Source organism: Spirosoma daeguense, assembly GCF_054776875.1.
This window is the reverse complement of the sequence record NZ_BAAHBF010000007.1, coordinates 1-56,277: the sequence shown is the minus strand read 5'-3', so window position 1 is coordinate 56,277 and position 56,277 is coordinate 1. Positions and strand designations below refer to the sequence as shown.

At 45.5% G+C, this 56,277-nt stretch carries 58 protein-coding genes and 1 rRNA gene (1 of these 59 only partly in view); 24 read left to right on the top strand and 35 right to left on the bottom strand.

The window, feature by feature from the left end; translation table 11 throughout:
• The 3 genes in view from lptB to recJ are tightly spaced (at most 8 nt apart) and all read right to left on the bottom strand, a layout consistent with a single transcriptional unit that may run on beyond the window.
• Positions 1-655: the 5' portion of an LPS export ABC transporter ATP-binding protein gene (gene lptB / locus ACYVD4_RS21975; RefSeq protein ID WP_460949412.1), read on the bottom strand. It extends 77 nt beyond the left edge of the window; 655 of the gene's 732 nt are visible here — the first part of the coding sequence; its start codon is at positions 653-655; its stop codon lies beyond the left edge, outside the window.
• Positions 652-1,641 (bottom strand): RpnC/YadD family protein, encoded by a 990-nt coding sequence (locus ACYVD4_RS21970; RefSeq protein ID WP_460949411.1) that lies wholly within the window; start codon positions 1,639-1,641, stop codon positions 652-654. Before ACYVD4_RS21970 ends, lptB begins: the two co-directional genes overlap by 4 nt.
• A gap of 8 nt (positions 1,642-1,649) precedes the next feature.
• Entirely contained in the window at positions 1,650-3,389 is a 1,740-nt protein-coding gene (recJ, locus tag ACYVD4_RS21965) for a single-stranded-DNA-specific exonuclease RecJ (RefSeq protein ID WP_460949410.1), read from the bottom strand.
• 40 nt (positions 3,390-3,429) lie between these two features.
• Here recJ and ACYVD4_RS21960 point away from each other — a divergent pair, with 40 nt between their 5' ends.
• Together ACYVD4_RS21960 and ACYVD4_RS21955 are read left to right on the top strand one after the other, a co-directional pair.
• Positions 3,430-3,858 (top strand): DUF2141 domain-containing protein, encoded by a 429-nt coding sequence (locus tag ACYVD4_RS21960; protein WP_460949408.1) that lies wholly within the window; start codon positions 3,430-3,432, stop codon positions 3,856-3,858.
• Between the two features lie 124 nt (positions 3,859-3,982).
• The gene (locus tag ACYVD4_RS21955; protein ID WP_460949406.1) at positions 3,983-4,477 is read left to right on the top strand and encodes a hypothetical protein; all 495 of its coding nucleotides are present in this window, start codon (positions 3,983-3,985) and stop codon (positions 4,475-4,477) included.
• A 135-nt stretch (positions 4,478-4,612) separates the two neighbouring features.
• On the opposite strand, the gene ACYVD4_RS21950 is transcribed toward ACYVD4_RS21955, so the two are convergent.
• On the bottom strand, positions 4,613-5,020 hold the full coding sequence (locus ACYVD4_RS21950; RefSeq protein ID WP_460949404.1) for a hypothetical protein: 408 nt from the start codon (positions 5,018-5,020) through the stop codon (positions 4,613-4,615).
• Between the two features lie 426 nt (positions 5,021-5,446).
• On the opposite strand from ACYVD4_RS21950, the gene guaB reads away from it, so the two are divergent.
• Entirely contained in the window at positions 5,447-6,919 is a 1,473-nt protein-coding gene (guaB, locus tag ACYVD4_RS21945) for an IMP dehydrogenase (RefSeq protein ID WP_460949402.1), read from the top strand.
• 49 nt (positions 6,920-6,968) lie between these two features.
• On the opposite strand, the gene ACYVD4_RS21940 is transcribed toward guaB, so the two are convergent.
• From ACYVD4_RS21940 to mazG, 5 genes are all read right to left on the bottom strand, one after another.
• Complete coding sequence (locus ACYVD4_RS21940; protein ID WP_460949401.1) at positions 6,969-10,370, bottom strand: M36 family metallopeptidase; 3,402 nt, start codon at positions 10,368-10,370, stop codon at positions 6,969-6,971.
• A 254-nt stretch (positions 10,371-10,624) separates the two neighbouring features.
• Positions 10,625-11,068 (bottom strand): hypothetical protein, encoded by a 444-nt coding sequence (locus ACYVD4_RS21935; RefSeq protein WP_460949400.1) that lies wholly within the window; start codon positions 11,066-11,068, stop codon positions 10,625-10,627.
• A gap of 5 nt (positions 11,069-11,073) precedes the next feature.
• On the bottom strand, positions 11,074-11,412 hold the full coding sequence (locus ACYVD4_RS21930) for a hypothetical protein (RefSeq protein WP_460949398.1): 339 nt from the start codon (positions 11,410-11,412) through the stop codon (positions 11,074-11,076).
• A 168-nt stretch (positions 11,413-11,580) separates the two neighbouring features.
• Positions 11,581-12,318 carry a metallophosphoesterase family protein gene (locus tag ACYVD4_RS21925; protein WP_460949397.1) on the bottom strand — a complete coding sequence of 246 codons (738 nt, stop codon included), beginning with the start codon at positions 12,316-12,318 and terminating at the stop codon, positions 11,581-11,583.
• A 49-nt stretch (positions 12,319-12,367) separates the two neighbouring features.
• Entirely contained in the window at positions 12,368-13,198 is an 831-nt protein-coding gene (mazG, locus tag ACYVD4_RS21920; protein WP_460949396.1) for a nucleoside triphosphate pyrophosphohydrolase, read from the bottom strand.
• Positions 13,199-13,549: 351 nt separating this feature from the next.
• Here mazG and ACYVD4_RS21915 point away from each other — a divergent pair, with 351 nt between their 5' ends.
• The 5 genes from ACYVD4_RS21915 to ACYVD4_RS21895 all read left to right on the top strand — a co-directional run bounded on the left by ACYVD4_RS21915 (position 13,550) and on the right by ACYVD4_RS21895 (position 16,001).
• Positions 13,550-14,257 (top strand): DUF1361 domain-containing protein, encoded by a 708-nt coding sequence (locus ACYVD4_RS21915; RefSeq protein WP_460949394.1) that lies wholly within the window; start codon positions 13,550-13,552, stop codon positions 14,255-14,257.
• Positions 14,258-14,325: 68 nt separating this feature from the next.
• Complete coding sequence (locus ACYVD4_RS21910) at positions 14,326-14,700, top strand: diacylglycerol kinase family protein (protein WP_460949392.1); 375 nt, start codon at positions 14,326-14,328, stop codon at positions 14,698-14,700.
• 32 nt (positions 14,701-14,732) lie between these two features.
• Positions 14,733-15,407 (top strand): hypothetical protein, encoded by a 675-nt coding sequence (locus ACYVD4_RS21905; RefSeq protein WP_460949391.1) that lies wholly within the window; start codon positions 14,733-14,735, stop codon positions 15,405-15,407.
• Complete coding sequence (locus ACYVD4_RS21900) at positions 15,379-15,678, top strand: winged helix-turn-helix domain-containing protein (RefSeq protein ID WP_460949389.1); 300 nt, start codon at positions 15,379-15,381, stop codon at positions 15,676-15,678. Before ACYVD4_RS21905 ends, ACYVD4_RS21900 begins: the two co-directional genes overlap by 29 nt.
• A 98-nt stretch (positions 15,679-15,776) precedes the next feature.
• Entirely contained in the window at positions 15,777-16,001 is a 225-nt protein-coding gene (locus tag ACYVD4_RS21895; protein WP_460949388.1) for a hypothetical protein, read from the top strand.
• Positions 16,002-16,655: 654 nt separating this feature from the next.
• Here the strand turns inward: ACYVD4_RS21895 and ACYVD4_RS21890 are convergent.
• Positions 16,656-17,825, bottom strand: coding sequence for an outer membrane protein assembly factor BamB family protein (locus tag ACYVD4_RS21890; RefSeq protein ID WP_460949387.1), 1,170 nt, complete (start codon positions 17,823-17,825; stop codon positions 16,656-16,658).
• A gap of 285 nt (positions 17,826-18,110) precedes the next feature.
• The gene (locus ACYVD4_RS21885) at positions 18,111-19,259 is read right to left on the bottom strand and encodes a glycoside hydrolase family 5 protein (RefSeq protein WP_460949386.1); all 1,149 of its coding nucleotides are present in this window, start codon (positions 19,257-19,259) and stop codon (positions 18,111-18,113) included.
• A gap of 222 nt (positions 19,260-19,481) precedes the next feature.
• On the opposite strand from ACYVD4_RS21885, the gene ACYVD4_RS21880 reads away from it, so the two are divergent.
• A complete protein-coding gene (locus ACYVD4_RS21880; RefSeq protein ID WP_460949385.1) occupies positions 19,482-20,345 on the top strand; it encodes a sugar phosphate isomerase/epimerase family protein in 864 nt (287 codons plus the stop codon).
• 56 nt (positions 20,346-20,401) lie between these two features.
• On the opposite strand, the gene ACYVD4_RS21875 is transcribed toward ACYVD4_RS21880, so the two are convergent.
• Both ACYVD4_RS21875 and ypfJ read right to left on the bottom strand, forming a co-directional pair.
• Positions 20,402-21,175, bottom strand: a complete 774-nt coding sequence (locus ACYVD4_RS21875; RefSeq protein ID WP_460949383.1) for a M48 family metallopeptidase — start codon at positions 21,173-21,175, stop codon at positions 20,402-20,404.
• A 214-nt stretch (positions 21,176-21,389) separates the two neighbouring features.
• Positions 21,390-22,244 (bottom strand): KPN_02809 family neutral zinc metallopeptidase, encoded by an 855-nt coding sequence (gene ypfJ / locus ACYVD4_RS21870; protein WP_460949382.1) that lies wholly within the window; start codon positions 22,242-22,244, stop codon positions 21,390-21,392.
• 640 nt (positions 22,245-22,884) lie between these two features.
• Between ypfJ and ACYVD4_RS21865 the strand changes: the two genes are divergently transcribed.
• The gene (locus ACYVD4_RS21865) at positions 22,885-23,448 is read left to right on the top strand and encodes an RNA polymerase sigma factor (RefSeq protein WP_460949381.1); all 564 of its coding nucleotides are present in this window, start codon (positions 22,885-22,887) and stop codon (positions 23,446-23,448) included.
• Positions 23,449-23,606: 158 nt separating this feature from the next.
• Here ACYVD4_RS21865 and ACYVD4_RS21860 read toward each other — a convergent pair whose 3' ends face one another.
• On the bottom strand, positions 23,607-24,500 hold the full coding sequence (locus ACYVD4_RS21860; protein ID WP_460949379.1) for a porin family protein: 894 nt from the start codon (positions 24,498-24,500) through the stop codon (positions 23,607-23,609).
• A gap of 376 nt (positions 24,501-24,876) precedes the next feature.
• A complete protein-coding gene (locus ACYVD4_RS21855) occupies positions 24,877-25,311 on the bottom strand; it encodes a YopX family protein (protein WP_460949378.1) in 435 nt (144 codons plus the stop codon).
• A 297-nt stretch (positions 25,312-25,608) separates the two neighbouring features.
• Here ACYVD4_RS21855 and ACYVD4_RS21850 point away from each other — a divergent pair, with 297 nt between their 5' ends.
• Positions 25,609-26,154: a DinB family protein gene (locus tag ACYVD4_RS21850; RefSeq protein WP_460949376.1), complete on the top strand. Its 546-nt coding sequence runs from the start codon at positions 25,609-25,611 to the stop codon at positions 26,152-26,154.
• 82 nt (positions 26,155-26,236) lie between these two features.
• Here the strand turns inward: ACYVD4_RS21850 and ACYVD4_RS21845 are convergent, their stop codons facing one another.
• A complete protein-coding gene (locus tag ACYVD4_RS21845; protein ID WP_460949375.1) occupies positions 26,237-26,473 on the bottom strand; it encodes a DUF3820 family protein in 237 nt (78 codons plus the stop codon).
• A gap of 27 nt (positions 26,474-26,500) precedes the next feature.
• Positions 26,501-27,529 (bottom strand): S66 peptidase family protein, encoded by a 1,029-nt coding sequence (locus ACYVD4_RS21840; RefSeq protein ID WP_460949374.1) that lies wholly within the window; start codon positions 27,527-27,529, stop codon positions 26,501-26,503.
• 281 nt (positions 27,530-27,810) lie between these two features.
• Here ACYVD4_RS21840 and ACYVD4_RS21835 point away from each other — a divergent pair, with 281 nt between their 5' ends.
• From ACYVD4_RS21835 to ACYVD4_RS21815, 5 genes are all read left to right on the top strand, one after another.
• Positions 27,811-28,371 carry a glycine zipper domain-containing protein gene (locus tag ACYVD4_RS21835; protein WP_460949372.1) on the top strand — a complete coding sequence of 187 codons (561 nt, stop codon included), beginning with the start codon at positions 27,811-27,813 and terminating at the stop codon, positions 28,369-28,371.
• Between the two features lie 84 nt (positions 28,372-28,455).
• The gene (locus tag ACYVD4_RS21830; protein WP_460949370.1) at positions 28,456-28,920 is read left to right on the top strand and encodes a YybH family protein; all 465 of its coding nucleotides are present in this window, start codon (positions 28,456-28,458) and stop codon (positions 28,918-28,920) included.
• A gap of 145 nt (positions 28,921-29,065) precedes the next feature.
• Complete coding sequence (locus ACYVD4_RS21825) at positions 29,066-30,439, top strand: DUF4403 family protein (protein ID WP_460949368.1); 1,374 nt, start codon at positions 29,066-29,068, stop codon at positions 30,437-30,439.
• A 105-nt stretch (positions 30,440-30,544) separates the two neighbouring features.
• Positions 30,545-31,333 (top strand): 3-keto-disaccharide hydrolase, encoded by a 789-nt coding sequence (locus ACYVD4_RS21820; protein ID WP_460949367.1) that lies wholly within the window; start codon positions 30,545-30,547, stop codon positions 31,331-31,333.
• Between the two features lie 129 nt (positions 31,334-31,462).
• Complete coding sequence (locus ACYVD4_RS21815; RefSeq protein WP_460949365.1) at positions 31,463-31,969, top strand: META domain-containing protein; 507 nt, start codon at positions 31,463-31,465, stop codon at positions 31,967-31,969.
• A gap of 65 nt (positions 31,970-32,034) precedes the next feature.
• Here ACYVD4_RS21815 and ACYVD4_RS21810 read toward each other — a convergent pair whose 3' ends face one another.
• Positions 32,035-33,150: a glycoside hydrolase family 18 protein gene (locus tag ACYVD4_RS21810; RefSeq protein WP_460949364.1), complete on the bottom strand. Its 1,116-nt coding sequence runs from the start codon at positions 33,148-33,150 to the stop codon at positions 32,035-32,037.
• 220 nt (positions 33,151-33,370) lie between these two features.
• Between ACYVD4_RS21810 and ACYVD4_RS21805 the strand changes: the two genes are divergently transcribed.
• Complete coding sequence (locus tag ACYVD4_RS21805) at positions 33,371-33,781, top strand: VOC family protein (protein ID WP_460949363.1); 411 nt, start codon at positions 33,371-33,373, stop codon at positions 33,779-33,781.
• Positions 33,782-33,886: 105 nt separating this feature from the next.
• Here ACYVD4_RS21805 and ACYVD4_RS21800 read toward each other — a convergent pair whose 3' ends face one another.
• The gene (locus tag ACYVD4_RS21800; protein ID WP_460949362.1) at positions 33,887-34,066 is read right to left on the bottom strand and encodes a hypothetical protein; all 180 of its coding nucleotides are present in this window, start codon (positions 34,064-34,066) and stop codon (positions 33,887-33,889) included.
• A 178-nt stretch (positions 34,067-34,244) separates the two neighbouring features.
• Between ACYVD4_RS21800 and ACYVD4_RS21795 the strand changes: the two genes are divergently transcribed.
• On the top strand, positions 34,245-35,555 hold the full coding sequence (locus ACYVD4_RS21795; protein ID WP_460949360.1) for an MFS transporter: 1,311 nt from the start codon (positions 34,245-34,247) through the stop codon (positions 35,553-35,555).
• A 121-nt stretch (positions 35,556-35,676) separates the two neighbouring features.
• Here the strand turns inward: ACYVD4_RS21795 and ACYVD4_RS21790 are convergent, their stop codons facing one another.
• Together ACYVD4_RS21790 and ACYVD4_RS21785 are read right to left on the bottom strand one after the other, a co-directional pair.
• Positions 35,677-36,102: a cupin domain-containing protein gene (locus ACYVD4_RS21790; protein WP_460949358.1), complete on the bottom strand. Its 426-nt coding sequence runs from the start codon at positions 36,100-36,102 to the stop codon at positions 35,677-35,679.
• Between the two features lie 91 nt (positions 36,103-36,193).
• Complete coding sequence (locus ACYVD4_RS21785; protein WP_460949357.1) at positions 36,194-37,522, bottom strand: DEAD/DEAH box helicase; 1,329 nt, start codon at positions 37,520-37,522, stop codon at positions 36,194-36,196.
• 98 nt (positions 37,523-37,620) lie between these two features.
• Between ACYVD4_RS21785 and ACYVD4_RS21780 the strand changes: the two genes are divergently transcribed.
• The 3 genes from ACYVD4_RS21780 to ACYVD4_RS21770 are packed head-to-tail and all read left to right on the top strand — an operon-like array spanning position 37,621 to position 40,538.
• Positions 37,621-38,949, top strand: coding sequence for a DEAD/DEAH box helicase (locus tag ACYVD4_RS21780; RefSeq protein WP_460949356.1), 1,329 nt, complete (start codon positions 37,621-37,623; stop codon positions 38,947-38,949).
• A complete protein-coding gene (locus ACYVD4_RS21775; protein WP_460949354.1) occupies positions 38,915-40,093 on the top strand; it encodes a DEAD/DEAH box helicase in 1,179 nt (392 codons plus the stop codon). The genes ACYVD4_RS21780 and ACYVD4_RS21775 overlap by 35 nt, the downstream gene beginning before the upstream one ends.
• A 34-nt stretch (positions 40,094-40,127) precedes the next feature.
• Positions 40,128-40,538: an antitoxin YezG family protein gene (locus ACYVD4_RS21770; RefSeq protein ID WP_460949352.1), complete on the top strand. Its 411-nt coding sequence runs from the start codon at positions 40,128-40,130 to the stop codon at positions 40,536-40,538.
• Positions 40,539-40,554: 16 nt separating this feature from the next.
• Here the strand turns inward: ACYVD4_RS21770 and ACYVD4_RS21765 are convergent, their stop codons facing one another.
• On the bottom strand, positions 40,555-41,790 hold the full coding sequence (locus ACYVD4_RS21765) for a multidrug effflux MFS transporter (RefSeq protein ID WP_460949351.1): 1,236 nt from the start codon (positions 41,788-41,790) through the stop codon (positions 40,555-40,557).
• A gap of 189 nt (positions 41,791-41,979) precedes the next feature.
• A complete protein-coding gene (locus ACYVD4_RS21760) occupies positions 41,980-43,353 on the bottom strand; it encodes an amidohydrolase family protein (RefSeq protein ID WP_460949349.1) in 1,374 nt (457 codons plus the stop codon).
• Positions 43,354-43,463: 110 nt separating this feature from the next.
• On the opposite strand from ACYVD4_RS21760, the gene ACYVD4_RS21755 reads away from it, so the two are divergent.
• Positions 43,464-44,123 carry an NAD-dependent epimerase/dehydratase family protein gene (locus tag ACYVD4_RS21755; RefSeq protein WP_460949347.1) on the top strand — a complete coding sequence of 220 codons (660 nt, stop codon included), beginning with the start codon at positions 43,464-43,466 and terminating at the stop codon, positions 44,121-44,123.
• Positions 44,124-44,204: 81 nt separating this feature from the next.
• Here the strand turns inward: ACYVD4_RS21755 and ACYVD4_RS21750 are convergent, their stop codons facing one another.
• On the bottom strand, positions 44,205-44,792 hold the full coding sequence (locus ACYVD4_RS21750) for a DUF4082 domain-containing protein (RefSeq protein WP_460949346.1): 588 nt from the start codon (positions 44,790-44,792) through the stop codon (positions 44,205-44,207).
• Positions 44,793-45,089: 297 nt separating this feature from the next.
• The gene (locus ACYVD4_RS21745; protein ID WP_460949344.1) at positions 45,090-45,893 is read right to left on the bottom strand and encodes a hypothetical protein; all 804 of its coding nucleotides are present in this window, start codon (positions 45,891-45,893) and stop codon (positions 45,090-45,092) included.
• Positions 45,894-46,013: 120 nt separating this feature from the next.
• Here ACYVD4_RS21745 and ACYVD4_RS21740 point away from each other — a divergent pair, with 120 nt between their 5' ends.
• Positions 46,014-47,885 (top strand): M1 family metallopeptidase, encoded by a 1,872-nt coding sequence (locus ACYVD4_RS21740; RefSeq protein WP_460949342.1) that lies wholly within the window; start codon positions 46,014-46,016, stop codon positions 47,883-47,885.
• 99 nt (positions 47,886-47,984) lie between these two features.
• On the opposite strand, the gene ACYVD4_RS21735 is transcribed toward ACYVD4_RS21740, so the two are convergent.
• The 6 genes from ACYVD4_RS21735 to ACYVD4_RS21710 form a co-directional block, all read right to left on the bottom strand.
• Positions 47,985-48,182, bottom strand: a complete 198-nt coding sequence (locus tag ACYVD4_RS21735) for a hypothetical protein (protein WP_460949341.1) — start codon at positions 48,180-48,182, stop codon at positions 47,985-47,987.
• Between the two features lie 4 nt (positions 48,183-48,186).
• Positions 48,187-48,492 carry a hypothetical protein gene (locus ACYVD4_RS21730; RefSeq protein WP_460949339.1) on the bottom strand — a complete coding sequence of 102 codons (306 nt, stop codon included), beginning with the start codon at positions 48,490-48,492 and terminating at the stop codon, positions 48,187-48,189.
• Positions 48,493-48,653: 161 nt separating this feature from the next.
• Positions 48,654-49,460 carry a carboxypeptidase-like regulatory domain-containing protein gene (locus tag ACYVD4_RS21725; protein ID WP_460949337.1) on the bottom strand — a complete coding sequence of 269 codons (807 nt, stop codon included), beginning with the start codon at positions 49,458-49,460 and terminating at the stop codon, positions 48,654-48,656.
• Positions 49,461-49,815: 355 nt separating this feature from the next.
• Positions 49,816-50,160: a hypothetical protein gene (locus ACYVD4_RS21720; RefSeq protein ID WP_460949335.1), complete on the bottom strand. Its 345-nt coding sequence runs from the start codon at positions 50,158-50,160 to the stop codon at positions 49,816-49,818.
• 4 nt (positions 50,161-50,164) lie between these two features.
• Complete coding sequence (locus ACYVD4_RS21715; protein WP_460949333.1) at positions 50,165-50,719, bottom strand: RNA polymerase sigma factor; 555 nt, start codon at positions 50,717-50,719, stop codon at positions 50,165-50,167.
• Between the two features lie 99 nt (positions 50,720-50,818).
• Positions 50,819-51,901, bottom strand: a complete 1,083-nt coding sequence (locus ACYVD4_RS21710) for a Gfo/Idh/MocA family oxidoreductase (RefSeq protein WP_460949331.1) — start codon at positions 51,899-51,901, stop codon at positions 50,819-50,821.
• 426 nt (positions 51,902-52,327) lie between these two features.
• Here ACYVD4_RS21710 and ACYVD4_RS21705 point away from each other — a divergent pair, with 426 nt between their 5' ends.
• Positions 52,328-52,702: a DUF3244 domain-containing protein gene (locus ACYVD4_RS21705; protein ID WP_460949329.1), complete on the top strand. Its 375-nt coding sequence runs from the start codon at positions 52,328-52,330 to the stop codon at positions 52,700-52,702.
• 131 nt (positions 52,703-52,833) lie between these two features.
• On the opposite strand, the gene ACYVD4_RS21700 is transcribed toward ACYVD4_RS21705, so the two are convergent.
• The 4 genes from ACYVD4_RS21700 to rrf all read right to left on the bottom strand — a co-directional run bounded on the left by ACYVD4_RS21700 (position 52,834) and on the right by rrf (position 56,063).
• The gene (locus ACYVD4_RS21700) at positions 52,834-53,130 is read right to left on the bottom strand and encodes an antibiotic biosynthesis monooxygenase family protein (protein WP_460949328.1); all 297 of its coding nucleotides are present in this window, start codon (positions 53,128-53,130) and stop codon (positions 52,834-52,836) included.
• A gap of 45 nt (positions 53,131-53,175) precedes the next feature.
• Complete coding sequence (locus ACYVD4_RS21695) at positions 53,176-55,326, bottom strand: xanthine dehydrogenase family protein molybdopterin-binding subunit (protein ID WP_460949327.1); 2,151 nt, start codon at positions 55,324-55,326, stop codon at positions 53,176-53,178.
• 2 nt (positions 55,327-55,328) lie between these two features.
• On the bottom strand, positions 55,329-55,817 hold the full coding sequence (locus tag ACYVD4_RS21690) for a (2Fe-2S)-binding protein (protein WP_460949325.1): 489 nt from the start codon (positions 55,815-55,817) through the stop codon (positions 55,329-55,331).
• Between the two features lie 135 nt (positions 55,818-55,952).
• Positions 55,953-56,063: ribosomal RNA gene (rrf, locus tag ACYVD4_RS21685) — 5S ribosomal RNA — on the bottom strand.
• Positions 56,064-56,277: the final 214 nt, after the last annotated feature.

The following is a 56,277-nucleotide window of genomic DNA, read 5'->3' as shown; positions in this document are numbered from 1 at the left end:
CAGAGCCCTGTTTCAGAATTTTCCCTTCAAAGAGCAGATAGGCGCGATCTGTGATGGATAGGGTTTCGTTTACGTTGTGGTCGGTAATAAGAATGCCAATGTTACGATGCTTTAGCTTGGCTACAATGCTCTGAATATCTTCAACCGCAATTGGGTCGACGCCCGCAAATGGCTCGTCCAGCAAAATAAATTTGGGATCAACCGCCAGTGCACGAGCAATTTCAGTACGTCGACGTTCGCCACCCGACAACACTTTACCTTTGCTTTTCCTTACGTGTGTAAGGCTAAATTCTTCCAACAGTTCTTCTACTTTTTCGCGTTGTTCCCGTTTGGGTAGGTTGGTCATTTCGAGCACCGCTAATACGTTTTCCTCAACGGTTAAGTCACGAAAAACAGATGCTTCCTGCGCCAGATAGCCTAGACCAAGCCGAGCACGTTTATACATAGGCAGGTCTGTTACATCTGTTGAGTCAATAAATACCTTGCCACTGTTGGGCTTTACGAGACCAACAGCCATGTAAAACGATGTTGTTTTACCAGCACCATTTGGCCCAAGCAAACCAACGATTTCGCCCGTTTCGACCTGATACGATACGTTATTATTAACAAGCCGCGAGCCGTATTTCTTTATTAAATTTTCAGTTCTAAGAATCATTTGTTCGATGCAGAGGTATCTATTCCCCTCTGTATAGTCAATACAAAATCTGTAGTTACGTCGAGCGCAGTAGCAATCTGCTCAATAGTCAAAACACCTAAACGCAGCAATCCTTTCACCGCTTCACGTTGTGTTTCCTGCATACCAACCTGACGGCCTTCCTGTATACCAACCTGACGGCCTTCCTGTATACCAACCTGACGACCTTCCTGTATACCAACCTGACGACCTTCCTGTATACCAACCTGTCGACCTTCTTTCAATCCTTCTTTCAATCCTTCCTGCACTCCACGCAGTAATGCTTCTTCGGCACCTTTCTGCTTACCCTGTAAGTACCGGATGTCTGTTTCTAAATCATACACAATTGCCATAGCCTCAAATTGTTCAATAACAACTGACTGAATATTACGCAATTTCGATAGCACTTCTATTTGGCGAAAAAATTTACCTAACGCCAATTGACTTGGTTCAATAGCTTTAATCGCATTCAATATTTGCTGAACCACTTTTACGGGCGGTTCGTTGCCCATATTGCCAAGAATAGCTAGCACCATTTCCTCGGGCTTATCCGTGTTCAGAAAATCACTATAGGGAACATCGACAACATTTCGGACGTGAAATCGAAATAATAAATCTTCCTGTTCCAGCTCACGACGCATTCGGGCAGGCCGACTGCCAATGTAAAAAACGTACTGCTTTATGGGCAATTTATATTTTCCATATAACTGGGCTGCGTAGAACAACATACGTGAAAGCATATCTGGTTCGTCGCGAGTTTGAAATTCCAGTTGCAGAACAAACAAGCCATCTCCAGCCGCATTCGTAACCATCTTCAAGAAGTCAGGTTTGCGTTCGATGGTATATTGAAGGTCATCAGGAATTTCAATCAACCCTTCCGGCTCGGGCAGTGCAAGCACCTTTCGGGCCAATGGAAGCAGAATACCTTCGATATTTTCCTTGATAATCTTATCGTAATCCTGTCCCATGTAACTGATTAACAGCGAATATCTTTCAACATCAACTGCAACAGTACGTTCCCGTTGTAAAAATTCTGCTCTACGTGGTAGCAAATCGAAAATGGCGTATCTCCCCGAAGTTGTCGGGCCAAATGTCCCATTCCGAAACCAACGGCTGTTAATACGTGTCCTGAATGTTGTTGCCGCACTTTAATTTTCAGGTGTTTTTCTTTCATAATATACGGTTCATCAACCAGATACACGTCTTCAGTGATAAATACCGGCGGCATATTATGAGGGCCAAAAGGACCCATCTGCTTCACAATTCTGACGAGTTTATCCGAAATCTCATTGAAATCGAGGGGCAAATCAATATCAACCAATGGCGTCAGATGTTCGTCTTTTATTTTGCGCGAAACCACCTCTTCAAATTTCTGCCGAAACGCGTCGATCTTATCGACCGACATAGTCATTCCGGCGGCAAACGTATGTCCACCAAACTGTTCCAGCAAATCGGAACATTCTTCAATCGCTTCATATACATCAAAGCCAGGCACCGACCTTGCCGAACCTGCCGCTTTATCGTTCGATTGCGTCAGAATAATCGTTGGTCGATGAAAATGCTCGATACAACGGGAAGCCACAATGCCGATTACGCCTTTATGCCACGTAGCGTCGAACAGTACCGTACTTTTGGCATGAAGCAATGTTTCGTTTCCGCGAATCATTTCTAATGCCTGCTCGGTCATGCTACTGTCGTATTCGCGTCGGCTAGTATTGTGTTTATTGATCGCCATGGCAAATTCATCAGCCTCTGTTTCTGACTCAGCCAGCAACAACTGCACCGCAGCTTTCGCGTGCTGAATCCGGCCCGCTGCGTTGATACGTGGTCCTAGTCCAAAAACCAGATTAGTAATATCCAGTTCGCGCGAAAAGCCAGCCACTTTAATTAACGCTTTTAACCCGATACGTGGTTTCGAATTAAGATATTTTAAGCCATAATAGGCCATAACCCGATTCTCTCCGGTCACGGGTACGATGTCGGATGCAATACTAACCGCCACTAAATCCAGACTTGGAAAAAGCAATGCCAGATCAATCTCAGATTCTATACAGAATGCCTGAAGCAACTTAAAGCCAACTCCACAACCGCTTAATTCTTTGTATGGATATAAACAATCATCGCGTTTAGGATCGAGCACAGCGGCAGCATCGGGCAACTCAGAACCGGGGCGGTGGTGATCGCAGATAATAAAATCGACACCTAATTCTTTCGCTTCAGCAACGCGATCAATTGATTTAATACCACAATCGAGCGCAATTATCAGCGTAAACCCATTATCGGCCGCCCACTGAATTCCCTGTTTCGAGATTCCGTAACCTTCCTTATAACGATCGGGAATGTAATAATCCAGTTGAGCGTGGTATTTCTTCAGAAAGCTATAAACCAGTGCCACCGACGTAGTACCATCGACATCGTAATCACCATATATCAGAATTTTTTCGGGTCGTTCTGGCTGCATTGCCTGTTGCAGGCGCGCAATAGCCTTGTCCATATCTTTCATGGCAAAAGGATCATGCAAATGCCCCATTTCTGGTCGAAAAAACGTTCGAGCTTCGTCGTAGGTGTGTACACTACGTTGTACGAGCAACGTAGCTAACGCCGAACTAATACCCAGCGATTGAGTTAATGAATCGATAGCGGCCAATTGTTCTTCTGAATCAGGAAACGGTCTAATGATCCATCGTTTAGTGGGCGGGGGCGGCTGGGCTATCATACTTGTAAAAATAAACCGGTTTTTATAAAATCGCTACGTTATGCGCTATCTGCTTTTTCTGTTTGGCCTGTCTATGACTGTTTCCAGACCCGTACCGTCACCGCTTAAAACCAACTTAACGGTTGAGATTCAAAATGTTCAACCCTTAAAAGGAACTGTATTTGTGGCGCTATTCAAACCAGGAAAAGATTTTCCAGATGGGCAGCCAATCGATGGAAAAAAGGTAGAAGCCTCCAGTGCTAGCGTTCGTGCCAGTTTTTCAGTAGACCCGGGTACGTATGCCGTAGCTATTTTTCACGACGAAAACGCTAATGGTAAGATGGATAAGAAAATGTTTGGCATTCCGAAAGAACCCTATGGTTTCAGCAATAATTTCCGACCTAAAATGTCGGCTCCTAAATTCAGCGATTGTCAGTTTGACGTCGGCAATAGCAGCAAAACGATTCAGATTGCCTTAAAGAAATTTTAGAAGTGACTGGTGCTACGTTGGTTTTAGACCGAAAACTAAAGCAATCCGCTTTCACTCAACACCACACAAGAATTTCATTACCTTTCGCCAGAAACAAAAAAAGAACCTAACTTCTTTACCAGCAATGGACGAACAGTCGGCTCCCCCTATTTTTTACGAACGAGGTAATCAACGGTTCGTCAACCTTGAATTTGTTAAATTCCTTGCCGATAATGATCTGATTCTTGAGTCGCCACGAGGTGGCTTACTACTAGGTCCTTCGCACGAAGAAGGCGGCATTCAGGTTATCGCGTTTGCGAATAAAGAGTGTTTCTGGATTGACCAATATCAGGGCTGGGAATATCTGATGAATCCGTTTGCTACGCAGTCGAATCAGGAAGAATTGCAGCAAATCAATACGTCCTCTCCCCAAAATGGGCTATCATTCGAGCCGTACGAGGTCTCTGCTAATATCACTACGCTCGACTGTCGGCCTGTCATGATCCACGGATTTCCTTTCGCCAAATGGTTATTGGTTGGTGGCGTAGAACAACAATTAATAACTCGTGAAGCAACCAAACAGCATCTTGACCATCTGAATTCCATTAACGAATCAACCTGGCAGAAAATACAGGGGTAGTCTAGACCATTCTCCCCTTTTATGCTATTCATCTGAGCATAATCCTGACTTCATTAACCGACGTATCACTATAAAAAAATCCAACTCATCAATGGGCTGGATTTTTTTATAGTGATACGTATATAGGTAGCTTGTTTATCGACTACCAGTCAGCGAACTGGTAACGCCCTGCTGGACCACTGTGAAGTTAACCGATGATTTGGTAGCAGTGCCAACTTTTGTTGTCCGAGCTTCCTCATTATACAGCTCAACATTGGTCGCATTACCACTCAGATAGACAGGAAAGGTTTGATCATTCAGAGTAGCCGTTCCCTGTTTCACAAAAAACCGGGCATTGGTCGTGTTGCTATTTTGCCGCGTAAAGGTGATGGTGCCACTTATGCCGTTCGATGGCAGATTAATTGTTTGTGAGTCCTGAATAACCTGCGTCAACGTATAGGTACCATCAATGGTTGCGGCCAGATCGGGGTTGGGTTCTTCACCTTTTTTACAACCCGAAAAGCATAGCGTGACCACAATACAAAAGAAAAGTAAGTTTTTCATGAGTATAAGAATTAGTTGCTAATCCCCTAATATATCGCGTTCTATACAGAACATGAATGTATGATAATTGAATCTATCGACCGGGAAAGCTTGACGGTCCGTTTATTTCCCAAAATTTTATCTATTTCTATCTCAAGCCATTGCTAACATTTATATAACAACCACATCCTGTATATAAAAACAGAAATACCTAACATAATTCTACCAACCCGCGTATTCAGGTTTTAACCGTTTCAATTATATATCGGCCCATACCGTACATAAATCCGTTGCGGTAGGCTTTTACGTCAAATTCAATTGAATTATTTCTGTCAGACAACACTTAATCCGCAATGCATCCATTAAGGGTATTTAACAGAATTATAACAAACGAACCAAAACTTTTTGTATCTTTGTCCGGCAAATAACACAACCTGCTATTTGCTCATGAGCTTAGATACCAGCAAGTTTCTCTACGAGGCTCTTACTTACGACGACGTACTCCTTCTTCCTGCTTATTCGGAAGTTCTTCCCCGCGATACGCAAACCGTCACCCAACTTACCCGCAACATCCAGTTAAACATTCCGCTGATATCGGCAGCGATGGATACCGTTACCGAATCTGCACTAGCCATTGCCATGGCGCAGGAAGGTGGTATTGGCATGATCCACAAAAACATGAGCATCGAAGCTCAGGCCGATCAGGTTCGGAAAGTAAAACGGTCGGAAAGCGGCATGATTATCGACCCGATTACGTTGCTCGAAAGCGCTACGTTGGGCGATGCGCACAAAATCATGCGCGAGTTTAAAATTGGGGGTATTCCGGTAGTTGATGAGAGCGGTAAACTAGTCGGAATTCTGACTAACCGTGATTTACGCTTCCAGAACGATCTTACAAAACCTGTCACCGACATTATGACCCGCGAAAAGCTGATAACGGCGCATCAGGGTCTTACGTTAGAAGAAGCTGAAAGCATTCTTCAACAGTATCGGATTGAAAAACTTCCTATCGTCGACGACAATTACATCCTTGTCGGACTGATTACGTATAAAGATATTCTTAAAAAGAAAAGCCATCCAAATGCCTGTAAAGACGAATTAGGTCGTTTACGTGTTGGTGCCGCAGTAGGCGTAACGCCCGATCTTACCCGACGTATCGAAGCACTGGTAAAAGCCGGTGTCGATGTAATCAGTGTTGATACAGCTCATGGCCATTCGAAAGGTGTATTGGATGCAGTACGTGGCATTAAACAACAGTTTCCGAAACTTCAGGTCATTGCCGGTAACGTAGCAACTGGCGAAGGCGCTAAAGCGCTGGCCGATGCAGGTGCCGATGCCGTTAAGGTTGGTGTTGGACCCGGAAGTATCTGTACAACACGTATCATTGCCGGTATTGGTATGCCGCAGCTCACAGCCGTTTACGAATCCGCAAAAGCATTGCAGGGCACCGGTGTACCCGTAATTGCAGACGGTGGCATTCGTTTCTCAGGCGATATCACTAAAGCGTTGGCAGGTGGAGCGAGCACGGTTATGATTGGCTCACTATTAGCCGGTACTGAAGAGGCCCCCGGCGAAGTTGTACTTTATGAAGGACGTCGATTTAAGACGTATCGGGGCATGGGTTCGGTCGAAGCCATGGAAGATGGTTCGAAAGACCGTTATTTTCAGGATGCCGAAGACGACATCAAGAAACTTGTACCAGAAGGTATTGTTGGCCGTGTACCCTTCAAAGGCAAAGTTTCTGAGATTGTTTATCAGATGGTTGGCGGTCTGAAGGCTGGCATGGGTTACTGTGGCGCTATCGACATTCCGACGCTACAGCAGGCCAAATTCGTTAAGATTACAACGGCGGGTTCGCGCGAAAGCCATCCGCATGACATCCAGATACAAAAAGAAGCACCGAATTATTCGTCAAGATAATTCGATGCTCCCTGAACCTAGGCCTGAGAAGAAATCCTTCTCAGGCTTTTTAATTTACAAGCTTTACTTTTCCAGTTCCACTCACTATTACTCGGCCACCACTTAACAGTTTAACCCGTTGTTTAGATAGGCCTGTATAACCTGTTGGTACAGTTACCGCATGAGAAACCTCTACCGGAAGCGAACCGTCGGGAACACAATTGCAGTTCCAAGTGCTGGCAGCATTCCAATTCCCTACCTGCACCGAATTAAAGGCGGTAAACACGGCTATTGTTACCGTTACATTTGCACTAGGGCCGCTTAAACAATTCCCCCGCTGGCAACGAGCGTAGTATTGCGTAGTAACGGTGGGTGAAACAGGCATACTAACCTCTACGTTGTCGCTGGTGCGATACCATTTCAGAATAGAGCCAGGATCAGTACACCCAGTGGCATTGAGCGTAATCGAAGTGCCCGCTGTTACGGTAGTACTACCTGATGCTACTGGAGCGGCATTACTCAAAATGGTGAACGTAGTAGCCGTGCGGCACGCATCTAACCCAGGACTAGATACATAGAACGTAGTGATACCAGCAGTATTCGTGTTGGGGATGCCCGAACCAGATACACCAACCGGATTAAAAACAGTACTACTGGCTAAAGGCGATCCTCCAGTTGCAGTAGCATACCAATTGGGGGCACCTAGAGAAAATACGGGCGCGCTCAACCTGAACGTAAAGTTCCCAGTTATTCCTGTAGCATAGGTAGATACTACGACAACATAGGTTGTACCAGCCGTAAGGGTATGCGTAAATTTAGACAAGTAGACGACCCCATCGTCGTCAACACTTCGAAGAAAGTTAGTAGCAGGACTGCCTGGGTTAAACGATGTTTCGTATAGCGATAAAAAGGAGTCGTTATTTGTGAAAGTGGAGCCAGTTACTTCGAACGTCTGAACACCACTAGTAGGAGCCGTAAACGAAAAAGCCTGGTAATAAACCGTTGGCCCACCACTTACGTAGGTCGTTGTATTGGTTAAGGTATTATTACGTACATAGGTCGGGGAACTGGTTGTCAGTGCACCATTAAATGTATTTAACAAACGAATTGGAGCTTCAAGCCCCTGCCCGGAAGGGACTGTCCCATTCTGACAGATTGAATAAGAAGCTACCGTAGGCACTAGAACAGGATTAACGACCACACTAATCACTTGCGTAGCAGATGCTGGTTGGCCCGAACATACGGCAGAGCTAGTAGTCAATGTAAATGAATACTGAACCGTAATCGGGTCATTGGTTGTGTTGATCAGCGTTTCATTTATTACTGCCAAATTCGCAGTGGCACTACCATTGCTAATACCGGCTACAGCATTCCGCTGCCAACGGAACGTGTTTGTACTTGAGCCATTCGATACACCAGTATACGAAAAGGGAGTTCCTGTACAGGCTATGGCTGCAGTAGGAGAAATCAGCCCGAACCCATCAATCGGCGTAAAGCTTTCGGTAACCACCCGGTCATTGGTCGATGAACCTGTAGACGCACCACCCCCCAAACCCCGACGAGCAAACGCCTGACCAATTACACATTGATATCGCCCACCAAAAAGCATCCGATCAGCCTGAAGAATGGCATCCCGTGCCTGTACGAAACTTGGGCTACAAGGCTGTAACCGAAGCCCTTCATTTACCAGTTTAAAAGCTGCTACGTTACCCCGCATGTCCGCTACGTTGCTGGGTGTATTATAAACGTTGGGGTCGATGAAGTTATCATTCATTATAATGGCCCAAGTCATATCCCACAACATTGTTGCCCAGATAGAACCGATACCGTGTGGTCTTGGAAAAGTCGATGCATGTGCATTGTTTACTTTCCCATACGTAACAGGACCATTAACGTTCACCATGTCATATGAATACTGGTAAGGACGAATACCAGGGCCTGTTGTGGATTGTCCTAATGCGTATGTACCTATACCCCTTGGAATGTTAGCGCTTGCCAGATTAGGACTCAGCGACGCCCAATTAGTGGTAAGCATTAAACCCAGAAAGTCACTCCATCCTTCTCCGCCTTGCTCCGCATTATCCAGACATGACGAGTTGGCCGGGCCGCCAGTCAATCGGATTGACCAGCCATGACCGTATTCATGAGCAATAATACCATTGTCGAAATCGCCATCGGGTTGATTGGCCGATGTCCACAGATACATCTGCATACGGCCATTTTGACCATCTGGTGGCGTATCGAAATTGGCATTATCGGTTCCGCCACCATCCTGCGCATCGGCATACACAAAATCGTTACCCAATCCACCACGGCCACCGTTGTTATTCTGAAAATTACCACTAGGCTCATCGAAACCGAACTTATAGAGCACATCGTGAATCAGGTTGTTCCAGTAAAACAGGTTGGTAATGGCGGCAGACTGGTTGCCAGCCGCCGTATTTGGCCCAGCCGTGTAAGGAAAGTTGAACTCCAATGTCGCTGATCCAGGACTAAAACCCGTACCATCATTATCATTAACATCTTCCTGCGCCCACACATTATTGCCCCGCGTTATAGAATAGCTACTCACACCATCATGATGCCAGCCATTGGTGGGGCCAGGGCCTGTGCCCGTTGTTACAAACCGATTGTAGGGATTGACCGACTCCGTGCGCGAACCAAACGTAGGACTCTCCACGGGGTAATCAAATACTGTGTAGCCATTGGCAGTGAATACTTTAGACTCTTTCTTGACACCAAAATACTGCGCATCACCTGACAACGTAGCACCTTTACACTCGTGAGGAGCTTTCAGATGGTTAGGTGTACCAAAATCGCAGCGAACGATCTCATCTACTTTCCGTAGAATCTCTCCCGACGTAGCATCCACATGAATGTTCCATCTATTTTTTCCATCTTTAGTCAACAATCGAACGCCCCAACTCAACGCCAGCCTATCGAGTCTCGACTCTCCTTTACCTTCTTTCTCAACTGGCAACCAGTAAAGCTTCACATCAATCTTCTCGTTCGATAATTCAGACAGCGAATAAGTAGCTCGGGTCAACGTACCGTCTGCCAGCTTCGTTGCGGTCAATTCCTGAATTGGCGCAAAGCTGGTCATAGCTAATCCGACGTTCGATGCCGCTTTTTGTAAGGCCATTACCGGACTGATGGCACTCTTTACAGTACCCATCTTAGGAAATAGTCCAAGGCTAGACACAAAATTATGATTCATGTAGGAAACCTGATTATTCATCAGCACTACGTTCATCATACGGTTATAGACCTCGATATTCTGGAAAGCTTGGTTGAAATAAACGTGATACCAGCCTGTGGAGGGTGACAGGTACGAGCTGGAAACGGTAAGCCCGTCGATGTCGGTTGGAGCCAATTTTTGTTGCTGCACATTGGCTGCTACGTATTGTCGAGCCGTTTCTACCTGTGCCTGAGCATGTAGCCGTGTTGAATCCAAAATCCCGGCAACAAGCATAGATATACAAGGAAAGAAATATTTTCTCGCCTGACAGTAAAGGTGTTTCATAAAAAGAGGGGAAATCGAGAATAAAAAACCGCTTAAAAGCGGTTTGAATTGACAACAAGATAACTATCATTTTAATAGACCAGTAAAATACAGGTTCATTATACACCTATAATTGTGTATTCGGTCATATTCCAACTACATCATGGGCTATAAATAAATTAATAGCTGTTTTTTACTACCCCTAATCTATGCACTTTAGATCACTATAGCTCATGATTCGTTGCCAAATTATGGGATTCTATATACTCTAATCGTTCGTCGTTGGTTTCGGTAGAATCAGTCAGGATAAACGGACAAACTGTGCATGACGTAGCACCCACCTGTTTATGCCATCGGCATTGTGATCGAATAGCGCAAAACGGCAATGCCGCTGGCTCGGCCAGATGTGCATTTAGAGCCATAACCATGTCAATAACTCCGCATCGGCCTTCCCGCCATTGGTTACAGCCAGATTTTACACATCGATTTGCAAACCGAAAATGTCGTTCAGGCGCTTCGATAGACGTAACAGCTTCCGTTAATTCAGCAGTTAGCAACTCAGGTTCAGCTAGAAAACCAACCGATTTATCTGGCCGAACAACGCCCAGCAGCAACGCGCCTTCTTCGGCGCGTGCGCTAGGACAAAGCGTGGTGGTAGGCGTTATCATCGCGATTAAAAGCCTTGTACACCTTTTTGCAGCATTTCCTGCTGAATCTTCACTTCATCGAGACTAACCCGAAAGTCATCGCCAAGTGCCTTGATCCAATACCCTTTCCAACGAATTGACGGAATAACCACATGCGGGCCACCTCCGCCAGGAAATGGATTTCCTCCCCCGCCAACGGGGCCATCATTTCCATCAGGATCATCGGGATTTGGATAGCCAGCCAGTGCCGATGCAACAACTGATTGAATGCCCGCTGCAATTTTGTTTTCGAGCTGGGCCGGAAGTTTCATACCACTTAGCAATATGTGGAATTCGCTGCCTTTACTGTTTTTACGCGTTTCCATATCTGAGAAGTTATTATTGGTGAAAACTTCTCAAAAGTCACTGAATATCAGCGGTGATTTTAGCGCAGAAGTGCGGAACTTATCTAACGTATTAATGCCTGATTTTTAGCTACGTAGCCCTACGTTACCCTCGAAAATAGACGTAAGAATACGTGGCACCGAATAGACTCAAGGTTCGAGATAATGTACTGCGCTGATGGTTCCGTGTGTTGTAAGGTTCACTTCCCGAATGCCAATTTTATAATTATCGACGGCAAATCCGGGCGTATCCTGTTTCATCTGATAAAACGTCGACGGCGAAACAAGCACAAGCAGATTACCTCGCTGAACTAATTTTTCAACATGGTAATGCCCACAAATAACCGTGACATGGCAAGGCAATTCACGTATCATGTCCAGAAACCGTTCACTTTCCCGAAACGGATATTTCGTATCCATAAACAGAACGTCGGCCGGAAGCGGAGGGTGGTGCATAAAAATCACTACGTTGGTATCGCGCAGTGCTTTCATATAATCTCCTAACCATGCCCACTGTTCTTCAGAAAATTCACCTTTACTGGAGTCAAGAAATAAGGCTGGTCTACCTTCTAGTGGCAAGGCGTAATAAAGTTCACGCTCATTCAGATTGTGTATCAGCTTAAACACACTGGCCATCATCGCCGAATCGTCGTGATTCCCTGCAATGACAAAGTATGGGTACGGCAGTTTATCCAGTTCTCTTTTTGCCCAATGATAAATTGCTTCGTCGCCCCCCTTATTGCTGATATCTCCGCCAACGACAACACAATTGGGTTTTAGCTCACTTAAATAAGCCAGAGCCTTCTGAAAATTATGACGCACATCGACATTCGACGGATTTTCCCCCTCTGCATCGAGGTGCATATCGGTAATAAATGCTATTCTCATTGGAAAAAGTTGTCTGAACCGCACCTGCCAGATCCAGGTTCAAAAGCAGTTAAATCCCCGTTTCTTTAGCTTGGTTCCAGTATATATCCATTTCAGCCAAGGTCATTTCACTCAACGTTTTACCGTTGACGCGCGCCTGTTCTTCCAGATACTGAAACCGCTTGATGAATTTTTTATTAGTACGTTCCAAGGCGGTTTCGGGGTTTATGTCTATGAATCGGGCGTAGTTGACCAGTGAGAAAAGTAAATCACCAAACTCGCCTTCGGCCCGGTGCGGATCAATGGTTTGGTTCGACGTTACGTTAAACTCCTGCTGAAATTCCTGCATTTCCTCCTCTACTTTCTCCCAAACCTGCTGTTTCTCTTCCCAGTCGAAACCAGCACCCCGCGCTTTTTCCTGAATCCGCATGGCTTTTACAAGCGCAGGCAACGAACCCGGTACGCCCCCCAATACCGATTTATTCCCTTCTTTCAGTTTAAGCTGCTCCCAATTGGCCTTTACCTGCTCTTCGGTTTCGGCCACTACGTTACCATAAATATGCGGATGGCGGTTAATCAACTTATCGCAAACTTTATTCAGTACGTCGGCCATGTCGAAATAATCTGGCGAATCTACGCCAACTTCCGATGCGATTCGTGCGTAAAAAACCAGATGCAACTGAATGTCGCCCAACTCTTTACATATTTCAGCCCGATCATTTTCCAGAATGGCGTCAGAGAGTTCATAGGTTTCTTCGATGGTGAGGTGTCGCAGACTCTCCAGCGTTTGCTTACGGTCCCAGGGGCACTGCTCCCGTAATTCATCCATGATGGTTAGTAATCGATCGAAGGCCATCAGTTGTTCCTGACGCCGGGGAGGCAGTTCCTGAAATTGTTTCATTGGCATCACAAACCGATACGTTCACGGCAAAAATGGGCCTTATCGGTTCAATAAAAACGGATTAGTATGCTAAGTCTTTCGGCATGATAACGGCTACTTTCGGGCGTATGTTTGCTCAGTTGGGTAGCGTCAGTATGCACTACGTATGCGGGTAAAGCTAACGAAAACAAGAGAAAAGATGAATAGAATAAGCTGTAAATAGACATCTGCACAGAAGTAGAGGCCGTAAAATTTACCAAACGTACCTCATTCAAAATCGGTAACTAACCGCATTCGATAGATTTTTCATTTCACTCTTGACTATTGATTGTTTTTTGAATTTACTTTGCAAAACAAAGTACTTTATTTACTATGCAATCAACTACTGCAAACTATCAGGATTTAACGTTTCCTCGTAATGCACGACCCGGAAAAGGCATTCACGTGCTGGCTTTACTAACTATTGCCGGATTAAGTCTGGTTGCCGTTCGAGGTTTTTTAACCGGAAACTGGTGGTATTTTATTATGCTCACCTGGAATCTATTTCTGGCCTGGTTTCCGCTGGGTGTTGTTCTGATTCTACGCGACTTACGAGCGAAAGGCAATAATGTTACGTGGTTTCAGAGCCGCTGGTTGATGATTGGCGCACTGCTGTTGTGGTTGGCCTTTCTACCTAACGCCCCCTACATCATTACCGATCTTTATCATATCAACCACATTCCTCAACCGCTGCTATGGTTCGATACAATGTCACTGTTTTTGTTCGCGCTTACCGGATTGCTGATTGGTCTTTATTCCACACTTATTGTACACCGCATGTTCCGACCATTGATGAAGCCCTGGCTAAGCTGGACATTGATTCTGATGAGTCAGGTTCTGTCAGGGTTTGGTATTTATCTCGGACGCTTTGGCCGCTGGAACAGTTGGGACATATTGAACCGCCCTTCATCCCTTACCAAAGCCATTGCATTTGCCTATCAAGACCATCTGAGTGTAAAAATAACGCTGGCTTATGGCTTTGTACTGGTGATTTTTTACGTAGCATTTTACTGGTACGTAGACCACGAAGAAAAATCCTGATTACTATGTTACCAGCAAAGCCTTCCTTTAACGTATTGAAGCGATTATTTTAACGGTAAATTTGCCGAATGATTGATTTTCGGAAAGTGATTCGCAGTTTTCGATTTGCCGGGCAGGGTATTTTAGATTTATTTCGGTTCGAAAACAATGCCAAAGTTCATCTGCTCATAGCGGGTCTGGTTGTTCTGGCCGGATTGGTGCTAAACTTGAGCCGAATCGAGTGGGCCATTGTGATCACCCAGTTTGGGCTAGTCTGGTCTGCCGAAGCAGTTAACACCGCTATCGAAAAGTTGTGTGATTTTGTATCGCCGGGGCTGCATCCGCAAATCAAATCAATCAAGGACGTAGCATCAGGGGCGGTTTTGTTAATGGCGATTACGGCTTCTATTGTTGGTATTATTATTTTGGGCGGTCGTCTGATCGATCTTATTGATACGTATTAAATTCGTTCACTTATTCTATTTCGCTCTTTATCATGCACGAATCGCACGAACACCTGCAAACACTGACGGAAATTCGCAGTTTGATGGAGCGTTCTTCAAAGTTCCTATCGTTAAGCGGTTTATCTGGTGTATCGGCAGGATTAGTTGCCCTCGGTGGTGCGCTGGTTGTTTATTTACGACTACGTACAGACTGGCTGTCCATTCTTAGTCATGATCAACTCGGTCGATACGATAATGCTACACACCAGACACTCGTCGAATTTCTTATACAGGTAGCCGTAGGCGTATTGATTTTGGCCTTGCTTTCTGGTTCGTATTTCACCGTTCGTAAAGCCCGCCGACAGGGCCTAAATGTTTGGAACAAGTCATCGCAACGGTTGGTGTGGGCGTTGGCCATTCCACTGGCAACAGGTGGCGTTTTCTGTCTGGCTTTGCTCTACTATAATATTATCTGGCTGGCTTTTCCGGCCACACTTATTTTTTATGGCTTAGCTTTGCTGAATGGTAGCAAGTACACATTTCGTGATGTCGAGTCGCTGGCTTACTGCGAAATTGGCCTCGGAATGCTATCGCTGTTTCTACCCGGTTTTAATTTATTGACGTGGGCAATTGGTTTTGGCATACTTCACATTGTGTATGGTATGGCCATGTATTATAAGTACGAACGTAACATAACGCATGAAAAACGACCTGCTAGCTCAGTTTAACAAAGCTTTTGAAAGTAAAGCGCGGCTGAGCATCATGTCGGTTTTAATGGTCAATGATTCGCTAAGTTTTAACGCGCTAAAAGAATTGCTCGGCCTCACCGACGGCAACCTTGCCACGCACCTGCGTGCGTTGGAAGAGTCGGGCTACGTATCGGTGCAGAAACAATTTGTGGGGCGCAAACCAAACACTACGTATTCGGCCACCCCATCTGGCCAACAGGCCTTCTCCGACCACCTGAACGCATTGGAAGCGTTTATCAAGAATTTGTAACACGCCTATTTCCTAAATTACAAGAGGCCCGTTGATAGCTGGCATTAGTTAGCCATCAACAACGGGTTTCGACTCCTTATGTAACCTTATAAAAGATTATGCCGCTTAGTAAGAACACGTTGATTAAATTAACTTCTGGGCAGTACGTTGTTACAGTACGTGACGAAACTGGCTGTTCAACTACAAAAACGGTAACGATTGGCAATGCAACTGCTGCTACGTTGGTGCTGAAAAATGTGAACTGCGCAGGTGAAAAAGATGGCAGTGCAACTGTAAAAGTTACAGGTGGTCAGGAGCCGTTTTATATATGCATGGCAGACTAAAAAGCCTAGCGATTCGCTGGGCTCTGGCGTGACGGTTAGCCGTTTGCCTGAAGGCGAATATACCGTAACAGTGACGGATAAAAATCGATGTGCAGTGCCTACTTCTGGTAGGTTAACCGCCCAGAATCCTATCCCGCCCAAACCAACGATTACGCAATCGGGCGTTCAATGATATAGTGGTTTTGATGTAACAACCTGCAAACCAGTAATTAACGCTACGCAGGCTACGTTTACCCACTTTTGAAAGCAATAGTTTTTTACGTAGTGGCAACAGTTAATGGGTGTGTTTCGCCTGCTTCTGAACCTTTCAGTTTTATTCTAACCGCCATAGAAACAACCCTTCGCTCAGTCTTCAGGTTGTACCAAATCCAGTAACTGAGCGGCTTCGGCTTGAGATTGACCAGCCCATTCGGGAAGCTGTATAGATTGAGTTGATCGATTTAATGGGAAAAGCAATCCTGAACGTTCAAATTCCAGCCTTTGTTGGTCGCCAACAATTTGAGTGGTCAATTCCACAGACTAGCACTGGTCTGTACCTGCTTCGGGCCGAGTCAGCAACTCGACGTACTATACAGCGTGTTATTGTTCAGTAATAAAAATGGCTGGCTGAAATTTGTCTATTTTTCAGCCAGCCATTTTAGTCGTTCAACAAAATCAGGGGTGTATTCCACCTAACCCTCGATAAACAGAACCGTTAAAGGTCTGTACACAGGCACTTTTTATAATAGGTGATGTTGCAGTAAACGCCCATTTTTCTTTGCCGTCCTGAGTAGCCAGAGCACATAATTTGTTACCACTCCCCACATACATAATTCCATCGACAACAGTTGGCGTTGTATTCGGCTGATAAATAGATTTTGTCCAGGTTGACGTTCCTTTACGAGAATCTATTGCATAGAGTTTTCCGTCGTTCGAATTGATGTAGATAAAGTCATGAATCAGCGAAGGAGCTGAGCCAATAAAATTTGTTGGGGTAAACGACCAGCGTCGCGAACCGTTTTCGCACGAATAGGCTGTTAAAGCTGGAGGGCCATCGTAGGGCACAAACAAATAATCATTATCTGTGGCGATGTTCGTATGAATGGCAAACGAATCCCTAGTTTTCCATTTCAGCGCACCTGTCTTCGCATCCATCGCAAAGAGGTTACCCAAGTCATCGCCAGCATAAACATTTCCTTTAGCAAAAACAGGACTGGAATGAAACGAATACCCAGACTTATACTGCCACTGTAACGTACCACTCTGACTGTCGAGTGCATAAAACGTACCGTCATTTCCTCCGAAGTAAACAATACCCTGATTGACAATTGGGCAATTTTCAGTCGCATTTCCCGAAGCGAGTATACCTTTTGTCTGTTCTCCCGCCTGAAACGACCACTTACGCTGCCCCGTTCGTATATCAACTGCGTGAATAGTAGTAAAATTCTTACGGGTAAGATCCCAGGGCGCGGCATTATCGGTCAGAAAAAACACAGTCTGATCAGCTATCCGAGCCGAAAATACAGGCCCAGTGCCTATCTGATATTTCCATCGTAACGTACCGTTTGTGGCATCAACAGCGCATAGTGCAGACTCTGAAGAAACGCCCTGAATCACTAATCCTTCTGCCACAATAGGCGCGGCATTAATAGGGCCGCGACTTAGTTTGTTTTGCCATTTTGCTTTTCCATTTCGCGAATCCAGCGCATACAACGTACCATCCTGCGAGCATATATAAACGGTGGTCCCTTCTGCACGATTGTCTGCCGTAAATTGGCCGTTGATGAAGCTAAAACTGAAAAGAACTCCTAATAAATAAGGTAGTTGAGTAATGAGTTTTGTCATAACCAAAAAATTTGGTGTATGACGACAAGTTACGAATAGGTCACGGCTTGCCATTCATGAGTAATAGCACCTAATAAAGTATTAGTATCACTATTATCTGAATCTTATACTTGTTGTATTAAATGTTTGTTAACGGGTCAGTAAGGCTTATTATTCTCGGGCAAGTCCCACTCCATATACATTCAAAATAATCTCAGCAATGCGCATTTATACTCATATTCACATATTGGCTATTTATGCTTACCTCATATTACCAATACCTCTATAAATCACTACGTTTGTCGGCTAATGTTTTCTGATTAAATCAAGTAGTTTACGATCAAGTTTATGACCATACCAACTTTCATACGCTACGTCGGTACGGCCAGAATCGAGTATACCAAAAGAGCCCGCAAATTCCCAGAGTGCAAACCCAATACCACCAGTTTTCAAGATATCGAGCACATCACCAAACCAGGCCAGAAATACTGCATGTGGTGTTTTGTTCCAACATCCACACTCACCGCAGTGTACGCCTACTCCTTTGTTTACGAGTTCAATCCAGGGCTTATAATAAGTTTTGAGCATAGCCCGACTCAGGTATTTATCTCCTACCTGTCCCGGCCATTTCGGTTCGGGTAAATTGTCGGGGTCTTTGTTTGCCCACGGTGCTTTATAATGCGAAATGATTCCCGGATTGTAACCCCGGCAGCTCTGCGCAATATCCAGATCCGTCAACTCTGGAATAACTGAATTGCCTACATCGTTTCCATCGGCAATAATCAGATGCTTTGGATTCTCCTGACGAATAGCTTTTGCAGCTGCCTGCGCCACTTTTCGATACGTTTCGCCCGGAACCGTGCTACGTTTCGAGTGCTGATCATTCATGTCGGCTCGCATACTAGGTTCGTTGAGCAGATCGAAGCTGATTTGCTGCGACGATACGTTTTTATAACGTTTCGCCCACATACCCCAATGGAAACAAAAAGCATCAAGGGCGGCCTGATCGATCCAGAGATTATAAGGCTCATGAAACCCTGCGTTGATGCAATAACCAGGCGCCCGGTGTAGATTCAGACTAACGTGCAGATTATACTTATGCGCCAGCGACACCAATTGATCGATTCGATCAACTGATTGCGAATCAATCTGATATACTTCGTCGGGCGTAATATTACGGCTTCTGTCAAACTTAATATAAGCCGGATACGCCATAGGTAGACGCACGAAGTCGAAACCCCAATCCTGCATCCATTTGAAATAATCTTCTTTGGTGGCAGGGCGGCTATTGGCCGGGTCAGGTGAAAAGAAATCCAGTAGGTTGAATCCTTTCCATTGAGGAAGTTTGTTCTTCGTTACGTTGCGTAACTGCGACTTTCCAAAAAGTTCTGGGCCATCTATGCTCAGGGCCGCTCCCAGCACTCCGGCATTTTCTATAAACGTCCTACGTTGCATAAACGAAAGAGTAAACAGTGGCATTGATCTACTCGCAAACCAGAAGACCGTTGCATCAAATCGAATTATAGAGCGTACTAAGTAAAAACCAGCCTGATTGATGCTTATGTACGCAAACAAAAGGTTGCTTTCCCAAAGCCAAGCTATACCTTAGTTAATCTGCGTGCTGCTGACTGCTCTGTTGGTCAATGGCTTCTAAAAAACAAAAAGAGACAGATAACCATGAGAAAAATCCTGCTCGCGTTGTGCCTGACAGCGCCATTTCTGCTCAGCCTGACCAATACTTTTGCTCAGAGAGGCAAACCCCTTTATACATTTCCGATTGGTGTTCAGGCTTATACGTATCGAAATAGCTTCCCGAAAGATATTATTGCTACGTTAGATACCATTAAAGCACTGGGTATCACCGAAATGGAAGGTGGAGCACCCAAAGGCATGACCGAGTCTGAGTTCAAGAAGCTGTGCGATGAGCGGGGTATAAAAATTCCGGCTACGGGTGGTGGCTATGAGCAGTTGGTGAAAGATCCAATGGAAGCCGTCAACAAAGCTAAGGCGTTGGGAGCCACGTATATTATGTGCGCCTGGATTCCTCATCAAAAGGGCAACTTCAATATCGACAACGCGAAAAAAGCCGTTGAAGACTTTAACCGAATCGGTAAGGTGATGAAGGAGAACGGTGTTACGTTCTGCTATCACAATCACGGTTATGAGTTTCACCCCTATGAGGGCGGCACTTTATACGATTACATCGTAAAGAACACGAATCCCCAATACGTATCGTTCGAAATGGATATTCTGTGGACGCAGCATGGCGGAGCCGACCCGGTAGCTTTACTGAAAAAGTACGGTAATCGCTATAAACTGATGCACCTGAAGGACCTCAAAAAAGGTGTAAAAGGTGATCTAACCGGCGGTACTCCTCCAGAAAACGACGTAGTGCTGGGCGATGGTCAGGTCAACATTCCTGAAATCTTAAAACTGGCAAAAAAGGCGGGCGTAAAACACTATTTTATTGAAGATGAAAGCAATAAAGAATACGAGCAAATGCCCAAAAGTATTGCTTATCTGAAAAGTCTGCGCGAGTAATCTCATCGTAAACAAGCGAAAACGCCCGTTTGCTACGTAGCAAACGGGCGTTTCTATTAACGTACCAATCCATCTCTTCGGGCACGGTCGCGCACACGTTGTGCACGACTCTTGCTATCGGGGTGGGTCGATAAAATAGTAGCGACTTTACCTCCTTGCCCTCCCCCATTCATCTTGGCCAATTTTTCGAAGGACGTAGCCAAAGCCATTACGTTATAACCGTTACGTTTCAGGAAATCGTAACCGTAATCATCTGCTTCGGTTTCCTGACGCCGACTAAATGATGCTCCTAATAAATAATCGGCCACACCGGCCAGCTCCGAACGCGACAACCGACCAATTGTTCCCGATGTTGATGCAGCGGCATTACGTACCGCCGAGCGTCTGAGAGCACTTTTCATAGCATCGCGGGTATCACGATTTATTACGTGCCCAATTTCATGGCCCATAATGGCCAGCAATTCATTATCGGTCATTATATCCATTAGTCCTTTAAAAACACGCACGCTTCCATCGGCCGTAGCAAAGGCGTTTACATCCGACACTTTGTAAACTTTATAATTGATCGGTAAGCCACTAACAGTACGGTGACGACTAACAATTTTGTTCAGACGCAATGTGTATGGATCGCTGGGACCCGCTATTGGATTTTTAGCATCCATTTGCAGAACCGCCTGCCGCGAGTATTCCGCCACTTGTGCATCAGACAGTAAGGCAGAATTAAGCGCATCCATGCCTGCCTGTACGAGACTAGGGTCAACTTTGCTCTGGCCTACACCGATTATTGGAATACCCAAAGCCAGAATAAACAACTGAATGAAGGTTTTCATATGATGAGTTAACGTTAAAGGTTCTCGTTGTTTACAGAATATAGATTTTCAATATTGACTATCTATCGCACAAAAAGTTTACTATTACTATTGAATAGCCATCGTCTGTATACGCAACTAACCTGTTAGAATACGATTTTAAACAGGAATATATACCATAAAAAAGACGCTCAACAACAGGTTGTTAAGCGTCTTTAGTCAATGTGACGTTGTTTTATTGAAGATTCGCGTCTTCGTTACTATTAAACGTATCTCCCTGATCAATGTCGCCAGTTTTCAAGCCTTTTTTAAACCAATAAACGCGCTGCGCTGATGAACCATGCGTAAACGCGTCGGGCACTACGTATCCTCTGGTTTCTTTTTGAATGCGATCATCGCCAATGGCATTAGCCGCCCTAAGGGCTTCTTCAATATCGCCAGGTTCAAATTCAAAGCTTTTTCCTTGTGCCTGATTTGCCCACACACCCGCAAAAAAATCGGCCTGTAGCTCCAGACGTACTGATACTTTATTATACTGTCGTTCATTCATACGGGCGCGCAACTGGTCGGTTTGTTGCATAACGCCGAGCAGATTCTGAACGTGGTGCGCCACTTCATGCGATATTACGTAGGCCATTGCAAAATCACCCGGTGCACCAAATCGTTGGCTAAGTTCATCATAGAACGACAAGTCAATGTATAGTTTCTGATCGGCAGGGCAGTAAAACGGCCCCGACGCTTCTGAAGCCGTGCCACAACCCGACTGTGTGACGCCCCGAAACATAACCAATGTAGGTTGTCGGTAACGCCCTCCCCGTTCTGCAAATATCTTTGTCCAGATATCCTCCGTGCTAGCCAGTACTTTTCGGGTAAATCGGGCGGCTTCGTCATCAGCCTTCTGGTTAGCTGGTGCCTGAGTTACCTGAGTCTGACCGCCCCGATTCAGAATGTCTGACGGATCGCCACCTAACAGCATAACAATCACCGCTATAACCACGGTACCTATTCCGCCCCCAACCAGCATTCCTCCTCCGCCCATTCCCCGGCGATCATCGACATTATCGCTTTCGCGACCTCCTAACCAACGCATAGTTTTTCTTGATTAATACGTATTACGATTCTTTATGGCAAGATTACAGTTTCTACGCATAAAATGTTTGGCAACGGCTAATTTATTGACCGAAACTCAGCCCTTTAGTCTGCTCCACTACATTTTACAATAGGAACAGGATACGTAAAAGGCCTGTCCATTAACTCAAAGTTTGTATAAGACGAACTTTGCTACTTAGTGTAAGTTGGTTGATTGCTGCTCACAACGTCATAAAGTAAAAGCTTATTCCCTGTTTCATACTGTTGTCAGCGTACTCCTTGATTTTGGTAACCTCTTAAAATAGTTTCATAGACGCTTACAAGTATGTACTTTATTTATCAATAAAAATATTCAGTAACTATTAGTTAAGTATTACAGATATTACCTACAATTTTATTAACCATTTTACAATAAATGCAATTATAATTTTATCAATAATTTATTATTAGTTAAAATTTCAAGTATTTATAAAACAGATATTTAATCTTATGATTAATATTGTAAAAGCCAGATATGGTAAATTTAAATTTACATCCTGTCTCTTATTTTCATTAAGTAAAATTCTTCCACATCATTTATCTAAATAGCCCAATTATGCGTACCTTACTTATAGCCCATAAATATAATTTAATGATAACCCATGAATGTTCGTTTGTCAGACGAAGAGATGATTCGTCGCTACCTCCCCAGTCAGCCCTCGCATTGCTTCGAGACGCTCTACAACCGCTACGCGAACAAAGTATACCGACGATGTTTGTCGATGACTAAAAACTCGGAACAGGCAGAAGACTTTACTCATGACATTTTTTTAAAAGTATTTAATAAGCTGGATGCGTTTCAGGAACGATCAAGTTTCTCTACCTGGCTCTATTCTATTTCGTTCAATTATTGCTCCGACCAGATTCGTCTGGCTAAACGACTGACCACCATTACACTGGAAGATGTTGTTAAACATGACTTTCCGGAACTGAAAGACACAGCCATTCACGAAGAAACGATGTTTCTAGTGAAACGGGCCATGGAAACCGTGTCGCCCAAGGAACGCACTCTACTCCGACTCAAGTATGAAGATGGAATGAGTATCGATGCCATTGCACAGAAATACAATTTAAAATCGAGCACAATTAAGATGCGGCTGAAACGAACACGTGATAAACTTCAGCGTCTATACGGGCAAAAATACTCGTATGATTTAGCCGATTAATTGTATACTCGTTATAAGCTTTTAATACGTTTCCGAGCACATTATCTCGGAACATCCCACCTTTGTAATTATCTCCTATTGAATCAAAAATGCCCGGAGCAATACGCTTCGGGCATTCCACAATCCTAACCTATGACATTCTAACGTAACTAATCTTTTTATCGCCCGCCTAATGGGAAAAGGTATCCAACAGAAATCATAGCATTCTGAGGGGTCGACTTGTCGTCGCTACCAACCAGATAACTGTAGCGGCCCTCCAGCAGTACCGAACCGGGTCCAGCTTTTATCGAAACGCCAGCTCCACCTGATACGCCGTAATTGAAACGGCCCTCCTGACTAAGATCTATTGACTGCGAATCCGTTTGACCGCTTTCTCGCACAGAAACCGTTCCATTAGCTGCAAATGTACCTACAGGACCTGCGTTTACGAAGAATCGGACATTAGGCTGCCCAAATGCAACCTTTAACAGTATCGGAACTTCGACCAGATTGTATTTAACCTGCAGATAGTCTGACCCAATAGCCAGACGAGTGCCATACTGGCTGAAAAGAATTTCGGGTTGAACAGAAAATACAGGGCCGCCAATGTTGAATACAACCCCACCGTGAAAACCAGTTACCCGCTCTAGTTGAACACCGTCGCCCACCGATGCAACATCAGCTCCACCTATAGAGGATGAATTAGCACCCAAACGTACGCCAAACCGAAAACGGCTTTCCGGGCGTTGTTTGGTCGGTTTTTGTGCCTGCGTATACACAGACTGAGAAGCCTGGTTAACCGGTGCCTGCGCAACGGGTGCGCTCACCGGCTCGCTAACGGCAGGCTGAGCCTGTGCAACTGGCTGTTGTGTTGACTGAGCGGGTTGAGGAGTTGTAAAGCGAGTTGTCTGAGCCGTACGTTTTACTGGCGCCGACGTAGCACGACTCGCCTGCGACCGATTGGCGTTTGCAGATGTGGCTGCTGTAGTTGGTCTACGGGTAGTTGTACGTGTCTGTGCCGATACGCTTAATGGCAACAGAGCCAGCATAATAAAGAGGAAATTATAGTTCATTTTCGTTTCGTTTTTGTTGTTTACGGAATCAAAATTGGCAGATTGCCGCCGGCAATGCAGCAACAAGCCGAACGAAGTGGAATTTAAGTTGAGTGAATTGGTAAAAAGGTGAGTTGAGCTGATGGCTTTCCATCAATTAATAAGCCTGTGAAGTGAAGCTGGCCACAGTTATAAATTGCTACGTAGCAGTTCTGCAAAACAAAAGCTCGACTATAAAGCCGAGCTTGCAATTACGCATCTAATTATCCCAGCAAGCTCCTTACTAGCTTAATTGGGCAGTGTAGTTATTTGCTGAAGCAGTTCAGCCAGCAAGATGCTGGCTGAGATAGCCTCAAAACCCAATCAACGTAGCAGCTCCGCTCCGTGCTACGTTGATTTATTCTTCTACTTCTAGCGTTTCTTCCGTTAAAAGCTCTGGATTTTGGTAAATATTGCCAATTATGATCCGCCTTCGCGATTTACTAAAACCTGTATTTTGAATTAACGCGCCACCATAAGGACCATTTTCATCACCCTGACGCGACAGGATCGCCCAATAACAGTTCTGGTCATCCCAGAAAACTTTGTACGTGGTTTTATCATCAATACTAATGATATCCCCCTCATAAATATCACGTCCATCGCTATCGACAAGCCCCGTGAACTGCATAAGAACTACGTTTTTTTGAGGAACAACAAAATCTCCCCCGTTATTAGGCATAAACAGGTGTATTTGTCCCTCTTCCTCTCCATACAAGAAAAAGCCCGACAGATAGTCCATTCTGTAAATGGTATTAAACCGCGTCCAGGCTCTAAATTTTAATTGTCTCATTGTAGTAGTATCTCTCTACGTAAACGTACAGAAAACAATCGTAAAGTATAATCTTACATGTTGAATAGAGTTATTCGTTAAAACAGGATACGAACAAATCAAAAAAACGATATAAAATTCTTGACTTATGCTCAGATTTTATCAGCCATTTACGCCATAATAACCCAATTGGATTGGCGATTTTACGAAAAAAAATCCGTTTATAGTACGTTGTTTATCAGTCTGTAACTGCCATTTTTTACTACAGTAACTTCGCGAGTCTCCCCCCTTTTACTTGATAAACAAACTACCTATTTCATGGAAACTTCATTACGCTTTCGATTAGTGGTTGTCTTTCTGGGTCTGCTTCTGGGGTTTTCAGCTCAGGCTGCCCGCCCAATGACAACCATTTCGCAACTAACAGCCGACTGGCAACGCGCCAAAGATTACACCAAAGAATATCTGGACGTGATGTCGGAAGATGGTATCAATTTTAAACCAACGCCAGAGATTCGCAGTTTTGCCGAACAAATGCTGCATTTAGCCGCAGCTAACTACAATTTTGCAGCCCTTGCCAGCGGAAAAGCCAACCCATTTCAGGGAAAAAAACTGGAAGAAATGAGCGAGCTTAAAACAAAAGCTGCACTAACGAAAGCTGTTCTGGAAAGTTATGATTTCGTGATCGATGCGGTTAAAGGTATGACCGATGCGCAATTGGCCGAAAATGTAAAAATGGGCCAACGTGAAATGACGCGCGAAGTGGCTCTGGCCAAAGCGTTTGAACATCAGACGCACCATCGCGGCCAGACAACAATTTACATTCGTATGAAAGGCATCAAGCCGCCAAACGAAAAATTATTCTAATTGGAGACGTAACAAAAAATCCCTCACTGGTGAGGGATTTTTTGTTACGTCTCCAATTAGAAACAGAGTAAACACTACGTTGCTATTTGCTACGTTGCAGAGTATCTAACAGGTATTCCAGTCCGTTCAGCCTTATTTCATACATTGTTTGCAGGAGCATTCCCAACTTACCCGCCGGAAACCCTTTCTGTACAAACCACTCCAGATACGAAACAGGCAAATGTCGAATCAGTTGCCCTTTATGTTTACCGAATGGCATCTGATAATGAAGTAATTCTTTCAACAATTGCGGGTTACCCATCGACTGTTCTCTATTCATTATTTAAATTCATTACGTAGTATTAAATCATCCCACCGCCGATTCAAGCAGCCGGATCGTTCCAGCAGTTGCATCGATTTCAGCATCGATACCCAGCGGAACGGTAAATTTATCCCGTATATGACCAATCATAGCACCGGAATAAGCCGGTTTTCCTAAAGGCAGTATATGTTCTGTTATAATATCTTCCATCGTTAACGAGCCGTAACCTCCACCTGTTGGTTCGCAATCGGTACATTTCCCGAAAACAAAACCCGCCACCTGATCCAAAATTCCGGCTAGTTTCAAGTGTGTGAGCATCCGATCCATTCGATATACTTCTTCATGTGTATCTTCCACAAACAGAATCGTATTTCGCCAGTCGGGCAGGTAAGCCGACCCGATTAAATGGGTCAAAACGGTTAGATTTCCTCCTACCAAACGTCCGCGAGCCAGTCCTGATTTAATGGTGGTAATACGGTCCTGAGTTTGGGTAAGGTTGTCGCCTTTATTTACTGGATTTCGCATCGTAACCTGTTCACCTTCCATCAGCGTTCGCTTCATCCAGTCGACCGTATACGCATTGAATGTAGCCGAACCAACCGGGCCATGCACGGTAACCAATCCAGTTTTGGCGTAAATGGCTAACAATAAGGCGGTAATATCGCTATACCCAATCAGCAGTTTCGGATTCCGTTGCATAAGTGAGTAATCGAGCAGGGGCAGCAAACGGGCACATCCCCATCCACCGTGAATAGCCATCACTGCTTTCACACTTTTGTCGTCAAAAAAAGCATGCAAATCGGCAGCTCTATCAGCATCTCGACCGGCCAGATAACCATACCGATCATAAATATGCGGCCCTAGTTTGGTCTGAAAACCGAGTGCTTGTAAAGACTCCTGCGCAATCTGTACAGTTTCGCGACTGTAGGCAGGTGCAGCAGGGCAGAATAAACCAATAGTATCGCCCTGACGAAGCCGATCGGGTTTAATAATTGCGGGGGGATTCTGACTCGCAGCCAGCGATACAAAAGGCGACAGGCTGGCGGCCTGAAGAAAGGATCGGCGTGAAGGCATCAGGTTTATAAAGCGTCAATCATTGATGCAGAAATATAGCCGAAAACGGCGGATTAGACAAAAATTTACAGATACCTCATCAGGATTTTTCAAGAACTCTATTTAACACATTTTGACCCTCTACGCACAAAAAAAGCCTTTTTCGATCATTTATAAACGTATAAAGATAAATTACTACGTTCAACTTTTCGGTAATTGGCAATAAGAAATTCACTAAACCTTTATCGCCATGATTTGTCTTATTGATGTAAATACAAGTTTAACCTAACTAAAAAAAGACGATGAAAACGTTCCATTCTTTTGCCGTACTTCTGGTGCTGACGGGCTTCCTCATTGGCTTTTCAACCGAAGTTCAGGCGCAACGTAGCTGGAGCCCACAGGCTAAAGGTGCCGTTATCGGGGGCGTAGCCGGAGGTGCCGCAGGTGCCATCATAAACAAACGAAATCGTGCTGTAGGCGGCCTCATTGGCGGTGCCGTAGGTGGAGCCGCTGGCTACGCTATTGGCAAGCATAAAGACAATAAAAACAAAGAAGCCGCTCGGATAGCTGCCGCCCGCGCAGCCGCCGAACGTGAACGCGTAGCCGCTGCGGCCGAACGTGAACGAGCTGTTGCGACCGCCGTTGAACGCGAACGGGCGCTTCATGCCAAAGCAAACCCATCGGTACGCTCGGTAGCTGCTGCACAAGCCACACCGGCACTAGCACCGGCTACTACGTCGACCGTTCCAACAATGCTGGCAGCCAGTACAAATGCAGTCGATAACTCATTCCTGCTTAATCCTACCTTTGGCGATCACAACACGGCGTATCCATCGTCGGAATATCGTCGTAAAAGCTGGTAAATTGTTAACAGGCCGGACGCTACGTTCACTACGTTGAAAATAAAGTTCGGCCTTCCATTACTCAACCACTATTCTACTTTTGTTATGAAAACCACGAAACTAATTCTCTATACGTTGTTGGCAACGGCTCTGTTTACGGGCTGTGTCAAGCAAGACGAAGCTGTTAATATTCAGTCGCTTAATCAGCAGTTCATTGGGGCCTGGAACAGCAAAAACCCGGATCAGATTATTTCATTACTGGCCGACGATGTTCATTTTCTTCAGGGAGAAACGCATTTCCGAGGAAAATCGGAAGTTTCCGAAAAATGGGTACGCGCTACGTTACCAACATTGAACGACCTCAAAACCAACGTAGTGAGTTCAGCAACGGATACCCAGATGGCCTACGAAGCCGGTACGTTCTCGGTTGATGTACTCCCCGAACCGGGTCAGCAAACCAGAGGGTACGGTGAAGGAAATTTTATTCTGCTCTGGAAAAAAGGAACCGATAATAGCTGGAAACTCAGCTACGCTCAGCTCGAAGATTTGCCCGTGCAGGCGAAACAATAAATTTCAATGCCTAACGTAATGCCCCATTTCTATCCGTAGAGATGGGGCATTACGTTAGGCATGATACGTAACGAACCAATTGGTAAAACATACATAGCACTATGTGAGTTAGGCCAGTAATAGAGTTTACGCTACGCTACCATTCATGAAACGATTATTAGTTGCTGTGCTGAGCAGTTGTCTGCTGTTTAGTCAGTGTCAGAAAAAAGAACCCCGTGCTCCTGAAGCAACGGGGTTCGATCCTCCTATAGCTGCCAAAGTTTCGTACGTAGCTGCTTCTATTACGTTTCAATTGAGCGAATTACAGGATAAAATCAATAGTGAGCTTGATCCGGTCTTGATTGGGAAAGGAACCAAGAACGGCGAAAATAAAGGAATACTTTCGTTTCGGGTGAAACGCATGGGCCCTGTGCAGGTTCAATACATTGACAATCAGATCCAACTGTCGGCACCATTACAGATGTGGTTAACAAAGCCATTTAGCAACGACACAACACCGCCTAAAAAAGGATTCAGTGCTCTACACGTCAATTTTAAATCGCCCATTAGCGTAACCTCCAACTGGCGGCTGGCCAGCCAGACCAAATTCACGAAATATACCTGGATAAAAGAGCCCGATATCCGGTTGCTTGGTAAAGACATTTCGCTAACCAATATGGCGCAGAAAATTCTGGAAAAGTACCAAAGTTCAATCGAAACGGCTATCGACTCCGCTTTGTATAAAGACCTGCGACTCGACCGAATGGTACGTCCTATCTGGCGAGATTTACAAAAGCCGCTTCTTATCAGCCGTGATTATGGCCTCTGGCTTCTTCCCCAACCGATTGGGATAAGAGCCAGTACAGTTACGGGCAATGCGAAATCATTAACGACACACTTGCGGATTGCCTTTGATACTAAAACTGAAATAAAACCCCAACAACCCGCCTATCGTGAAACGCCTTTACCACAGTTGCAGAAACAGGAAAAAATAGACTCAACATCTGATTTGCACATATTAAGTGCAATTCCATATACCGACATCAATAAGATGCTGGCAATCAGCATTGGCCGGGAGCCGAAAAAAATGGCATTAGGCACTGTTACGTTAAAAGGAGCCTCGGTATACGGTGGGCAAAAATCGCTCATTATCAAAGCTGAAGTTGATGGACTTCTGAATGGGACTGTCTATCTGAAAGGTCGCCCCGAGTTTGATACAACTACCAAGGCTCTTCGAATAAACAATCTGGATTTTGACGCTGAAAGCGGAAGTTTACTGGCGAAAGACACCGGCGAAATCTGGCACGCAGGGTTACGGAAGATGTTACAAAGCCTATTAATTATTCCTTTGGGAGATGATATTGAGCAACTTCCTAAAAAAATCAACGAAGCGTTTGAAAAAGGGAAGCCGGGCGAAAAAACTGATTTGGGTATTCGGGATTTTCGATTCGTACCCGAAAAAATCGCAATACGTCCCAACGAAATTCAGGTAATGATTCGGGTGGAGTCGAAGGTAGGGCTACAGGTAAAGCAGTTATAAAAAGTATACGTTTATGACACGTAGTGACTGGTTTGCATGGGTAAATGAGTGAGCTCTGCGGCTTATTGGGTCATATTCATTAAATCGTTCAAACGTAATTTCGGAATGTTCTCTATACTTAAGCCTGCTGCGCTTTTTCGCTGTATTTTGCCTGTAGCAATTGGTATCACTACGTTTACCCCAACACTAGCTCAGGTAGGCGTTGGGACGAAAGCACCGAAGGGTGCCGACATTTTATTCGACGGTTCACGCAAAATGCTTGATGAAAAATGGACGTATTGGCAAGGCCCCCGGCTGGCTGCTACGTTACCCATTAAGTGGATGGTTGAAAAAGGTCCCTCAGGCAGTGATATGGTGCTGAATAGCAACGATCCATCGGCGGCAGGCGGCAAATATGGATCGGCGGATATTGTTACGAAAGAAACGTTTCGCGATTTCCGGCTGCATGTTGAATTCTTCATCAGCAAACCGGGTGGCAACAGTGGCGTTTACTTACAGAATCGCTACGAAATTCAGGTGCTCGATGGCGATACTACGTCGCACGGAATGGCCGCCGTTATCAACGAAACTCCCTCACCTTACCATGCTTACAACGGCGTAGGCAAGTGGAATGCTTACGATATTCTGTTCCGGGCGGCCCGATTTAAAGATGGCAAACGAGTTGAACCGGCTATGGTAACGATGTATTTCAATGGTAAAAAAGTCCACAAAAACCAGAAAATCAACCAAGTGTGGGGTGGTGCTAACTCAGGCATCGATGGTGGTAACGACGGCGGCAAAGGCATCACCGATACGCCCGGTGGCCTGAAACTACAAGCCGAAGGCCACGACGTACTTTACCGCAATATCTGGATTCAAAAACGTGATATAAAAGAAGGGAACACTGATTTTTAGATTTTTTCTAACAAGATTCTCAAGCAGCTACTCCACTGAGTGCTGCTTTTTTTTGCTACGTTCCAACCATTCACCCATAGATACGGTCATTGTTCTGTCGACATAGTCATTCATTAAACAGAAAAAACTATGAATATCGTAAAAATGACCGGGCGACTGTTTCTGCCTGTATTTCTTGGCATAGAACTGTTGGCCTGCAATCAGAATAACGTTGTGCCCGACCCAACACCTTCATCAGCAAATGTGCAGGCCATGCGTGCCAGTATGAGTTCGCTGGAAGGAAACTGGGTTCTAACCAACTACAAGAATAACCCGCTACCCTCCGCTTTACAAAACCGGGCAACCTTAGTTTTTCAGGATAAGTCCGGCGATTCGATACGTGTTGGCGGACGTAGTTTTATCAATCACTATGGCGGAAAATTTGAGATCAACGAGCAAAAAGGGTTGATCGTTTCGACCACCGATTTTATCTCAACCATGATGGGCGGCTCCGACGAAGATATGCGGGCAGAAACCCAGTTTATAGAACGTCTGTCGAAAGCTACATTTTTTGAACTTCCTAGTTCAAACCAGCTTCAGTTATACTTGGGATCGAAAGATAAACCTAGCGAGATTATGTATTTCACACGTAAGTAGCGCCCGTACTACGCCATAAAAAAGCCCTGAACAGTAACTTCAGGGCTTTTTTATGGCGTAAGAAATTAACGCAAATCACGGTTTATTTCGTTGAGCAAATACGTATTGGGATCGCTGAAATACTCCCAGAACATAACACCCGCCAACCCTTTCTTTTTTACGTAGCGACATTTCTCTTTCACTGATTGTTCGTCATCATAGGACACAAACCGCTTTAATTTGGCATTATATAAATACGGTGCCTTAGCCCGAGAATCCCAGTAACGTTTATAATCCGGGTTGGTGATCAGGCTGTCTTTGATAAATGTGTAGCCACCGCCCCGTTCCACTTTCGCAATCGTACGCGGATGCACGTTTGGATCGCCAGTTTGGAGTTGCCACGCTCGCCCGTAAAACGCAATACCCATAACCAGTTTCTCGGCCGGTACGCCCGCTTTTTTATATAGTTTCACCGCATTATCAGCCGATTGTTCATTGTCGACTTTTCCAGTCGCGTATAAGTTGGTATGATGCCCAGCCAGTGGTCCACCGGTGAAATGGTCGTACGACATGACATTGATATAATCCAGATATTGCTGTGCCTGTCCCATGTCGGTATGCGTAAAGATTTCACTAAATCCCGGCAGGGCGGTTGTTACCAGATACTCTTTTCCGGTTTGCTGTTTGAGCGTATTCAACTGCTCACGTAGCGCTTTGAACAGTAGCGTAAAATTCTCACGGTCTTCGGGTCTGAATACGTTGTCTTCGCCTTTCATCCCCGGATATTCCCAATCAATATCGACGCCATCTAACTGGTACTGACGCACAATATCGACCGCCGAAGCCGCAAACGCCACGCGTGCCGTATCGCTCAGCACCGCATCAGAGAAGTTCTCACTCCAGGCCCAGCCGCCAATAGAAATCAGAATTTTAAGCTCTGGATTACGTATTTTCAGGTTGTTCAGATTCTTGAAATTGGTTGAATCGGTCTCCAGATTGTGCAGCCACGCCCGATTTTTCCGAACATCGACAAAGGCGTAATTGATGTGCGTAAGTTTCTCAACCGCAATCAGATCTGTATTCACCAAGCCCCGAAAGCCGCCCACATAAGCTATCACTTTTGGTTTCGGTTCTGGCTTAAAACCAGTCAGCAACAGGAACGTAGCACACAAAACTCCAATCAGAAAATAGAGACGCAGCATCAACGTAATGATTTATAAATGAACATTTAGTAAGCATGTAATTTAATAATCCCGGTTAGAGATCAGAACGTAACACTACCCGTTTTCCCTGTCTTTTGCTACGTCTTTACTCCCCCAGAGAAGTTGTCGGAATAACCCTGCTTATTGTCGCAATTACCCATCAATTCTTACCAGTTCAGGCAGTACCTTTGTTATGTAATCAACTAAACAACAATTACTTATGGCAACCAAGATATTTGTAAACCTGCCCGTTAAAGACCTCAGCAAATCCGTCGAATTCTTTACCAAAATCGGCTATAGTTTTAACCCGCAATTTACCGACGAGAACGCTACGTCTATGATCATCAGCGACGATATCTATGTCATGTTGCTAGTAGAACCATTCTTCAAAGGCTTCATTAAGAAAGAAATTACCGATACGTCGAAAGCCGCCGAAGCGATCATTTGCCTATCAACCGAAAGCCGCGAAGAGGTCGATGAGCTGGTACGTAAAGCCGTTGCTGCGGGAGCCACCACACCTAACGAAGCACAAGATCAGGGTTTTATGTACAGTCATGGCTATCAGGATCTGGATGGTCACCTCTGGGAATTAGTATACATGGAACCATCAGCGGTTGAGCCAACAAACTAGGCTTCCCAAACTAGCAGAGACACCTTATAACGTACTGATATATTAGGAGATAACTACTTTAATCAATACTGATTAGGGTGGTTATCTCCTGTATCGTGTTAGTGGTTACTGGTCGTGAATAGTCAGCTTATCGACTTCGAGTTCACCAATTCGAAGTTTGCCAATATATCCGCGACCAAGGCGTAGTTGACCGATAGCTAACGCACCAATCGCGAGTGCGCCCATAGCCACGGCCCCAACGGCCAAAGCACCGACTGCCCAGCGACCAACAGTGATACGTTTCATAGCGTCTTTTTCTGGTAAAACTTATCCATTATTGCCGGGGTTTCATAGTTTTATTCTGCGGCCCGAATTGATACGTATCGATTCCGTAATTATCCTACACTCAATGCAGTTCGTTGTCTTTTCCCGCTAGCCGGAACGTAGTGCCCGACGAACCTAAAGGTTGATAAAATTAGGTCTAATGAAAACCTTCTACGCCATATTGGCCAACTCACTGGCCGCTTCACTTACGAATAACTTTGTCTGGTTCGCTGTTACGTTCTGGGTCTATCTCGAAACCAAATCGGTAGTTGCTACGTCGATTATGGCTGGTGTTTATTCAGGAACAGTGGCACTTTCAGGGTTCTTTCTCGGCTCGTTGGTCGACCGCTACAAAAAGAAAATAGCGATGCTGGTTTCGAGCATTGGCTCTCTGATTCTCTACGTAGTGGCGTTCTTTATTTACAGCACTACGTCCGAAAAAGTCTTCAACAATCCGGCCAGCCCTATTCTCTGGGCATTTGTCATTCTAGCGCTGATTGGCGCCATCATCGGCAACATCCGTTCAATTGCTTTATCGACCCTCGTTACGGTGCTGATTCCCGAAGCCGAACGCGACAAGGCAAACGGCATGGTGGGTACGACCAATGGGGTTTCGTTTCTAGTTTCGTCGATTTTCAGCGGGTTGGGAATTGGCTTTCTGGGCATGTCGTGGACACTGGTCGTAGCCATCGGCCTGACTGCTCTAACGCTGGTACATCTCTGGTTTTTGAGTATTCCCGAAAAAGGTATTGCTCACGTAGAAGGCCAAACCAATCATATCGACATCAGAGGAACGATACGTGCGTTGAGCGGTATGCCCGGCTTGTTTGCACTGATTTTCTTCAATACGTTCAACAACTTTCTGGGGGGCGTTTTTATGTCGCTGATGGATGCGTATGGCCTTTCGCTCGTTTCAGTGCAGACGTGGGGCATTTTGTGGGGGGTATTAAGTCTGGGATTTATTATTGGCGGGCTGATTGTAGCCAAAAAAGGACTTGGCAAAAAGCCACTACGTACACTTTTTCTGGCTAACATCGTGATGTGGACAATCTGCGTTTTCTTCACGATACAGGCCTCTATTGTGCTGTTGGCAATTGGTATGTTCGGTTATCTGTGCCTGATTCCAGTGGTTGAATCGGCCGAACAAACCATTGTGCAGAAACTGATTCCACCCGAACGACAAGGGAGGGTATTCGGCTTTGCTCAAAGTATTGAACAGGCAGCCTCGCCTATTACAGCTTTTATGATTGGCCCGATAGCCCAATATATTTTTATTCCGTTTATGACCACCGGAGCCGGTGTTACGTTAATTGGCGACTGGTTCGGCACCGGCAAAGACAGAGGATTAGCGTTGTTATTTACCGTTACCGGCCTGATTGGACTCATCGTTACGTTACTGGCCATGCAATCGCAATCGTACCGCTTGCTTTCGGACAATTACCAGCGCAAGCCGGAGCCAGTTGACGGATAAAGCATTATTATTTTCAATCTGTAACTCCCTAATTTACCACCCCTAGCCCCTCCTAAAACAGGAGGGGCTAGGGGTGGTAAATTAAACCTCTACAAGATCAACTATACAGAAGAGGGTTATTTCACTTTTCAAGAACGGACGTTGGTTTGCCCGGCTCGGCAACGAAGAAAACTAATAATTTGGCCGGAACCGTTGGACTCGGATTTTTGGCTGAGCTATGTAAACCGTTGGTATGTTCATAAAAGGTATCATCCTTTTTGTAATGATAGGTTTTCCCTTCGAAAACTGATTCGAGTTCGCCTTCCAGAATGTACCCAAACGTGGGGCACGGATGACGATGCGATGGCGATGAACTATTAGGCGGATAATCGACAACCAGCATCTGAACTTCTCGGTTATCAATGCCTTTTTCGGCCAGCAACTGCTGACGAATAATGGTTCGGCTAACTTTCGATGGTTCGCTGGTAGCAGTGTGGTTGTGCTGAGCAAGAAGTTTGGCAGGGGCAAAACTCGCCAGAATAATACAGGAAATAAGTAGTGATTTCATCAAAAGTAAAGAGTGAACAAGTGAAACGAATCAATTCGTAATGAACGCGATTTGAATATACTGAAAAACAGTCTGTTCCGTCATTTATCCATCAGCGCGCTACGTCGATTTTATACTTTTTGCCTTTCATTTTCTCGTTCTTTATCCGGCTCAGCAACGTATCAACTTTCTCGCGTTTTACGGCGGCAAACGAGCTAAAATCTTTCACCTCAATCACACCAAGATCGCCTTTCTCGAGCTGGCCTTTCTGACCGAAAAACCCAACGATATCAATTTTATTCAGCTTATTCTTTTTGCCACCACTAATGTACAACGTCACAAACTCCGGTGGTTTTGGTAACGATAGTTGCTCAGCTGTTGGAAGTTCAAGCTTTTGTAAAGTATCATCCAGATAAGCAGGGCGCGGCTCATTTCTGTGTAGAATTACATAGGCGGTTCCCGATGCGTGCATGCGAGCGGTTCGACCGTTGCGGTGCACAAATTCGTGCGTATGCGCTGGTAAATGGTAATGAATTACGTGTTTCATTTCTGGAATATCCAGTCCACGAGCGCCTAAATCAGTGGTAACCAGATACCGTACACTACCGTTTCGAAACCGGATCAGTGCCCGTTCGCGGTCGTCCTGTTCCATACCTCCGTGATAGAACGTAGCGTAAATACCCATTTCGTTGAGCAAAGCGCTGGTTCGCTCAACGGCTTCGCGGTGGTTACAGAAAATCAGCGCAGACTCTGAATTGAATGTGCACAGCAACTCAAACAACGTATCGATTTTGTCCTTCGCTTCTGAATAAACCAGCTTTACCGTCAAATTAGCCGATTCATTTCGCTCCGACGTAAACGTCAACGTAGTAGGGTTGTTGAGACGTATGAATGGTGGCATTTGTATACCCGACGTAGCAGAAACCAGTACCTGCTTCCTGAGATTCGGCAGCTTACTGATAATAAACGCCATTTCGTCCTGAAACCCAAGTTCGAGCGACTTATCGAACTCATCAAGTACCAGTGTTTTTACGCCCTCCAGCGAGAACGTCTGACGCGAAATATGATCCGTAATTCGACCGGGCGTGCCGATGAGCAACGCAGGCGGGTTACTGAGGTTTTTGATCTCCGTTTCCATCGGGTGCCCGCCGTAACACACATTCACTTTATAACCTGTGCCCATCTTTTTCCAGACCTGCTCTATCTGCATAGCCAATTCACGGGTAGGTGCCAGAATCAGGCATTGGACCAACGTAGCATCTGTTTCGAGAAGATGGAGAATCGGCAACAGAAACCCGACGGTTTTACCCGAACCGGTCGGGGCTATCAGAAATGTATCATTATCCTGACCAATCGCTTCCAGGGCAGCTTCCTGCATCGGATTCAGGGCCGAAATACCCAGATTCGCCAGAACCTGCGTTTGTTGTTGTGAGGTTATCATACCCTAAAAGTAAGCCTAAACCCGTCAGCGATTGCACGTTTTGCAGAGCAAGTCAGGGATTAGCCCTACCTTCGTGCTCAAATAGAAGCGAGCACGCCATGACGTTTGACGACCTGAATCTGAATAAACCGCTGATCAACGCCCTGAACGATCTGGGGTATACAACACCGACAACCATTCAACAGAATGTATTTTCGGTAGTGATGTCGGGCAGAGATGTGTGCGGTCTTGCACAAACGGGTACCGGAAAAACGCTGGCTTATCTACTTCCCTGTCTGCGCCAGCTACAGTTTTCGAAAGAGAAACTGGTTCAACTGCTCATTATTGTGCCCACGCGTGAGCTGGTTGTTCAGGTACAGGAAACGGTCAATCAGTTAACTACTTACATGAACCTAACTACAGTTGGTATTTATGGCGGTGTGAATCTGAAACCGCAAGTGGCCGAGGTGCAAAAAGGGCTGGATATTCTGATAGCAACGCCCGGTCGGCTGGTCGATTTACTGTCGAACGGTACGTTAAAAACGAAGGCTATTAAAAAACTGGTTATCGACGAGGTCGATGAAATGCTGAATCTCGGCTTTCGCACGCAGTTAAAAACGATTCTCGACCTGCTCCCACCGAAACGGCAGAACCTACTTTTTTCGGCTACGCTAACCGCCGACGTAGAGCAGTTAATTGATACGTTCTTTACAAATCCGGTTCGGGTAGAAGCCGCGCCCGTTGGTACGCCCCTCGAAAATATTGCGCAGTCGGCCTATCAGGTTCCTAACTTTTACACGAAAGTTAATCTGCTGGAACATCTGCTACGTCAGGATAGCAGCATGACCAAAGTATTGGTTTTTGTGGCGACTAAAGAACTGGCAAATCAGCTATACGAAAAACTCGACGCCGAATTCCCCGAACAAACGGGGGTTATCCATTCCAATAAAGCGCAGAATCAGCGGTTCGACGCCGTTGACAAATTTAAAGACGGAACGTATCGCATCCTGATTGCTACCGATATTATTGCCCGTGGATTAGACGTAGCAGAAGTGTCGCACGTGGTTAATTTCGACATGCCCGACGTACCGGAAAGCTATATTCACCGCATTGGCCGAACGGGCCGTGCCGATCAGCAGGGCATTGCCACTACGTTCATAACGCCCACCGATGAGGAACGTCAGGAAGCTATTGAATCGTTGATGAATTACCAGATTCCACTACTCGATTTTCCGGCTAATGTTGCGGTATCTGATGAACTAACCGAAGCTGAGAAGCCAAAAATCCATATGCCATCGGTGGAAGTGAAAGCACCGAAACGGGAGGATGTTGGCCCGGCTTTCCATGAAAAAATAGCGAAAAACAAAAAAGTAAATGTCCGGCGCGATTATGCAGCCGAAAAAATGAAAAAATATGGTCGACCCATTAAGCGAAGCGGAAAAAAATAAGCTCTCATTCAAAGCCCTTGGTTTATCGGAGCCTCTGCTCGACGCCATTGCCGATCAGCAATATACACGCCCCTATCCGATTCAGCAGGACGCCATTCCGCCTATTTTGCGTGGAAAGGATATTCTGGGTATCGCCAAAACTGGCTCTGGTAAAACCGCCAGCTTCGTTTTACCTATTCTGGAACTGTTTCACCGAACCAAAAACGTTAGCAGCCGATTTGCCAGCGTATTGGTGCTGGTTCCCACGCGTGAACTAGCCGGACAGGTTGCTGAGGTTTTCCAGAATCTGGGAACTCACCTGTTTCCGAAAGTAAAAACTGTGGCGGTGTATGGGGGCGTATCCATCAATCCGCAGATGCAGGCAGTTCATGGTGCCGACATTGTGGTTGCCACGCCCGGTCGGTTACTGGATTTGCTGGCCCAGAACGCGCTACGCCTGTCGGACGTTGAAATTCTGGTGCTCGACGAAGCCGATAAAATGCTCGAACTCGGTTTTGCCGACGAAATGGACGAACTGTTCAAACGCTTACCCAAGAATCGACAGACTATACTCTTTTCAGCAACGCTCGGCGACTCCATTCAGCAGATCAACGCTACGTTACTGCGAAATCCGATCAAAATAGAAGTGGTTGAAGAAGACACCAATCTGGATTTGATCGAACAGTTGGCCTATAAAGTTGACCCGGAGCGCAAAGGGCCGCTTTTACGTTACCTCATCAAAACTGAGAAGATGGACCAGGTGCTGGTCTTTGTTTCATCGACCCGAACGGCTGATAATCTGGTCACCAAGCTTACCAAAAATGGGATTCAGGCGGCCGCTATTCACGGACAGAAAGGACAAAACGTTCGAACGGAAGTACTTCATCAATTCAAATCGGGTAAATTGACCGTTATGGTCGCCACAGATCTGCTGGCACGAGGCATTGATATTCAGCGACTTCCTTACGTGATTAATTTCGATTTACCCCGCTCACCCAAAGACTACGTGCACCGAATTGGCCGGACGGGTCGCGCTGAAGCAACAGGAAAAGCCTATTCACTGATAACACCCGACGACGAGCACCATTTTAAAATCATTCAGAAGAAGATGGGCAAACGCGTTGAACAGGTCGATACCAAAGAGGTAGATTTACACGGCTTTTAACGATTTTTTATCACTCACGAAGCTCAACGAACGTATGACAACGAATGATATTTACGACGTATTGACCGATGCCATCAGCTCAGTTATTCCTGACAACTGGACTATTGCCCGCCTTACGATTCATTTTTTCGCAAATGGTCAGGAGATTGAATTTGGCGGTATATACCTGACACCCGACGGCGAAGCCCAGCCGTTGCTAACCGACTTCCCGGAAGAGGTCACCGAAGCTGTGCAACAGTTGTATGTTCAGCGTAAAAACGAAGGCCAGTCTGATTTCAACCAACTACAAATTGACCTGACAGTTGACGGGAAATTTACGGCTGATTTTAGCTGGGATCAGGAAATTCAGGACGAAGATGACCATTTCAGCAACGGTGGTACGGCCCATGAATGGATGGCCATCCGCGAAGCAAAATATGGTTCACCGGATGAGCCAAAGAACTAGCTAACAACGCTAGTTCTTACAGCACGACTTCTGGCATCGATTCGTCAATCTCGCTACGTCTACGCCGATACGTAACAGCGTACTGGCTCAATAGCAGAACGACCATACCCAGAAAAATACAGCCCGTCATTACGCCCACCATTGGTAGGGCCGTGTTGTTATGCAGTATACTCACAGCTGCCGATATACAAGCGCCGAAACCCATTCGGAAACTGCCCATCAGCGCGGCCGCACTACCAGCATGACGCGTGAACGGAGCCAGCGACAAAGCCGATGCGTTTGGCCCGGTTATGCCCTGCCCTAGAAAAAACAGAAACAGCATGGTAATCAGGCCGTATTCTCCAAACCAGCCCGCCCATGTGCCGATGACCATCACTAAACCAACTACGGACTGATACGCTAACGTAGTGAAAATAATCTGCTCGCTGCTATAGCGTTTCAACAGAACCCGATTCAGTTGGGTTGGTCCAATAATAGCAACGGATAAGAAGGCGAAAATCCAGCCATATTCCTGTGCACTAACGTGATATATATTCATAAACACGTCGGACGAACCAGCCAGATACGCAAACGGAGCCGCCGTAGCAATGCCACCTACCAGCGCATACGTCAGAAACTGGGGTTGTTTCATTACGGTCAGAAAACTGCTCATTACCGCTTTCGGACGTAGCGAAATCGTAGCATCAGGAGCTTTACCGTTCGGCAATGCTACGTAGCTGCCCAGCATAATCAAAATAGTTATAACAGCCAGAATCAGGAAGATCGAATGCCAGCCAAATGCTAACGTAGCATAACCGCCAACAGTTGGCGCAATCATCGGCGAAACCGCTACCACGAGTGTGAGCAACGAAAAAACCTGCGCTATTTGCCCGACCGGAAATAAGTCACGCACCAGCGCCTGAGCCGCCACTAAGCCTACACAACCGCCCAGTGCCTGCAAGAGCCGCATACCGATCAGCATTTCAATCGACGTAGCAAACGCGCACCCAACCGAGGCTACGGCATAAATCAGAAGACCAGCATACAAAGGCAATTTCCGACCAAAACGGTCGAGCAAAGGGCCGTACAGAAGCTGCCCAACAGCAATGCCAATCAGGTAAGCCGTTAACGATAATTGAACCTGCGAAATAGATGTATTCAGGTCTTTGGCAATAGCCGGGAAACCCGGCAAATACATGTCGATGGAAAATGGACTGATGGTGGAAAGCGTCCCTAAAATCAGAATAATAACAAAGTGCTGACGACGGGTCATGAAAACAAAAAAGTGATACTATAGTAAAGACATTCAGCAGGAGCTGAATGGTTCCAATCCTGTAATTATCACTTAATTATCTTATTAAACGTACGAATACTTAAAAACAGGATCTTGCTTATTTCCTATTTAATAGATATTTTCTGGGCTGAATTTTTGAGTATATTTCCCATTTGCTAAACACCCCAATTAATTCTTTTCCAGCTTCTTAAGCTCAGCGTGGATGTACGCTTTCGGAAGCCAGTTGGTACCGATCATAACGCCTTCAATGTTACGTGTCTGACCAATATCGTTCAGGGGATTGCCATTGAGCAAAACCAAATCCGATACGTTGCCGGTTTTGATCGTTCCCGAGTCAGCTTTCTTAAGATAAGACGCTACGTTGACGGTTCCAGTACGTAACGTTTCGTATGGCGTAAGCCCCGCATCGACCATGTATTTCATTTCGTGATGAATCGAAAAACCCGGTACGTTGAAAACCTGTGGCGCGTCGGAACCTAGTAATAAATCAACCCCATTTTTCTGGCAGGCTAAAATTAGTTTCCGGCGAATCTCGATCAGTTTTTCGGCATGCTCTTTCGTGAAGTTCGGATTGTTGTTGTAATTGTTTTTTGCGTTAGTCCAGCTCTGAATATCAGACGGTTTCATGTATTTCATCTCCGGTGCTTTTGTATAGGTTTCGGCCGACATCGGCGATAGCCAACGCTCGGCCAGCGCCTGCGTAGGCACTACTCGAATATGATGTTCACGCAAGCCATTTACCAGTTTCGGAATCCGCGATGGATCGGCACGATAGGCAATCCAGGCACCAAACTGACCTGTTTCCCGCTCCACCAACGTATCAGAACCGGGTGTAATGGCTTCAATAAAACCATCGAGGTGATCAATGGATGAATAATTGGCGTCGATGGCACGCCAGACACCTACGTTGAACGATACGTGCCCGACAAACGGAATACCGACCTCGTGTGCCGTTTTAGCAATGGCCGGAAAGGTTTCTTTAGTCAGACCGGGGTGTAATTTTAAAAAGTCGTAGCCCGCCTTTTTTTGTTCACGTACCATTTCGGCACCGCGTTCGGCCGTTTTCACCGTTTGGCCATTGAACGATGGTCCTGTTGCGTAGAAGTGAGGGCCGAGAATTTCACCATTGTTGATTTTACTACGTAGCTCCAGATGTTTCGGGTGGCCCAACATACCCCGAATGGTTGTAATGCCATTGGCGAGGTAGAGCGTCAGTACTTCTTTCATCGGCTCTATATCGTCGATAGGTGGTACGTGCGCGTGTATTTCGGCCCAGCCCGGTGTCAGGTATTTACCTTTTGCGTCAACAATCAACGCGTCTTTGCCGAATTTTATACTGCCTTCGTTACCAAGCGCCGTGATACGTCCATTTTTCACAACAACCGTCTGATTTTCGATAACCCGCTCCCGATCCATCGGAATTACGTTTACCCGTCGAAAAACAATCTCGCGTTGCTGGTTACTAGTTAACTCCTGCGCCAGAATCAGTGTACATGGAGTTATTATCAGTAACAAAAACAAGGTAAAAAAGGAAGTACGCATGATTTGAACGGATTAAGAAGCGTCGATAATCAATAGAATAAGTTAACTTGGCTTTTTGTAAAATTATCGATTTCACCCAACAAACAATAGGCTGTTTTGCTTTCAATAGCATGAAAATAAAAGCGATCATTACCGGGGTTACAGGCATGGTTGGCGAAGGGGTTATGCATGAATGCCTGAATCACCCCGATGTTTCCGAAATACTACTCATCAATCGAAAACCCTCAGGTGTATCGCACCCTAAAGTTCGCGAGATTGTTCATAAGAATTTCTTCGACCTTACCCCAATAGAATCGCAGCTAAAAGGCTATAACGCCTGCTTTTTCTGTCTGGGCGTATCGTCGGTCGGCATGAGCAAAGAAGAATATAAACGTCTGACCTACGACCTGACCATGCATATGGCCGAAATCCTGGCCAAAGACAATCCTGACCTTACGTTCTGCTACGTATCAGGTAGTGGTACCGACAGCACCGAGCAAGGTCGTGTTGCGTGGGCACGGGTGAAAGGGGCCACCGAAAATGCGTTGATGCAACTGTTTAAAAACGCTTATATGTTCAGGCCCGGCTTTATGAAACCGACACCCGGCCTAAAAAATACCCTCAGCGGCTATAAATACCTCGGCTGGTTATACCCGATTGGACGCGCAGTTTTTCCGAGTGGTTTCTGCACACTGGCCGAAGTTGGGCAAGCCATGATCAACATAGCAACTAAAGGAGGCTCAAAAAAAATTCTGGAAGTGAAAGACATTGTTCAAGTAGCAAAACCCTGATTAATCGACTAATAGAGTGCAAAAGATATAAAAATCGTCACGACTCGGTTGTATAGGCAAAACTTTCAAGCGAGCAGTGGCTCAGTCGGGGATAAACGTGAACTCGGGAAAGCCATTAAGTAAGCTGAACTGGTTCAACGAGGAGGTTGGAAAGGCAACCGTACTGCCACCGCCGGAGCGACTGCCATGCATGGTGATGTTGCCTTGAGTGGCTGGCAGAATATTCCCTCCACTGGCTTTAAAAGCTTGGGTGAACGATCCCTGGCCGCGCTGGCCCGATTTGTTGTTGATGCTGATTAAGTATTTCTTGTTGATTGTCAGCGGCACTACCTCTGTGTCGGTGAGTGTTAGTTTGTTAGGGATCTGTTGCTCCACCGTTTTTTGTAGCAATACTTTTCCACTATCGAAGTCCCAGACCGTGACAACATAAAAACCAGCGTCGGGCAGGTTACTCCCCAGCTGGGTGAGTTTACCGGCGACGGAACTGCTAAATACCACCCCCGACTCTCGAAAGCTATTTTCCCGAAATTCCACTAATTTCAATGTCTGCAATTGTTCGCTAACGAAGGTAGTTATCGGGTTTTCGGCTGGTTTAGGAGCTTCCTTCTTACTACAACTGGTTAGGCTTGCCGTAAGCAGCAATAGTCCACACACCCCTAGATTTTTCATAGTAACGGAAGTTTGTAGTTTGACATTTGGAATCCACCCACCGCAGCCTGTCAAAACGGGCATCGGTTCAGAAATCAAACGTAACAAACCACTTGTGTTCAGCCTAATTTCACTGAGTGAAAGGTAGAATTATTAAGCCACCGGCTCTCAACCCATTACTAAACTCGGTCGTAGTCTACTTATTAGATTGGACAGATATTAAAAAGTTAGCGTTTCAAAAACGCTCCATTTCGAGAGACGCTGATTTTTAAGTCGAGACGTTTTCTTTTCCTTGATCAAATTCATTCAACACTACGTCTACTCTACAACCGACACGATAACGTAATTATCGTTACGTGTTATACCGTAAAACACAAGTTTATCTTTACGACTGCGGTCAATGGCGAACGCTTGCCCTTCGCTGATGGTCGGAATGGTTTTCACGTATTGTAATACAGAACCACGCTCGGGGAGTTTCAGTACGTAGAGTTCGGGCTTGTCGTGGCCCGTGCAATAGATCAGGCCATCTGGCGCCCATGTTCCGCCCGACGTGCTTTTTGGGGCAAATGCCTGTAATACGTTTTCGGGGAATGTCCAGACCTCGAGTTGCTGCCAGTTTTCGGTAAACTTCACCAGCGTTGTCCAGCGATTGTCGCGCCCTTCGGCCATAGCTTTGTCCGAATAATTGGCAAAGGCAACCCACCAGTATCCTTTGTAAAAATCGGCCCAGGTTGCCGAACCGGAAAATAGTCCAAAACTATGACTACCTATATGACGTAGCGTTGCGGTATCGAAAATTTCGATGGAACTAGCCATCGGTACGTTGGGATAGTTTGAGTGCGTACAATACAGTTTCTGGCCAACCACTACCCCGCTATTCATGTGTTTCAACAAGCCCGTCGTATCCTGCCACGCAGCGACCTGTTTGCCATCGGTTTTGGTATGTTTCGTTAATGAGTGGTTGTTCACAACGTAGAAATACGTCTGATCAACGGCTACGCCCTGCTGCACTTGCTTCGGTTGGAACCGCTTGATTTCCTGTGCTTTTTGTCCATAATTAATGGTCACACAGGTCATCAGTAAGACTACCGACATAATCCCGGACAAACAATAGGTCTGCATATTTTTAGAGTTACCGCTTTATAAATTTTACCGTTTATACTAGTCGACGTAACGTACAGCTTGCTTTTATTGTAGCTTAGCCATTCGTTACGAATTCGTTTTATTACGCCGAAATACTGTATGAAAAGACTTATTTTTCTCTACTTACTGCTATCGACATCGGGTCTGTTGCAAGCTCAGTCGCTCTATATGCCTCGCAATGTCAAAAAGGCCTATCAAAAAGGTACGCGGTCGATGGATGGAAAACCCGGTAAAAATTACTGGCAAAACACAGCTCGCTACGCCATCAACATCAATACAGCCCCACCAAGCCGTACTATTCAGGGCAACGAAACAATTACGTATATCAACAATAGTCCCGATACATTGAAGGCACTCGTATTTAAGTTGTTCATTAATAGCCACAAACCGGGAGCCATTCGCCAGAATCAGGCATCAGACAACTACCTTACCTCGGGCATACACATCGACAAATACACCGAAAATAACGTAGCGCGTCAATGGCCGAGTGAAGGCGTTGGTACGTGGCACCCGATGCAGCTAACCAAACCGCTGATGCCCCGCGACTCGGTTAAGGTTACGTTCGACTGGCATTACGACGTATCGATTGAAAGCGGCCGGGAAGGTGTGCTCGATTCAACTACATTTTTTCTAGCTTATTTCTACCCGCGCGTGGCTGTCCGTGACGATTATTATGGCTGGGACCAAACCAATTTCACAGAAGCGCAGGAGTTCTACAGCGACTTTAACCACTATACGCTTAACGTAACCGTTCCTAAAGATTACCTCGTCTGGGCCACAGGCGATCTTCTAAATCCCAACGAGGTATTACAGCCCACCTATGCCAAACGCCTGGCCGAATCCATGAAAACCGATTCGCTGATTCACGTAGCCACGGCTCAGGACGTAGCATCTCGGAACGTAACGACGCAGCAACCGACGAACACCTGGCGCTGGAAAGGCAGTTACGTACCCGACATGGCGTTGTGCATTAGTAATCAATACGTTTGGGATGCTTCGAGCGTAGTGGTCGATAAAACAACCGGCCGACGAGCCAGCGTACAGGCAGCTTTTAAAGACGATGCGGCTGACTTTCACCAGATGGTCAGCTTTGGTCGACATTCGCTCGACTGGTTTTCGAATAACTGGCCCGGCCTGCCCTATCCATACCCGAAAACGATGCTCGTTCAGGGGTTTGCCGACATGGAATACCCGATGATGGTAAACGATAGCAGCACTCCTGACCTGAACTTCTCCCGGTTTGTAGCCGAGCACGAAATTGCGCATACGTGGTTTCCATTCTATATGGGTATCAATGAAACTCGCTATGGTTTTATGGACGAAGGCTGGACAACTGCGTTTGAATACCTGATCAGTCAGTCGGATTTGGGCAATGAACAAGCTACCAAAAACTTCCAACAGTTTCGGGTCAATTATTGGATAAACGACCCATCGGCCGAGGAAGATTTGCCGATCATCACGCCTACCAACGTACTGAGTGGTGCCGCGATGGGCAATAATGAATACGGAAAAGCAGCTTTAGGTTATCTGGCTCTCAAGGAGTTACTGGGCGACGTAGCATTCAAAAAAGGATTGCATGAATTTATCAACCGCTGGCATGGCAAGCATCCAACGCCCTGGGATATGTTCAATACGTTCAACAACGCTACTGGCAAAGACCTCAACTGGTTCTGGAGCAACTGGTTTTTCAGCAATAACTACATTGACTACAGCATTAAGAACGTAGCAACAACAGCTTCACAGACAACCGTTACGCTCGAAAACATCGGTGGCTACGTAGCGCCGGTTGATGTAATTGTTACGTTCGCCGATGGATCTACGCACACGTATCATCAGACACCAGCCATCTGGCAAACCAATCAGAAACAGACTGTTATCAAATTAGCAACCAACAAAAAAGTCGAGTCGGTAAAACTGGACGGCGGCATTTTTATGGATGCCGATTTGAGTAATAATGTAAAGAAGATGTGAGTTTTTTAGTATTAGGAGCGAGGAGTGATAGATAGAATGTAGGTACAACGTCAATTACTCCTCTCTACTCACTCCTCGCTCCTAATACTAAAACTCAAACTACAATCCTACAGAATCAGGTTGGCTATGCTTGTGGGCTTTCTCAAAATGCCCGCTTTCGCAATGCCCACCCCGGTCATAACCGTGATGTCCCCAGTAGCGGGGGCCGAATGAGCGAGGGCCTATAAATGCCATCAGACTTCCGAAGGTAAGGGCAGCCGTTACTACAACCACCCAGGGATTTAAGCGTTGTCTCATTAGTTTATTGATTTTCAGGTGTCTTATTTTCTTTTGAAAAATCGTTTCGGTAGCAATTTCCAGAATAGCGTTGTTTGAACGCATCGTATTCTTCATCGCTCATCTGGCGAATCCGGTCGGCGAAAGCGGGCATTGGTCCATGTCCCCACCTACGCCCCCAACCTCTCCGACGACCACCACCAAAGAGTCGGAATAAAAGGCCAATAATGAACAGGAATACAAAAAACCGCAGCAGAAAGAACGGCATGATAAACAGGGCCACTCCTATGAGTAAACCTGCCAGAATTGATTTTAATAAGGTGTTGTTCATCGTCTTTGTATGTTGTTACGTGTTTACAAAGAGGATGACGGTTTTGTCCGGAAATTACTTTACAGATACCACGTTTTTTACGACTTTTTTTTCGCCCACATAAAAAAATCCTCGCAGGTTAAACCTGCAAGGATTCTACTGATTATCAGCCACTACGTTAGCTACCGGTTCGTGTAGCCGATTCCCATCATATTGGCACGAGTCGCCGATTCACGGCCCGTAAAATCAACCGTAACTGATGCTGCATATTCACCATCTTCAAAAACATTATTTACCCGCAACGCTTTGCCTGTAGGTTTATAAACAGCCGAAACCTGATAGCGACCTATTGGTACGTCTCGGATAAAGGAGTCGTAGCGTTTTTTACTACGTAATGTCAGCGTTTTACCGGTAGAGCCATCAATTAAAGGGCCAACAGGTTTGAAGGTAAATTCAATATTTTCGTTGTCGTTTAAGTCGATTACGTTCGGGTCGCGGAACATTTCGACCGTACCGCCGTAGTATAAATCCAGACTCAGGTCGGGAATATGGCCGGTTAACTTCCACTGAAAATTGCGAACGGGTTTTTCATTCTCCGCAAATGAATCCGGATTTTCAGGGTCGAGGTTGATTTTATAAACCCGGTCGTTATACTGTTTTAGCATATAACCTTTGGCGATCCATTGCCCCAGATCTTTTACGAGTTGTATTTGATACGTACCATTTGAGGATGAATTCACTTCTGCGCCACGCCCTTTCACTACAGTATTATCGATATAAATCGTAGCACGAGACAACGGTTTGCCTTGTGGGTCGGTAACTGTTCCAACAAGGTAACCTGCTTTTCCGGCCAACGTATTGCCGTTTGTAGGTGAATTGCCTTCATCGGGTTTAGGCGAGTTGTTTTCACAAGCACTCAGCGTTAACAGACTGCTCATTGTCAGCAAGACAGCGCCAACAAAGACTCGGATAGATAAACGATTGTTCATGATGTTGCTTACAGCTTATTGAATTGAGAAGAGGATTTATCAACTCGTCAGGAATCATACACTGACATGCAAAGCTGCTACGTGTGGTCAGGCAAACCAATAGAAAAAAACGCCAATTGATTTAGGAGAGTTACCAATTGACAACATACATGAATGAATCGTAGTAGTCAAAAAAAAGCGAACTCACAGGGCGAATCCGCTTTACTTATTCATATCTATTAATCGAATTTCAAAATTGCCCCGATTCAATGAATCAGAAAAATGAAGTAGACAGCCGAACCAAAGACATAGATAAATACCCTGTTTCAACCGATAACTGCTACGTACAAGATAGGCTTTTGGTGCGCCATATGCTTTACTCGTTTCGACCTTTATGCCCCCAAGGACCACGCCGACGCCATTCGCTTTTAAATCGTGCGCGTTCTTCTTCACTCATGCTACGCCATTTTTCCCGCAACTGAGATGCTTCTTTCCATGAATGACCGCCTTTTGGAGGACCAAATCGAAATCCACCTACCAGAATCCTGGACAGAATCAATAAACCCATGGCCTGCCAGTAAGTTACCCGCTTAACTGTGGTTACATCAACCAATACGTTATTCCAGAGCCAGTAGACGATTCCTGTAATCGCCAGAAAAGCGAACAGAAAGAATGGGAAGAGAAACGGACGGCGACGACGTCTTGAATAAGGAGATTCCATACGTTTACAGATTATCCAGTTCGTTATACAATGCTTGCAGCCGCTTTCGGAGATGCTGCACGGCGTAGCGTTTTCGGGAGATAATGGTTTTCAGATTCTCGTTAGTCTGATCAGCAATTTCCTGTAAAGTTTTGTCTTCCAGCTCATTCCAGACAAAAACGTTACGTTGATTTTCGGGCAGTTCGTCGAGCGCACGCATCAGTTCTTCCCAGAAAATATCTTTAAAAAACTGATCTTCAGGTGTATGCGCATCGGCCAGCAAAATATCACGAAAGCGAAACTCATCGTCTTCATCATCAATTGTTAAATCGCTCATCGAGTCTTCTTTTCGCCGACGATACGTATCGACAATTCGATTACGCGCTACCTGATAAAGCCAGCCGCTCATGCTACCGATTTCATCGAGATTGACCACTTTGCTCAACTGATACCAGACATCCTGCAAAATATCTTCGGCATCTTCGTCTGAACGCACCTGCCCACGAATAAACCGTAACAGCTTATTGCTATACTGTTTAACAGTTGTTACTATGGTTCGTTTGGGTGCGTCGTCGGCCATGCTACGTTCGTAGGCCCCAACAGGCTCCGGCTGTCGGAATCGCTATCGCGACTAATCATGTAATTACAACCGACAGCCGGAGCCTGTCGGGGCCTAGTTTTATAACAGAACCGGCTGCCCCGTTCTAACCGATTCATCACAGGCGAAGGCAATTCGTAAGCTATTGACAGCATCCTGCATGTGATCGGTAAGATCGATATTTTCGTTAACGGCTTTCAGGAAATAACGTTGCTCCCGATTACAAAGCTCCTGATGATCAGGCTCATCCTGCATATCAATCCAAGTATCTTCTTCAACAAACTGATCCTGATTGTTAAGGGCTGCGCGGTGTACACGTAACGATTCGGTTTTTGTATGCGAATCAACATTATCCGATTTCCCGGTTCCACCCGCATTTTTTGCTACGATAGATACGCAGCCTTCCGGCCCAATTACGTCTTTCACAAAGAAGGCCGTTTCGCTCATCATAGGCCCCCAACCAGCTTCGTACCAGCCAACCGATCCATCTTCAAAACGAATTTGCAACTGACCATAATTGTAATTATCAGTTGGAATATCGTTTGTTAGGCGGGCACCTATGGCGTTTACCTGAATCGGTTTCGAACGGGTCATCTGACACATTACATCAATATAGTGAACGCCACAATCGACAATTGGGCTAAGACTTTTCATCAGATTGCGATGAACGGTCCACATTGTTCCATGACTCTGCTGGTTGAGGTTCATGCGCATTACGAGCGGTTTTCCCATTTCGCGGGCAATTTCCACGAATTTTTCCCACGAGGGATGATGACGCAAAATGTAGCCTACCACCAATTTTTTACCTGCCTTTTCAGCCGCTTCTACCACTCGCTGCGCACCTTCTACGGTATCGGCAACAGGTTTTTCGATAAATACGTGGCATCCTTGCTCAAAAGCCATAACGGCAAAGGTTTCGTGTGTATCCGGGTAAGTCGAAATACAAACAGCGTCGGGTTTTGTCTCAACGAGGGCCGTTGCGTAATCATCGAACAAAGGGTATCCACCTCCCAATCGCTCGTTGAGAACAACCTTACTGTTCCCGGTCGATACAATACCGCAGATTTCAAATCCGTCAATTGTCTGATAAGCAATAGCGTGCGAAGACCCCATATTGCCACAACCGACAACAAGCACACGCAGAGATTTAGATAAGGTTGACATAATGAATTTACAAGTCGAATGATTGGCTCATTTTGGAGAGCCCGCAAAAATACCGTGTCGATCTGAAACTATAGCTACATAGCAAACAGATACACTACTCACTTTCTACTACGTAGTAAAGCTTATTTTCAAGTATACGCATTGATTATCAATAGGTTTCTTCCTCTATTAATACGGTTGATTTTCCTATTTATCCGGTTCACCTACCGATTAATACGACTCAGCCTACCTTCTCTTCAAGGTCGAGAACTCGCCTACTACTTTTGTCCGCAAGTGAACGAAGATTGTCCGAGTGCGGACGAAATCCGAAAAGTGCTCTATCCATAAAATATTGATTTTAAGCACTTTAAACATTTGGCACAATCGTTGGCTCACTTAAGATGAACAAACAACAAATCTTACAACCTCTTTAAACAGTACACTACCATGTTTTCACTAATGAGCAAAGTAGCCGTTTCTCTTCTGATGAGTGCCGCTACGTTAACGAACCCGACTACGCCCAGTACATTATCGTTTGAAGCCAATGCATACGTTATGACCAACAACCAGATTCGTGTGGTCGTTCAGAAGAGTACAGACGTTGCCGTTACAATTTTTCTACGTAACAATCAGCATGAAATAATCTATTGGCAACCCATTAGTAAAAAAGAAGCAGCCTATGGGGTAAAACTAGATGTTAACGATCTGGCTGACGGAACGTATGAGCTAGAATTTAAATCCGACAATGGCAGTGTTCGGAAGCAATTGAATCTATCAACCAAGCCTGTACAGAAACCTGTACGCTTAGTTGCCATGCAGTAAACAGTACGGCAAACGTATCTGCAAACTACTATTCATCAATAGTTAGTTTTACAATAAAGTCCCCTAAAAACAGTGCTACGTGCTGTATTAGGGGACTTTGTTGTTGTTACGTTATTCTTCAAACGTACTCATTAACTTACCTGCACGTTGACTTCATAGTAATCGACGGTGGGTGGTCCAGCAAAATAACTTCCCATCTGCTTGAGAACACCCTGTAGAAAGCCACTGGTTTCGGCAGCTTTCCGATGAGCCTCGGTTTCCCATATCGTTACCATCAGCCCTTTGCTGGTTTCGGGATTCGTCAGGATTCTTCCGTTCTTGAAACCTTCAATTTTTTTCAATTCTGGCCCAACCGAATCCTTGAAATAAGCTACTGCCTCAGTAATACTTTCGGGATGCATTGGAAATTGAATGACACGCGCGAACATACATTTTTGGGTTAAAATGAAGAGAATAGGTACTATTATGCATAACTAGGATACACCTTTGAACTCATCCTGTTCGATAAACGGCTGACCACGTAACCGCTTGCCTGTAGCCTTAAAAATGGCATTGGCAACAGCCGCACCGGCAGGAGGCAGCGAAGGTTCGCCTAAACCGGTGGGTTCGATTTCGTTTTCAACAAAATGTACTTCTACTTCAGGAATTTCATTTAGCCTTATGAGCCGGTAGTCATTGAAATTTTTTTGTTCGGGTACGCCTTCTTTAAACGTAAGTTTCCCATACATGGCATGGCCAATTCCATCGACTACACACCCACGCACCTGTTGCTGAGCCCCGCTCTGATTTACGACCACACCACAATCAGCGGCTGAATACACTTTCTGAAGTACAGGCTTTCCTTTTTGCATCACAACTTCACCAACCTGCGCTACGTAGGAACGGTGCGAAAAATAAACGCTAAATCCTTGTGCCAATAATTTTCCGTCAGCGCCTTTCTTTTTGCCCCATCCCGATTTTTCGGCCGCCAGTTCGATAACACCTTTCATACGGTCGATATCGTATTTGATGGCACCCGCTGGTTTCTGCTTCGCTTTATCGAGCAATTCAAGCCGGAATTGAACAGGATCTTTCCCAGCTGCCTGTGCTACTTCATCGAGAAACGACTGTTCGGCAAATGCTAGAAAATTCGTAATGGGCGCTCGCCATGGACCCGTAGTAATTGGTGATTTATGGTCTACGCTGTCAATAAGCAGGTTATCAACAGCACCTGAAGGGAAATTATCTTCACGGGTTGCATTTCCCGCATTTATGCTCGCTCCACGAAGTTTATAACCAATCATCATACCGTGTGCATCAAGCGCTGCTTCGAACCGATAACGTACTGCTGGCCGATAGCTGCCACCTGTCATATCATCTTCACGCGTCCAGGTTAGTTTCACCGGTGCATTTACGAGCTTTGAAACCTGTACTGCTTCTATTACGTAGTCAGCTTTAAGTCGGCGACCAAAACCGCCCCCCATTCGCGTAAGCTGAACAGTTACTTTATCGGGAGATATACCCAGCAATTTTGCAGTTTCGTTACGTGCCAGTTCAGGTGTTTGAGTGGGCCCTACCAATTCTGCACCATCGCTACGTACATGCGCAAAAAAATTCATGGGTTCTAATGGGCTATGCGGCAGAAAAGGGCATTGGTATTCTGATTTAATAACCTTTGCTGCATTTTTGAAAGCCGTCTCAACGTCGCCATCTTTCCGGCGAACGGTTGCCTCCGAACTGTCGAGCATTTCCTTGAACAGGCGGTTATGATCAGAAGTACTTTCCAGATTATCGGCCTTCTCCCACTCAATTTTTAAGACATCCTTCGCTTTTTTTACCTGCCAGGTCGATTTGCCAACAACCGCTACGTTATTATCGAACGTGACGACATTGACAATTCCGGGCATGGTTTTTACAGCTTCCGTATTTACGGATTTCAGTTTATAGCCAAACGCCGGACGCTGAAGCATGGCAAAGAGCATCCCTTCCCGATAAAAATCAAGACCAAACAATGGTTTCCCAGTTATGATTTTCGGATTATCGACGTTCTTAACCGTAGTTCCAATCAGTGTATAGTCCTTTTTCTGTTTCAGTGGAACATCCGTTGGAACAGGAATCTGAGCAGCCTCTGTGGCTAATTCGCCATAACTCAACCGACGATTACTTGCCTGATGTGTAACAAAACCTTTGCTGGTTTTACACTCGGTTACTGCCACCGACCAGCGTTTTGCCGCAGCTTCCATCAGCATCTGTCTTGCCGTTGCACCAGCTACGCGCAATCGCTTCCAGGAATGCGGTATCGAACCACTGCCTCCTGCCACTTGACGTTCAAATTTCTTAGTGTCGAGAGGTGCCTGTTCTACAACTACTTTTGTCCAATCGGCATCCAATTCTTCGGCAACAATAATTGGGAACGCTGTTTTTATTCCCTGCCCAACTTCCGGGTTAGGCGATAGGATAGTAACGATTCCCTGAGTATTAATTGACAGATAGCTATTGAAGTCAACTCCTGATATAGGAGCAAGCCCACCATTAGCCATGGCAGCCTCTGATTCATTCCAGTTAAAACCTAAAATCAACCCTCCCCCAGCCACTGAAGCTGCTTTTAGGAAATTCCGTCGGCTTGAATTAGCGAATGTTTCCATAGCTATTTCGTTTTTTGAGTTTTAGTAGACGTAGAAGGTATAGTCGAGGCAACTTTTACGGCTTCGCGGATGCGATGATACGTACCACAACGACAAATATTTCCCGTCATAGCATCGTCAATTTCAGACTGCGTCGGTTTAGGATTGCGTTTCAGGAAAGCTGCTGCCGTCATTATCTGTCCAGCCTGACAATAGCCACACTGTGCTACGTCCACTTTATCCCAGGCCTGTTGAACTGGATGGGTACCATCGGCAGAAAGTCCTTCTATAGTTGTTACTTTCGACGTACCAACTGCTGACACCGGTAATACACAGGATCGTGTAGCTTCACCATTCAGGTGAACTGTGCAGGCTCCACACTGGGCAATGCCACAGCCGTATTTAGTACCTAATAAACCAAGCGAGTCCCGCAATACCCACAGCAGTGGAGTATCGGGCTCAACGTCAGCTCGATAGCTACGATTGTTAATTTGTAGTTTGAAGATAGCCATTGAATAGTAGAGAATTGACTAAGGGAAAACTAATATAAGAAAAAGCACAGCTTTATCTTCTCTACTCACATCGAAAGGGTATAAAACGAAGAAGTCCGCCAACCACCTGGGTCAACGGACTTCTTTCAATATTGAAGGTGGCACCTACCTACTCTCCCACTTTTGACAGCAGTACCATCGGCAGTACGGGGCTTAACGGCTCTGTTCGACATGGAAAAGGTGTTCACCCGCCTTAACAGCACCAACCTTACAATGCATTCTCGAGCTACTTACTACTACTGCTAGTCGCTCTAAATTCCTTTAGTCTTATAACCCACAGAGAAAGACAAACAATGCTAAATCAATCACCTTTATCCACAACCATCATCATAACAAACAAAAGCTACGCTCCCGGGGTCATTAGTACGGCTCAGCTCTACTGATCTCTCAGCCTACACCTGCCGCCTATCAACGTCGTCGT

Coding starts and splice junctions, on each gene's coding strand:
- ACYVD4_RS21970 (WP_460949411.1), bottom strand. CDS start 1,641: ATGGGACAGGATTACGATAAGATTATCAAGGAAAATATCGAAGGTATT.
- recJ (WP_460949410.1), bottom strand. CDS start 3,389: ATGATAGCCCAGCCGCCCCCGCCCACTAAACGATGGATCATTAGACCG.
- ACYVD4_RS21960 (WP_460949408.1), top strand. CDS start 3,430: ATGCGCTATCTGCTTTTTCTGTTTGGCCTGTCTATGACTGTTTCCAGA.
- ACYVD4_RS21955 (WP_460949406.1), top strand. CDS start 3,983: ATGGACGAACAGTCGGCTCCCCCTATTTTTTACGAACGAGGTAATCAA.
- ACYVD4_RS21950 (WP_460949404.1), bottom strand. CDS start 5,020: ATGAAAAACTTACTTTTCTTTTGTATTGTGGTCACGCTATGCTTTTCG.
- guaB (WP_460949402.1), top strand. CDS start 5,447: ATGAGCTTAGATACCAGCAAGTTTCTCTACGAGGCTCTTACTTACGAC.
- ACYVD4_RS21940 (WP_460949401.1), bottom strand. CDS start 10,370: ATGCTTGTTGCCGGGATTTTGGATTCAACACGGCTACATGCTCAGGCA.
- ACYVD4_RS21935 (WP_460949400.1), bottom strand. CDS start 11,068: ATGATAACGCCTACCACCACGCTTTGTCCTAGCGCACGCGCCGAAGAA.
- ACYVD4_RS21930 (WP_460949398.1), bottom strand. CDS start 11,412: ATGGAAACGCGTAAAAACAGTAAAGGCAGCGAATTCCACATATTGCTA.
- ACYVD4_RS21925 (WP_460949397.1), bottom strand. CDS start 12,318: ATGAGAATAGCATTTATTACCGATATGCACCTCGATGCAGAGGGGGAA.
- mazG (WP_460949396.1), bottom strand. CDS start 13,198: ATGAAACAATTTCAGGAACTGCCTCCCCGGCGTCAGGAACAACTGATG.
- ACYVD4_RS21915 (WP_460949394.1), top strand. CDS start 13,550: ATGCAATCAACTACTGCAAACTATCAGGATTTAACGTTTCCTCGTAAT.
- ACYVD4_RS21910 (WP_460949392.1), top strand. CDS start 14,326: ATGATTGATTTTCGGAAAGTGATTCGCAGTTTTCGATTTGCCGGGCAG.
- ACYVD4_RS21905 (WP_460949391.1), top strand. CDS start 14,733: ATGCACGAATCGCACGAACACCTGCAAACACTGACGGAAATTCGCAGT.
- ACYVD4_RS21900 (WP_460949389.1), top strand. CDS start 15,379: ATGAAAAACGACCTGCTAGCTCAGTTTAACAAAGCTTTTGAAAGTAAA.
- ACYVD4_RS21895 (WP_460949388.1), top strand. CDS start 15,777: ATGCCGCTTAGTAAGAACACGTTGATTAAATTAACTTCTGGGCAGTAC.
- ACYVD4_RS21890 (WP_460949387.1), bottom strand. CDS start 17,825: ATGACAAAACTCATTACTCAACTACCTTATTTATTAGGAGTTCTTTTC.
- ACYVD4_RS21885 (WP_460949386.1), bottom strand. CDS start 19,259: ATGCAACGTAGGACGTTTATAGAAAATGCCGGAGTGCTGGGAGCGGCC.
- ACYVD4_RS21880 (WP_460949385.1), top strand. CDS start 19,482: ATGAGAAAAATCCTGCTCGCGTTGTGCCTGACAGCGCCATTTCTGCTC.
- ACYVD4_RS21875 (WP_460949383.1), bottom strand. CDS start 21,175: ATGAAAACCTTCATTCAGTTGTTTATTCTGGCTTTGGGTATTCCAATA.
- ypfJ (WP_460949382.1), bottom strand. CDS start 22,244: ATGCGTTGGTTAGGAGGTCGCGAAAGCGATAATGTCGATGATCGCCGG.
- ACYVD4_RS21865 (WP_460949381.1), top strand. CDS start 22,885: ATGAATGTTCGTTTGTCAGACGAAGAGATGATTCGTCGCTACCTCCCC.
- ACYVD4_RS21860 (WP_460949379.1), bottom strand. CDS start 24,500: ATGAACTATAATTTCCTCTTTATTATGCTGGCTCTGTTGCCATTAAGC.
- ACYVD4_RS21855 (WP_460949378.1), bottom strand. CDS start 25,311: ATGAGACAATTAAAATTTAGAGCCTGGACGCGGTTTAATACCATTTAC.
- ACYVD4_RS21850 (WP_460949376.1), top strand. CDS start 25,609: ATGGAAACTTCATTACGCTTTCGATTAGTGGTTGTCTTTCTGGGTCTG.
- ACYVD4_RS21845 (WP_460949375.1), bottom strand. CDS start 26,473: ATGAATAGAGAACAGTCGATGGGTAACCCGCAATTGTTGAAAGAATTA.
- ACYVD4_RS21840 (WP_460949374.1), bottom strand. CDS start 27,529: ATGCCTTCACGCCGATCCTTTCTTCAGGCCGCCAGCCTGTCGCCTTTT.
- ACYVD4_RS21835 (WP_460949372.1), top strand. CDS start 27,811: ATGAAAACGTTCCATTCTTTTGCCGTACTTCTGGTGCTGACGGGCTTC.
- ACYVD4_RS21830 (WP_460949370.1), top strand. CDS start 28,456: ATGAAAACCACGAAACTAATTCTCTATACGTTGTTGGCAACGGCTCTG.
- ACYVD4_RS21825 (WP_460949368.1), top strand. CDS start 29,066: ATGAAACGATTATTAGTTGCTGTGCTGAGCAGTTGTCTGCTGTTTAGT.
- ACYVD4_RS21820 (WP_460949367.1), top strand. CDS start 30,545: ATGTTCTCTATACTTAAGCCTGCTGCGCTTTTTCGCTGTATTTTGCCT.
- ACYVD4_RS21815 (WP_460949365.1), top strand. CDS start 31,463: ATGAATATCGTAAAAATGACCGGGCGACTGTTTCTGCCTGTATTTCTT.
- ACYVD4_RS21810 (WP_460949364.1), bottom strand. CDS start 33,150: ATGCTGCGTCTCTATTTTCTGATTGGAGTTTTGTGTGCTACGTTCCTG.
- ACYVD4_RS21805 (WP_460949363.1), top strand. CDS start 33,371: ATGGCAACCAAGATATTTGTAAACCTGCCCGTTAAAGACCTCAGCAAA.
- ACYVD4_RS21800 (WP_460949362.1), bottom strand. CDS start 34,066: ATGAAACGTATCACTGTTGGTCGCTGGGCAGTCGGTGCTTTGGCCGTT.
- ACYVD4_RS21795 (WP_460949360.1), top strand. CDS start 34,245: ATGAAAACCTTCTACGCCATATTGGCCAACTCACTGGCCGCTTCACTT.
- ACYVD4_RS21790 (WP_460949358.1), bottom strand. CDS start 36,102: ATGAAATCACTACTTATTTCCTGTATTATTCTGGCGAGTTTTGCCCCT.
- ACYVD4_RS21785 (WP_460949357.1), bottom strand. CDS start 37,522: ATGATAACCTCACAACAACAAACGCAGGTTCTGGCGAATCTGGGTATT.
- ACYVD4_RS21780 (WP_460949356.1), top strand. CDS start 37,621: ATGACGTTTGACGACCTGAATCTGAATAAACCGCTGATCAACGCCCTG.
- ACYVD4_RS21775 (WP_460949354.1), top strand. CDS start 38,915: ATGGTCGACCCATTAAGCGAAGCGGAAAAAAATAAGCTCTCATTCAAA.
- ACYVD4_RS21770 (WP_460949352.1), top strand. CDS start 40,128: ATGACAACGAATGATATTTACGACGTATTGACCGATGCCATCAGCTCA.
- ACYVD4_RS21765 (WP_460949351.1), bottom strand. CDS start 41,790: ATGACCCGTCGTCAGCACTTTGTTATTATTCTGATTTTAGGGACGCTT.
- ACYVD4_RS21760 (WP_460949349.1), bottom strand. CDS start 43,353: ATGCGTACTTCCTTTTTTACCTTGTTTTTGTTACTGATAATAACTCCA.
- ACYVD4_RS21755 (WP_460949347.1), top strand. CDS start 43,464: ATGAAAATAAAAGCGATCATTACCGGGGTTACAGGCATGGTTGGCGAA.
- ACYVD4_RS21750 (WP_460949346.1), bottom strand. CDS start 44,792: ATGAAAAATCTAGGGGTGTGTGGACTATTGCTGCTTACGGCAAGCCTA.
- ACYVD4_RS21745 (WP_460949344.1), bottom strand. CDS start 45,893: ATGCAGACCTATTGTTTGTCCGGGATTATGTCGGTAGTCTTACTGATG.
- ACYVD4_RS21740 (WP_460949342.1), top strand. CDS start 46,014: ATGAAAAGACTTATTTTTCTCTACTTACTGCTATCGACATCGGGTCTG.
- ACYVD4_RS21735 (WP_460949341.1), bottom strand. CDS start 48,182: ATGAGACAACGCTTAAATCCCTGGGTGGTTGTAGTAACGGCTGCCCTT.
- ACYVD4_RS21730 (WP_460949339.1), bottom strand. CDS start 48,492: ATGAACAACACCTTATTAAAATCAATTCTGGCAGGTTTACTCATAGGA.
- ACYVD4_RS21725 (WP_460949337.1), bottom strand. CDS start 49,460: ATGAACAATCGTTTATCTATCCGAGTCTTTGTTGGCGCTGTCTTGCTG.
- ACYVD4_RS21720 (WP_460949335.1), bottom strand. CDS start 50,160: ATGGAATCTCCTTATTCAAGACGTCGTCGCCGTCCGTTTCTCTTCCCA.
- ACYVD4_RS21715 (WP_460949333.1), bottom strand. CDS start 50,719: ATGGCCGACGACGCACCCAAACGAACCATAGTAACAACTGTTAAACAG.
- ACYVD4_RS21710 (WP_460949331.1), bottom strand. CDS start 51,901: ATGTCAACCTTATCTAAATCTCTGCGTGTGCTTGTTGTCGGTTGTGGC.
- ACYVD4_RS21705 (WP_460949329.1), top strand. CDS start 52,328: ATGTTTTCACTAATGAGCAAAGTAGCCGTTTCTCTTCTGATGAGTGCC.
- ACYVD4_RS21700 (WP_460949328.1), bottom strand. CDS start 53,130: ATGTTCGCGCGTGTCATTCAATTTCCAATGCATCCCGAAAGTATTACT.
- ACYVD4_RS21695 (WP_460949327.1), bottom strand. CDS start 55,326: ATGGAAACATTCGCTAATTCAAGCCGACGGAATTTCCTAAAAGCAGCT.
- ACYVD4_RS21690 (WP_460949325.1), bottom strand. CDS start 55,817: ATGGCTATCTTCAAACTACAAATTAACAATCGTAGCTATCGAGCTGAC.